The sequence below is a fragment of the Amycolatopsis sp. NPDC034160 genome (assembly GCF_055575355.1).
In genome coordinates this window covers 73,199-115,292 of the sequence record NZ_JBVISU010000009.1, presented here as the reverse complement: position 1 = coordinate 115,292, position 42,094 = coordinate 73,199, and the positions used below count along the sequence as shown (strand labels likewise).

Annotated in this window: 39 protein-coding genes (1 of these 39 only partly in view); 24 read left to right on the top strand and 15 right to left on the bottom strand. The window is 70.0% G+C overall.

All coding sequences use genetic code 11. The annotated features are described in order from the left end of the window. Positions 1 to 347 precede the first annotated feature (347 nt). Together ACZ54P_RS19810 and ACZ54P_RS19805 are read right to left on the bottom strand one after the other, a co-directional pair. Positions 348 to 1,439, bottom strand: coding sequence for an aldo/keto reductase (locus ACZ54P_RS19810; RefSeq protein WP_465463009.1), 1,092 nt, complete (start codon positions 1,437 to 1,439; stop codon positions 348 to 350). A gap of 17 nt (positions 1,440 to 1,456) precedes the next feature. Next, positions 1,457 to 1,936, bottom strand: a complete 480-nt coding sequence (locus ACZ54P_RS19805; protein WP_465463008.1) for a DUF6130 family protein — start codon at positions 1,934 to 1,936, stop codon at positions 1,457 to 1,459. Between the two features lie 159 nt (positions 1,937 to 2,095). Between ACZ54P_RS19805 and ACZ54P_RS19800 the strand changes: the two genes are divergently transcribed. Then, entirely contained in the window at positions 2,096 to 2,344 is a 249-nt protein-coding gene (locus ACZ54P_RS19800; protein WP_465463007.1) for a hypothetical protein, read from the top strand. On the opposite strand, the gene ACZ54P_RS19795 is transcribed toward ACZ54P_RS19800, so the two are convergent. Both ACZ54P_RS19795 and ACZ54P_RS19790 read right to left on the bottom strand, forming a co-directional pair. Continuing rightward, positions 2,345 to 2,986, bottom strand: a complete 642-nt coding sequence (locus tag ACZ54P_RS19795; protein WP_465463006.1) for a sigma-70 family RNA polymerase sigma factor — start codon at positions 2,984 to 2,986, stop codon at positions 2,345 to 2,347. After that, positions 2,971 to 4,311, bottom strand: a complete 1,341-nt coding sequence (locus ACZ54P_RS19790) for an alpha-lytic protease prodomain-containing protein (protein WP_465463005.1) — start codon at positions 4,309 to 4,311, stop codon at positions 2,971 to 2,973. Before ACZ54P_RS19790 ends, ACZ54P_RS19795 begins: the two co-directional genes overlap by 16 nt. Positions 4,312 to 4,616: 305 nt before the next feature. Here ACZ54P_RS19790 and ACZ54P_RS19785 point away from each other — a divergent pair, with 305 nt between their 5' ends. After that, complete coding sequence (locus ACZ54P_RS19785; protein WP_465463004.1) at positions 4,617 to 7,304, top strand: helix-turn-helix transcriptional regulator; 2,688 nt, start codon at positions 4,617 to 4,619, stop codon at positions 7,302 to 7,304. Positions 7,305 to 7,350: 46 nt separating this feature from the next. Here the strand turns inward: ACZ54P_RS19785 and ACZ54P_RS19780 are convergent, their stop codons facing one another. The 3 genes from ACZ54P_RS19780 to ACZ54P_RS19770 form a co-directional block, all read right to left on the bottom strand. After that, positions 7,351 to 8,952, bottom strand: a complete 1,602-nt coding sequence (locus ACZ54P_RS19780) for a glycoside hydrolase family 13 protein (RefSeq protein WP_465463003.1) — start codon at positions 8,950 to 8,952, stop codon at positions 7,351 to 7,353. 281 nt (positions 8,953 to 9,233) lie between these two features. Continuing rightward, positions 9,234 to 10,235, bottom strand: coding sequence for a LacI family DNA-binding transcriptional regulator (locus ACZ54P_RS19775; RefSeq protein WP_465463002.1), 1,002 nt, complete (start codon positions 10,233 to 10,235; stop codon positions 9,234 to 9,236). Between the two features lie 32 nt (positions 10,236 to 10,267). Continuing rightward, entirely contained in the window at positions 10,268 to 11,479 is a 1,212-nt protein-coding gene (locus tag ACZ54P_RS19770; RefSeq protein WP_465463001.1) for an MFS transporter, read from the bottom strand. A 73-nt stretch (positions 11,480 to 11,552) separates the two neighbouring features. On the opposite strand from ACZ54P_RS19770, the gene ACZ54P_RS19765 reads away from it, so the two are divergent. Then, entirely contained in the window at positions 11,553 to 12,092 is a 540-nt protein-coding gene (locus ACZ54P_RS19765; RefSeq protein WP_465463145.1) for a hypothetical protein, read from the top strand. A 114-nt stretch (positions 12,093 to 12,206) separates the two neighbouring features. After that, positions 12,207 to 13,607: a PepSY-associated TM helix domain-containing protein gene (locus ACZ54P_RS19760; protein WP_465463000.1), complete on the top strand. Its 1,401-nt coding sequence runs from the start codon at positions 12,207 to 12,209 to the stop codon at positions 13,605 to 13,607. A gap of 66 nt (positions 13,608 to 13,673) precedes the next feature. Here the strand turns inward: ACZ54P_RS19760 and ACZ54P_RS19755 are convergent, their stop codons facing one another. Together ACZ54P_RS19755 and ACZ54P_RS19750 are read right to left on the bottom strand one after the other, a co-directional pair. Continuing rightward, positions 13,674 to 14,981 (bottom strand): MFS transporter, encoded by a 1,308-nt coding sequence (locus ACZ54P_RS19755; RefSeq protein ID WP_465462999.1) that lies wholly within the window; start codon positions 14,979 to 14,981, stop codon positions 13,674 to 13,676. Positions 14,982 to 15,102: 121 nt separating this feature from the next. After that, on the bottom strand, positions 15,103 to 15,744 hold the full coding sequence (locus ACZ54P_RS19750; protein ID WP_465462998.1) for a TetR/AcrR family transcriptional regulator: 642 nt from the start codon (positions 15,742 to 15,744) through the stop codon (positions 15,103 to 15,105). 114 nt (positions 15,745 to 15,858) lie between these two features. Between ACZ54P_RS19750 and ACZ54P_RS19745 the strand changes: the two genes are divergently transcribed. The 4 genes from ACZ54P_RS19745 to ACZ54P_RS19730 all read left to right on the top strand — a co-directional run bounded on the left by ACZ54P_RS19745 (position 15,859) and on the right by ACZ54P_RS19730 (position 20,182). After that, positions 15,859 to 16,707 carry a shikimate dehydrogenase gene (locus ACZ54P_RS19745; RefSeq protein WP_465462997.1) on the top strand — a complete coding sequence of 283 codons (849 nt, stop codon included), beginning with the start codon at positions 15,859 to 15,861 and terminating at the stop codon, positions 16,705 to 16,707. Continuing rightward, on the top strand, positions 16,697 to 18,472 hold the full coding sequence (locus ACZ54P_RS19740; protein ID WP_465462996.1) for a bifunctional sugar phosphate isomerase/epimerase/4-hydroxyphenylpyruvate dioxygenase family protein: 1,776 nt from the start codon (positions 16,697 to 16,699) through the stop codon (positions 18,470 to 18,472). The genes ACZ54P_RS19745 and ACZ54P_RS19740 overlap by 11 nt, the downstream gene beginning before the upstream one ends. A gap of 482 nt (positions 18,473 to 18,954) precedes the next feature. Further along, complete coding sequence (locus tag ACZ54P_RS19735) at positions 18,955 to 19,242, top strand: hypothetical protein (RefSeq protein ID WP_465462995.1); 288 nt, start codon at positions 18,955 to 18,957, stop codon at positions 19,240 to 19,242. Between the two features lie 283 nt (positions 19,243 to 19,525). Then, positions 19,526 to 20,182, top strand: coding sequence for an HNH endonuclease signature motif containing protein (locus tag ACZ54P_RS19730; protein ID WP_465462994.1), 657 nt, complete (start codon positions 19,526 to 19,528; stop codon positions 20,180 to 20,182). Positions 20,183 to 20,668: 486 nt separating this feature from the next. Here ACZ54P_RS19730 and ACZ54P_RS19725 read toward each other — a convergent pair whose 3' ends face one another. The 3 genes from ACZ54P_RS19725 to ACZ54P_RS19715 are packed head-to-tail and all read right to left on the bottom strand — an operon-like array spanning position 20,669 to position 23,902. Further along, positions 20,669 to 21,844: a 4-hydroxybenzoate 3-monooxygenase gene (locus tag ACZ54P_RS19725; RefSeq protein ID WP_465462993.1), complete on the bottom strand. Its 1,176-nt coding sequence runs from the start codon at positions 21,842 to 21,844 to the stop codon at positions 20,669 to 20,671. Between the two features lie 32 nt (positions 21,845 to 21,876). Beyond that, entirely contained in the window at positions 21,877 to 22,644 is a 768-nt protein-coding gene (locus ACZ54P_RS19720; RefSeq protein WP_465462992.1) for an IclR family transcriptional regulator, read from the bottom strand. A 25-nt stretch (positions 22,645 to 22,669) separates the two neighbouring features. Beyond that, on the bottom strand, positions 22,670 to 23,902 hold the full coding sequence (locus ACZ54P_RS19715; protein WP_465463144.1) for an ArsB/NhaD family transporter: 1,233 nt from the start codon (positions 23,900 to 23,902) through the stop codon (positions 22,670 to 22,672). Positions 23,903 to 24,009: 107 nt separating this feature from the next. Between ACZ54P_RS19715 and ACZ54P_RS19710 the strand changes: the two genes are divergently transcribed. Next, the gene (locus tag ACZ54P_RS19710) at positions 24,010 to 25,233 is read left to right on the top strand and encodes an FAD-binding protein (protein WP_465462991.1); all 1,224 of its coding nucleotides are present in this window, start codon (positions 24,010 to 24,012) and stop codon (positions 25,231 to 25,233) included. Here ACZ54P_RS19710 and ACZ54P_RS19705 read toward each other — a convergent pair. Together ACZ54P_RS19705 and ACZ54P_RS19700 are read right to left on the bottom strand one after the other, a co-directional pair. Next, on the bottom strand, positions 25,230 to 25,580 hold the full coding sequence (locus ACZ54P_RS19705) for a hypothetical protein (protein WP_465462990.1): 351 nt from the start codon (positions 25,578 to 25,580) through the stop codon (positions 25,230 to 25,232). The genes ACZ54P_RS19710 and ACZ54P_RS19705 overlap by 4 nt on opposite strands. 109 nt (positions 25,581 to 25,689) lie before the next feature. After that, positions 25,690 to 26,394, bottom strand: a complete 705-nt coding sequence (locus ACZ54P_RS19700) for a FadR/GntR family transcriptional regulator (RefSeq protein ID WP_465462989.1) — start codon at positions 26,392 to 26,394, stop codon at positions 25,690 to 25,692. A gap of 146 nt (positions 26,395 to 26,540) precedes the next feature. On the opposite strand from ACZ54P_RS19700, the gene ACZ54P_RS19695 reads away from it, so the two are divergent. The 4 genes from ACZ54P_RS19695 (at position 26,541) to ACZ54P_RS19680 (ending at position 30,473) form a co-directional block, all read left to right on the top strand. Beyond that, the gene (locus ACZ54P_RS19695) at positions 26,541 to 27,824 is read left to right on the top strand and encodes an SLC13 family permease (protein ID WP_465462988.1); all 1,284 of its coding nucleotides are present in this window, start codon (positions 26,541 to 26,543) and stop codon (positions 27,822 to 27,824) included. Positions 27,825 to 27,835: 11 nt separating this feature from the next. Further along, complete coding sequence (locus ACZ54P_RS19690; protein ID WP_465462987.1) at positions 27,836 to 29,254, top strand: acyl-CoA synthetase; 1,419 nt, start codon at positions 27,836 to 27,838, stop codon at positions 29,252 to 29,254. 174 nt (positions 29,255 to 29,428) lie between these two features. Further along, positions 29,429 to 29,641: a hypothetical protein gene (locus tag ACZ54P_RS19685; RefSeq protein WP_465462986.1), complete on the top strand. Its 213-nt coding sequence runs from the start codon at positions 29,429 to 29,431 to the stop codon at positions 29,639 to 29,641. Positions 29,642 to 29,651: 10 nt separating this feature from the next. Next, positions 29,652 to 30,473, top strand: a complete 822-nt coding sequence (locus ACZ54P_RS19680; protein WP_465462985.1) for an SGNH/GDSL hydrolase family protein — start codon at positions 29,652 to 29,654, stop codon at positions 30,471 to 30,473. Here the strand turns inward: ACZ54P_RS19680 and ACZ54P_RS19675 are convergent. Further along, positions 30,454 to 31,413 carry a helix-turn-helix domain-containing protein gene (locus ACZ54P_RS19675; RefSeq protein WP_465462984.1) on the bottom strand — a complete coding sequence of 320 codons (960 nt, stop codon included), beginning with the start codon at positions 31,411 to 31,413 and terminating at the stop codon, positions 30,454 to 30,456. The two genes, ACZ54P_RS19680 and ACZ54P_RS19675, sit on opposite strands and share 20 nt — an antisense overlap. Before the next feature lie 99 nt (positions 31,414 to 31,512). Here ACZ54P_RS19675 and ACZ54P_RS19670 point away from each other — a divergent pair, with 99 nt between their 5' ends. From ACZ54P_RS19670 to ACZ54P_RS19620, 11 genes are all read left to right on the top strand, one after another. Further along, on the top strand, positions 31,513 to 32,523 hold the full coding sequence (locus tag ACZ54P_RS19670) for a saccharopine dehydrogenase family protein (RefSeq protein ID WP_465462983.1): 1,011 nt from the start codon (positions 31,513 to 31,515) through the stop codon (positions 32,521 to 32,523). A gap of 360 nt (positions 32,524 to 32,883) precedes the next feature. After that, on the top strand, positions 32,884 to 33,633 hold the full coding sequence (gene dhbA, locus ACZ54P_RS19665) for a 2,3-dihydro-2,3-dihydroxybenzoate dehydrogenase (protein WP_465462982.1): 750 nt from the start codon (positions 32,884 to 32,886) through the stop codon (positions 33,631 to 33,633). Between the two features lie 100 nt (positions 33,634 to 33,733). Further along, positions 33,734 to 34,927 (top strand): isochorismate synthase, encoded by a 1,194-nt coding sequence (locus ACZ54P_RS19660; protein WP_465462981.1) that lies wholly within the window; start codon positions 33,734 to 33,736, stop codon positions 34,925 to 34,927. Continuing rightward, on the top strand, positions 34,924 to 36,546 hold the full coding sequence (locus ACZ54P_RS19655) for a (2,3-dihydroxybenzoyl)adenylate synthase (protein WP_465462980.1): 1,623 nt from the start codon (positions 34,924 to 34,926) through the stop codon (positions 36,544 to 36,546). The genes ACZ54P_RS19660 and ACZ54P_RS19655 overlap by 4 nt, the downstream gene beginning before the upstream one ends. Further along, positions 36,543 to 37,214 (top strand): isochorismatase family protein, encoded by a 672-nt coding sequence (locus ACZ54P_RS19650; protein WP_465462979.1) that lies wholly within the window; start codon positions 36,543 to 36,545, stop codon positions 37,212 to 37,214. Before ACZ54P_RS19655 ends, ACZ54P_RS19650 begins: the two co-directional genes overlap by 4 nt. Further along, positions 37,211 to 37,444 (top strand): phosphopantetheine-binding protein, encoded by a 234-nt coding sequence (locus ACZ54P_RS19645; RefSeq protein WP_465462978.1) that lies wholly within the window; start codon positions 37,211 to 37,213, stop codon positions 37,442 to 37,444. The genes ACZ54P_RS19650 and ACZ54P_RS19645 overlap by 4 nt, the downstream gene beginning before the upstream one ends. Then, positions 37,441 to 38,295, top strand: coding sequence for a siderophore-interacting protein (locus ACZ54P_RS19640; protein WP_465462977.1), 855 nt, complete (start codon positions 37,441 to 37,443; stop codon positions 38,293 to 38,295). The genes ACZ54P_RS19645 and ACZ54P_RS19640 overlap by 4 nt, the downstream gene beginning before the upstream one ends. A gap of 29 nt (positions 38,296 to 38,324) precedes the next feature. Next, entirely contained in the window at positions 38,325 to 39,329 is a 1,005-nt protein-coding gene (locus ACZ54P_RS19635) for an ABC transporter substrate-binding protein (RefSeq protein ID WP_465462976.1), read from the top strand. Beyond that, positions 39,326 to 40,309, top strand: a complete 984-nt coding sequence (locus tag ACZ54P_RS19630; RefSeq protein ID WP_465462975.1) for a FecCD family ABC transporter permease — start codon at positions 39,326 to 39,328, stop codon at positions 40,307 to 40,309. Before ACZ54P_RS19635 ends, ACZ54P_RS19630 begins: the two co-directional genes overlap by 4 nt. Then, the gene (locus tag ACZ54P_RS19625; RefSeq protein WP_465462974.1) at positions 40,306 to 41,328 is read left to right on the top strand and encodes a FecCD family ABC transporter permease; all 1,023 of its coding nucleotides are present in this window, start codon (positions 40,306 to 40,308) and stop codon (positions 41,326 to 41,328) included. Before ACZ54P_RS19630 ends, ACZ54P_RS19625 begins: the two co-directional genes overlap by 4 nt. Next, positions 41,325 to 42,094 carry the 5' portion of an ABC transporter ATP-binding protein gene (locus ACZ54P_RS19620; protein ID WP_465462973.1) on the top strand. It continues 7 nt past the right edge of the window, so only the first 770 of its 777 coding nucleotides appear in the window; its start codon is at positions 41,325 to 41,327; the stop codon falls past the right edge of the window. The genes ACZ54P_RS19625 and ACZ54P_RS19620 overlap by 4 nt, the downstream gene beginning before the upstream one ends.

Sequence of the window (42,094 nt, the reverse complement as noted above, 5' to 3'; positions counted from 1 at the left end):
GGCGGCGGTGGTGTGGACGGCTTCGCAAGGTGACCGGCTGGCGTGTTGGCGCGAAACGGGGACAAGGCGGAACGGTAGCGGTACCGCCTTTGAGACTCGGCCATTCCGGCCGTCGCCGCGAAACGGCGACGGCCCCAGAGCGGCGGAACCGGCGTGAGACCGGCCCCAATCGTTGCCGCGAAACGACGACGGTCGCAGGGGAAGAAGCGGATGGCTGGTCCCGCGGCATCGCCCCTCCGGGCCGTCGCCGAAGAACGGCAACAGACCAGGGCAGCGCCATTGCCGAAGTACGGCAACCGATTCGGGCGGCGGTGGTGGTGTGGGCTGGCGCGACGCGACCTACTCGGTCACCAGTTCCGCACGGCGGGCGCGTACCCCGCCGGCTTGTCCCCGACCTTCACCCCGGGTGAGATCACCCAGTTCTGGTACTCCGGCGTGAACATCCGGTACACCGACTCCGGCGGCACCGCGCCGGCCTCGTCGAGGATCGTGCGCAGTTCCGGCGGCAGTTCGAAGTCGAGCGCGGCCATGCTCGTGCGCAGCTGGGCCGCGCTGGACGCCCCGACGATCGCGGACGCGACGCCCGGCTGGGTGGCGACCCAGTTGATCGCGACCTGTGCCATCGTGACGCCGAGTTTGGCCGCGACCTCCTCCAGCGGCTTGAGCAGGGCCCAATCGCGCTCCGTCCACGCCTTCCCGGCGTTTCCCGGGTTACTCAGCCTGCCCTCGCCGGCGGGCGTCTCGGTGGTCCGGCGGTATTTGCCGGTGAGGAAGCCGCCCGCCAGTGGGCTCCACGCGGTGATGCCGAGTCCGAGGTGCTGTCCCATCGGGACGTGTTCGGTTTCGACGGTCCGCTCCACGAGCGAGTAGGGCAGCTGGAGGTTGACCGCCGGGGTCAGTGCGTGCGCTTCCGCGAAGGACTGTGCCCGCGCGGCGTACCAGGCGGGCACGTCCGAAAGTCCGGCGTAGCGGATCTTTCCCGCGCGCACCAGGTCGTCGAACGTGCGCATCACCTCTTCCGGCGGGGTGATGCGGTCCCAGGTGTGGAGCAGGAACAGATCGACGTGGTCGGTGCCCAGCCGTCGCAGTGACGCCTCCAGCGCCCTGATCAGGTGCTTGCGCCCGTTGCCGCCCGCGTTCGGATCGCCGGGGTCGACGCTGTTGGTGTACTTGGTGGTGAGCACGACCCGGTCGCGCACCTTCGCCTCGGCGATGAGGCGGCCGAGGATGGTCTCGCTTTCACCGGCGGTGTAGAAGTCGGCGGTGTCGATGAAGTTCCCGCCCGCGTCGAGGTACTCGCGGAAGATCGGGCGGACCTCGTCCTCGGTCTTCCCGTAGGCGGCGTGGAAACCGCCGGTGCCGAAGTTCATCGTGCCGAGGGCGATCCTGCTGACACGCAGGCCGGACCGGCCGAGCAAATAGTACTGATCCAGTGTCATGGCGTAACTCCAGTGGTTCAGTGGTGTCCACTGTGGACAGGGACAACGAAGTTGACGGTCTTCTCGTCGAGGATCTTGTGCGTCGGGTCGGCGAGGCCGATCCACACCTTGTGCGGTCCCGCGGGCAGCGACTGGATGATGAGAGGCTCTCCGCTGCCGTCCGCCCAGTGCCATCGCGCGTCGTCGACCGTCACATGGATGTGGCCGATCCGAGGCGAGACGTCGAGCGCGGCCGGGCCGTAGACCGGGACGATCCGGAGGTTCACCGCCCGGTAACGCAGGACGACCAGGCCCATCGCGAGCTGTTCGGGCAGCGGCTGGTCCACGACCAGCGAGGGCGGCGGTTGGGACGGCAGCGGCACGACGGGGGCGGGTGACCAGTCGGCGGCGACGGCGGCAGGGGGAGCGGCTGCCGGTGGCGCGGGCGAGGCGGCACCGCAGGCGGCGGTGGCGACGAGGAGGGCGGCGGCGAGGGCGAGCTTCCCAAGAACGGGCATGAGAGCACGCTAGGACGGCCGCGGGGACCTTGGCGCCTGTCGGATGACGTCATCGGTGTACGTCACCCGTGACACTTTCCGGTGATCACCAGGTAGCGGCACTTCAGGCGGGGAATACCGAAGACATCAGGACGGGGGCGGAAAGTAAAGGAGAGAACGATGAAGACTCGGATCGCCGCCTTCGCGGCCGGCGTCACGCTCATGATCTCCGCGGGTGCCGTCGTCGCCTCGCCCGCCTCCGCGGACCCAGTGCCCGGTAACCCGAACCAGTTCTACGCCTACTGCGCGGTCGATCTTCTCGGCACGCCTGTCGTTTGCACGGAGACGAGCGACGCGTACGCCTCGCATATCTGCCAGTACATGGTGACCGTTTTCGGCATGCTCGGGCTGGACTGCATCCAGCGCTGATCACCGGTCGTCCTCGCCGACGATCGTGCGGAGTTTGTGCAGGGCGCGGTGCTGGGCGACCCGGACTTGCCCGGGGCTCACCCGCAGGACGGCGCCCGTTTCGGCAGCCGACATGCCGACGGTGACCCGCAGCCGGATGATCTCCCGCTGAAGACCGGGCAAGGTGTTCATCAAGCGGGTCAATCGGTCGTGCCCGTCGGCGGCGAGGGCCTGCCGTTCGGGTTCGTTGGGTTCGGGCGTCGCGCGATCGGGCAAAACGGCCGTGGGTTCGGATCTGTCCCCGGCCCGCCACCGGAAGGCAGCGGCGACCTTCCGGGAGGCGATCCCGAGAACGGTGGTGAGAAAGGAGCGGCCGGTGGCGCTGGCGGCGGGAAGCGCGGTGAGCACGGCGAGGCAGGTCTCCTGTGCGACGTCCTCCGCGGCGATCACGCGGGTATCGATCCCGTCCATCCGGCTCCGGCAATAGCTCGCGACGACCGGCTGGACGATCTCCATCAGTTCCTCGGTGGCGGTGGGATCCCCGCACTGAGCCCGGGGGACGAGGAATTCGAGGTCCGCCGTCAGCGCACCGTCGTCCGGAAAAGGAGCCGCCCCCGGCGAGGCGCGTTCGCCGGGGGCGGTCCAGGTCAGGCGAGTTCCCAAAGCGCCGGCACGTTGGGCGGTTCCCAGCCGGGCATGGAGGTGTGCGGCTGGATCACGCGGTAGTTGCTGCCGCCGTAGCTGGCGGTCGCGCCGGAGCCGTAGTAGGTGTACGGCGCCCAGGTGCCGCCCGGCGGGTTCGACGTCGTCGGGCTGGTCGGGGTGGTGGTCGGCGTCGTGGTGGTGCTGGACGGCGGGGCCCCGCTGACCGTCAGGCGCAGGTTGTAGACGCTCAGGATCTCCGTGACCGGCTGGAAGTAGATGGTGCCGCCGGAGGTGCAGTTGCCGGAGCCACCGGAGGTGACGCCCTGCGCCTGGTCGCCGGTGAGCCACGAACCGCCCGAGTCACCGGGTTCGGCGCAGGCGTTGGTCCGGGTGAGGCCGGTGATGGTGCCCTCGGGGTAGGTGACCGAGGTGTTCTTCTGCAGGATCGTGCCGCAGCGCCAGCCGGTGGTGGAGCCGGAGCGGCACACCGACGAGTTGACCGGGGCCTCGGTCGAACCGGCGACCGGCACGGTGCCCGGGTAGCGGTTGACCAGCGGGCGCGGGGTGTTGCCGGCGTCGGCGCGGACCCAGGCGTAGTCGTTGCCGGGGAAGCTGGAGCCCGCGACGGTGCCGCTCGGGTTCGAGGTGCGCGTGCCCGTGGTGCCGCAGTGCCCGGCGGTCACGAAGCCGCCCTCGACGGCGAAACCGATGGAGCACCGGCCCGAACCGAAGGTGTAGGCGTTGCCGCCGATGATGTCGATCAACGGCCGCGGGTCCTCGGTGCTGGCCTCGACGCGGACCAGGTCGGCCTGCACGCCCGACTCGGCGGCCCATGACTTCGCGGCGGTCTCGCCGCCGGCGTTGGCCAGTACGACGATCGAGTTGGTGATCACGTCGGTGTACCAGCCGGGCACGGTCTTCGGCGCCTTGGCGGACTTGGCGTCCAATGCCAGCTTCGCGGCGTCGAGTTGGGTGGCGCTCCGGGCGACGGTCTTCGGGGTCGCACCGGCGGCCCGCACCAGGTCGGCCTGTGCCGCGTTGGTGACGGCCACGGTCAGCGAGGTTCCCGTGGCGTCCAGCCACGACCCGGCGTACGACGTGCCGAGCTGCTTTTTCAGCGTGTTGTCGGTGACTGCGGCGCGCTGCTCGCTCGCGAGCCGGAGTTTGGCCTGTTCGGGGCTGATCTTCAGGTCCCGCGACATGGCCGCGAGCATTTCCGACTGGGCCTGGTCGGTGGCCGTGGCCGGTTGACCGGCACTCGCGCTCGGGGTGAGGGCGATGGCCGTGACCAAGCCCGCCCCGGTGATGGCCGCGGCTGTGGCGGCGAGGATCTTTCTGTTCATGTCGACGCTTTCCTCGAAACTGGCGGGGGAGGAGAGGGAACGTTCCCGACCGTACGAGGCGCATCACGCAACTGGTACATACCATTTGGGTCATATCGACGGGCTTGAGCGCCGGGTGATATGACACTCGGGCGAGCGGATCCGGCCGGTGAATCCGTTGTCATGCAAGGGGTTCCGTGACCTGGAGGCCAGAGTGGACGTCCGTGCCGCTGCTGGTTGGTCGTGCCGTCCTAGTCGTCAATACCGTACTTTTGAGGGGTAAGGCAAAGGGAACGCCGGAACTTCTCACGGAGTGAGGATCGCCAGTGCAGCTTTTCGGACGCGAAGCCGAGCTGAAGGGGCTGGGCGAGCTTGTCGACGGCCCTGCCGCGGGCTGCGCTGGTGTCCTCATCCAAGGCGAACCGGGCGTCGGCAAGTCCGCCGTCGTGGCGGAAGCGGTCGCCGCGGCGACGGTCGGCGGTCTGCGGGTACTGCGCACGACCGGCGTCGAGGCCGAACGGAACTTCGCCTACGCCGGTCTGCACCAGCTGCTCTTCCCGGTTCGAGCGGGCGCGGACACCCTGCCCGCGCCGCAGCGGTCCGCGCTCTGGGCGGCGCTCGGCCTGGCCGAGGCGGCGGAGCCCAACGCCTACCTCGTCGGGCTCGCCGCGCTGACGCTGCTCGCGGAGGAGGCGGCGGCCAAGCCGCTGCTGATCGTCGCCGAGGACGTCCACTGGCTGGACCGGGAGAGCGCCGACGTCCTCGCGTTCGTGGCCAGGCGGATCGAGTCGGAGCCGATCGTCCTGATCGCGACCCTGCGGGACGGGGAGCCGTCGCCGCTGCGCGACGCGGGGCTGCCCTCGATGGGGCTGGAGCGCCTGCCCGACGCGGTCGCGGCCGAACTGCTCGACTCCGTCGCCCCGAGGCTCACGACCCCCGTCCGGTCCCGGCTGCTCGCCGAGGCCGCCGGCAATCCGCTGGCACTGACCGAGCTGCCGTCTGCCGTGGCCGATGCGGCCGATCCCGTGCTGCCGCTGACCGAACGGCTCGAGCGGACCTTCGGTGACCGGTTCGTCGCCTTGCCGGAACCCGGGCGCACGACTTTGCTGGTCGCGGCGCTCGACGAGACCGGGTCGATCACCGAGATCCTGGCGGCGGCGGGCGTGCTGCTGGGCGAAACCGTCGAGCCCGAAGTACTGACGCCCGCCGCGGAGGCCCGGTTGATCGACCTCGAGCCACGGACGGTGTCGTTCCGGCATCCGTTGATGCGTTCGGCCATCCCGGCAACGGCCTCGGCCGAGGAACGGCGGCACGCGCACCTCGCCCTCGCCGACGTCCTGCGCGAGGAGCCGGATCGCCGGGCGTGGCATCGGGCCGCCGCGGCGATCGGCGCCGACGAAGCCGTGGCCGCCGAGCTGGAGAACGCCGCCGACCGCGCCCGGCACCGTGGCGGGCCGGTGGCCGCGGTCGCGGCGCTGGAGCAGGCCGCCCGGTTGAGCACGGATCCGGAACGGCGAGCGGACCGGTTGCTGCGGGCGGCCGAGCTGGCCGTCGAATCCGGCGGGCGGGAGAAGGCGGAACGGCTCGTCGAGGACGCCCGCGCCGGCGAGCTCACGCCACGGCAACGAGCGACCGCGAGCTGGTTGCTCAGCGGGTTCGAGGACGGCGTGCGCGAAGACCTGTCCCGGGTCGGGGAACTGGCGCGGCTGGCCGAATCGGTCGCGAAGGACGGGATGCCGGATCCGGCGATGCGCATCCTGTGGGGTGCCGCCATGCGCTGCTTCTGGGCCGAACCCGGCCCGGAGGCGCGGCGAACCCTGCTGGCCGTCGCGGACCGGCTCCCGATCGAGAACTCGGACCCGCGCCTCGTCGCCGTCACCGCCTACGTCGCGCCGTTCGAACGGGCCGAAGCCGTACTCGGTGACCTGCACGGACTGGCCGCCACCAGCGGAACCGACCCCGAAGTCGACCGCTTTCTCGGCAGTGCGTCCCTGCAGGTCGGCGCGGTCGATCTGGCCGCCCGGTTCTCGGCGGCCGCGGCCCCGGGGCTCCGCGCGCAGGGCAGGCTCGGCCTGCTGCCGAGGGCGTTGGCGGTCCAGGCGTGGAGCCAGGTCCGGCTCGGCGACCTCGCCGCGGCCGTCCCGGTCGCGGCGGAAGCCGCCCAATTCGCCAAGGAGACCGGTCAGCCGTTCATGTACGGCCTCGCCACCGCGGTCCAGGCCGAGATCGCCGCGCTGCGTGGCGAGCACAAACAGGCCAAGGCGCTGGCCGACGAGGCCGAACGGGTCGCGCTCGCCGCCGGTGCCCGGCCGGTACTGGCGACCGTCCAGCTCGCGCGGGGTATCGCGGCGTCGAGCGAGGGCCGCTTCGACGACGCTTTCGACGACCTGCGGCGGCTGTTCGATCCCGCCGATCCGGCCTTCCAGCTGGCGCTGCGCGTCTACTTCGTCGCGGAACTGACCGAGGCCGCGATCCGGGCGGGACAGGTCGAGGCCCTGCGGGAGATCGTCGCGGAGATGGAGCAGCTGGCCTTGTCGACGGCGGCACCGGCCCTGCACATCGGTTTGCGGTACGCCCGAGCCGTCCTCGATCCCGGCGACGACCTGTTCGAGACGGCGCTGCGGGCGGAGCTGGACGGTTGGCCCGCCGAACGCGGGCGGCTGCGGCTGGCCTATGGCGAATGGTTGCGGCGACAGCGGCGTGTCGTGGATTCGCGGGCGCATCTGCGTGCCGCGCGGGAGACCTTCGACGCGCTCGGCATGACGGCGTGGGCCGAACGCGCGCGCCGCGAGCTGCGCGGCGCGGGTGAGTCCAGCCCCAACCGCGGCCCGGACGCGCGGGAGAAGCTGACCCCGCACGAGCTGAGCATCGTGCAACTGGCCGCGGAGGGCCTGACCAACCGGGAGATCGGGCAGCGGCTCTATCTCTCGCACCGGACGGTCGGCACGCATCTGCACCGGATCTTCCCGAAGCTGGGCGTGACTTCGCGGGCGGAACTCAAGAAATTCTCGTGAGTGGTAACGACGGTTCTAACCGTCATCACCACTCACGAGGCCGCGGTCAGGCGCGCAACCACACCGCTGTGTCCGTCGGGAGTTCGCCGTCGACCGGGCCGCTGGTCAGGAGCACTTCGCGATGCGGAGGGAGCGGTACCGGCGTGTCCGAGAAGTTCAGCGCGAAGGTGAACCCCGGCGCCCGCGTGAACGCGAGCACTCCGTCGCCGAGCGACAGCCACTCCAGGACTCCGTCGCCGAGCGCGGAAAGCTCCTCCCGCAGCCGGAGACCGGCGCGGTACAGCCGAAGCATCGACGCCGGATCGGCCGCCTGCGCATCCACCGTGCGGGAGCGCCATTCCGCGGGCTGGGGCAGCCAGGTTCCGCCGGTGCCGAAGCCGAACGGCGGCGCGTCGCCAGCCCAGGGAAGCGGGACGCGGCAGCCGTCGCGGCCGGGGTCGGCGCCGTTCGTCCGGGTCCACACCGGATCCTGCCGGCGCTCGTCCGGGAGGTCTTCGATCTCCCACAGGCCGAGCTCTTCCCCTTGGTAGACATACAGACCACCGGGCAGCGCCAAGGTCAGCAGGGCCGCCGCCCGCGCCCGGCGGGTCCCGAGTTCGAGGTCCACCGGAGTGCCGTGCAGCCGGTCCGCGAACGCGAAGCCGGTATCACCCTCGCGTCCGTACCGGGTGACGTGCCGGGTGACGTCGTGATTCGACAGCACCCAGGCGGCGGGCGCGTCGACCTCCTCGTGCGCCAGCAGCGTCCGCTCGATGACATCCCGGAACCCGGTGGCATCCCAAGGACACACCAGGAAGTCGAAGTTGAACGCGGCGTGCAGTTCGTCGCGCCGGAGATACCGCGCGGCACGCGACATGTCCGGCAGCCACATCTCACCGACGAGGACCCGGCCACCCGGATAACCGTCGGCGATCTTGCGCCACGACCGGTAGATGTCGTGCAGTCCCTCCTGGTCGGAGAACGGCGTCTCGTCACCAGGGTCGACGTCGGGCAGCCGCGGGTCCTTCACCAGCCCGTCGGCGACGTCGATGCGGAAGCCGTCGACGCCTCGGTCGAACCAGAACCGCAGCACGTCTTCGAAATCCGCGCGGATGTCCTGGTTGTCCCAGTTGAAATCCGGCTGGCGCGAACTGTAGAGGTGCAGATACCACTCGCCGTCGGGGACCCGCGTCCACGCGGAGCCGCCGAAGCGCGACTTCCAGTTGTTCGGCGGTTCGGAGCCGTCCGGCCCGCGACCCGGACGGAACCAGAATCGCTGCCGCTCGGGTGATCCGGGTGCCGCCGCGAGGGCGTCCTGGAACCAGCGGTGCTCGTCGGAGCAATGGTTCGGCACGATGTCGATGATCACGCGGATACCCTTGGCGTGTGCCGCGGCGATCAGGTCCTCCGCCTCGGCCAAGGTGCCGAAGAGCGGGTCGATCTCCCGGAAGTCGGCCACGTCGTAGCCGCCGTCGTCCATCGGCGAGGGATACCACGGGGTGAACCAGATCGCGTCGATCCCCAGTTCGGCCAGGTAGTCCAGCCGCGCGCGAATCCCGGCGAGGTCGCCGACGCCGTCGCCGTTCCCGTCGGCGAAACTGCGGATGTAGACCTGGTAGATCGCCGCGCTCCGCCACCATCCGGCGGCGGACTGTCCCAAAGCGGTCACGGAAGTGCCCTCCTCAGTAGTGCGTGGATACCCCGAATGCGACGAAAATCAACCCTTGACGCTGCCGGCGGTGAGCCCGGCGAGGATGCGTTCAGCGGCATGTCGATGGCCACCCGCTGCCGCGAGATCGGCAGGATGATGCGCCACAGTGCTGCTCATCTCAAGCCTCATCTCACCGATCGCGACGGCTGTCACGTGCTTGCGGTCACTCTAAAGTGACGAATCAGAATCACGCAATAACTGGATGAGAACTTGCAAATTGCCGACAACGACGGAACGGCTTACCGGCGGGCGGTGGAACCCCGGACGACGAGTTCGGGGGCGAACAACAGCTCCTCGGCGGCGACTTCTCCGCCGTTTATGCGCTTGACCAGCAGTTCCACCACGGCGCGGCCCATCGCCTCGATCGGCTGGCGGGTCGTGGTCAGCGGCGGATCGGTGCAGTTCATCAGCGCGGAATCGTCGTAACCGACCACTGAGACGTCTTGGGGGACCGACAGCCCCTGTCGCCGGGCCGCGCGGATCGCGCCCAGCGCCAGCAGGTCGCTCGCGCACAGGACGGCGGTGGCGCCACGCGGGTACAGCCGGGCCGCGGCCGCGTGGCCGCCCTCGATGGAGAACATGCCGTGCTCGACGAGTTCGTCGAGCACCGGAAGGCCGAGTTTCCCGGCGTAGGCGCGAAACGCCTCGAGTTTGCGCTGGGACGGCACATGGTCGGTGGGGCCGAGGACGAGGCCGATCTTCTCGTGTCCCAGAGAGCTCAGATGCCCGACGGCCTGCTCGACGGCGACCGCGTCGTCGCACGAGATCTGCGGTAGTCCGAGGTGCTCGACGGCGGCGTTGATCAGCACCGTCGGCAGGCGGCGTTCGGCGAGATGGTGGTAGTGGGAGTGCACCGCGTCGGCTTGGGCGTACAGTCCGCCGGCGAACACCAAGCCGGAAACCTGTTGCTGCAGCAACAGATCCACGTATTCCGCTTCGGACACCCCGCCCGCGGTGCGGGTGCACAGCACCGGGGTGAACCCCTGCTGGGCGAGGGCGTTGCCCAGGATCTCGGCCAGTGCGGGGAAGATGGGGTTCTGGAGTTCGGGAAGGACGAGCCCGACCAGCCGGGCGCGGTCGCCGCGCAACTGGGTCGGGCGTTCGTACCCCATCACGTCCAGCGCGGTGAGGACGGCGGCCCTGGTGCTCGCGGAGACCCCGGACCGGCCGTTGAGCACCCGGCTGACCGTGGCTTCGCTGACTCCGACCTTGCGGGCTACTTCGGCAAGACGACGCGTCATAGGTGAAACTTTACCGCAAAAGAGCGCAAGAACTAGACAGCCTTGATCGGTGCCGTGCCGGGTTCCTTCCGGCCGCGGAAGTCGCGTGAAGACGGGACGAGCGCGGCGGCCGCCGGCGCGGCGAAGCAGATGACGGCGCACGCTGCCAGCACCGGCCCCGCCCCGAACTCGCTGATCGCGGGCGCGATGAACGCCAGCCCGGCGGGCGCCAGGCCGTAGGAGAACAGGAAGTCCAAAGAGGACACGCGGGCGAGCTTCCCCGGCTCCACCTCCCGCTGGGTCGCGGTGAACCACGGGACGTTGAACAGTTCGATGCCCAGCCCGGCGACGGCGTACGCGGCGATGACGAAGCCCGGGTGCACCGGGAACAGCAGGCTCAGCGGCGCGAAGCCGTAGCAGCCGAGTCCGATCAGCGCGGCCCAGCCCTGCCGTCGCGGCCGCCAGTGCGCGATGACGACGGCACCCACGAGCGCGCCGAGTGTGTACGCGGTGAGTCCGCCCGCCAGGACGGCTTCGCTGTCGTAGCGATCGCGGCTGATCAGCGGCAAGACGACGCCGGTGGCGGAGTAGCCGGTGGCGATCACGGCGGTCAGCGCGCCGAGCCCGGCCAGGAACCACGGGTGACGGCGAGCTTCGCGGAGCCCGTCGGCGAAATCGCCGAAGAAGCGGGTCTTGGTGGCGGCCGGCGGTGGCGTGAAGGTGCCGCGGGGCGGGATCAGTGCCACGCCCAGCCACAGCACCCCGGTGCCGATGACGAGAGCCGACGTCGAGGCGACGACGGCGAGCAGTGCGGTGAGGCCGGGCGCGACCAGCGTCGTGACCCGCACTGCGAGGGTCATCGCGGCGTTGGCCTGCTGACGCCGGTCCTCGGCGATCACTTCGGCGGTCAGCGCCTGGAACGCCGGGCGGCAGGCGCCCTGGCCGACCCCGACGATGGCGGCCGCGACGGCCATCAGCGGGACGGACCGGCCCATGCCGATCGTGATCAGCGGGGTGGCGAGACCCGCGAGGAGACCCGCCCACAGCACGACCCGACGACGGGAGTGCCGGTCGGCGAGGACTCCGGCCACCGGTACGGCCACGAGGAATCCCGCGGTACGGGCGGCCAGCACGATGCCGAGGTCGACGGCCGAAAGCGAGCGTTCGAGCACCGCCAGCCCGAGGATGAACGGCAGTGCCCAGGTCGCCAGCCCGGATGCGGTGTTGCCGGTCCAGAGCCGGGCGAAGGACAGGGTGCGGAGCATGCCGGAAGAATGGCCCGGGCGTCTTCGAGGCGAGACAGCGGGCCGGGTCGCGCTCTACTCTGCTCCCGTGCGCATGCCGACCCCGACCCGAGGCCCGGCGCGGCGCCTCCGGGGCGGGGCCGTGGGGGTGCTGACCGGCACTCTCGCGACCGTGGCCCACCTGAGCGCCAACGGTCGCGTCCCCGACCTGGGCGTGGTCGTGCTGCTCGTCGCTCTGCTGAGCTGGGTGGCGTACGCGTTCGCGGGACGGCGGCGTGGCCCGCTCGCCATCCTCTGCCTGGTGGCCGGCGGGCAACTGGCGATGCACGCCTCCCTCACCTTCCTGGCGTGGGAATCCCACTCCCGGCATGCCGAAACCCCGGACAGCGGTCTGGTCATGACGGCCGGGCACGCCGTCGCGACCCTCGTGGTGGTCGCGGTGCTGGCCGGTGCCGAGCGCGCGCTGTTCGCGCTCCTTGCACTGATCGCTTCGGTCCTGCCTCGCCGCATGGGGCCGCGGCCCGCGACAGCGCCGCTGCGGCTCCATGTGCCGGTCACGGTGAAGTACCCCGCGACCGAGGCGCTCCTGCGGGACGTGCTTTCGCGGCGCGGTCCGCCGGTGTCGTTCGCCTGATCCCCGAAACCCTGCCGAGACCCGTGTCCCGGCAGGGCTCAGCACGCGCGCCGTGACCACTCCGGCGCGTGGTGCGGGCGCACGCCACCCCACCGACGCCTCAGGAGTTCCCCCATGGCAACACAAACCGGACCGACCACGAGTCCACCGCGCGTCCCGGCCTGGCGCGGGCTGTTCCTCCGGCTCCACTTCTACGCCGGCGTCCTCGTCGGGCCGTTCGTGCTCATCGCCGCGCTCACCGGCGTCCTGTACGCCGCGACTCCCCAGCTGGAGTCCTGGGTCTATGCGGACCAGCTCCGTGCCCCCGTCGGGCTGCACCAGGCCTCGCTCGCGGAACAGGTCAAGGCGGCGCAAGCGGCCCACCCCGACGGCGACCTGGTCGCCGTCCGTCCCGCGCCCGAACCGGGTGACACGACGCGGGTGCTGTTCACCGAGGAGGGTCTCGGCGAGTCCGAACGGCGCGCGGTCTTCGTGGATCCCACCACCACTCAAGTACGCGGGGACCTCGTCGCGTACGGCACGAGCGGCGTCCTGCCGTTCCGGACCGTCCTCGATCAGTTGCACCGCAACCTGCTGCTCGGCGAACCGGGACGGCTCTACAGCGAACTAGCGGCCTCTTGGCTCTGGGTGGTCGCCTTGGGCGGCCTCGTGCTGTGGGTGAGCCGTCGCCGCACCCGCCGGACCGAGAAGGCGGAGAAGGCCGCGAAGACCGAGTCCGCCCGGGGGAAGTCGGTACGCCGGCACGGGACGATCGGCCTGTGGGTGCTGCTCGGCGCGGTGTTCCTGTCCGCGACAGGGCTGACGTGGTCGGCGTACGCGGGTGAGAACGTCTCGGCGCTGCGCGAATCCCTCGGCTGGGCCACTCCCGCGTTGAAGGTGACGGGTACCGACGAGCACGCCGGGCATTCGGGTCACGGGGACGCTCCTGCCGCGCCGTCACCCGCCCGGCCCGAAAGCGTGGACGCGGTGCTGGCCTCGGCCAGGGCCGCCGGGATCGACGCGCCTTCGGTGGAGATCGGGCTGCCCACCAAGCCGGGATCTTCTTGGCAGGTGGCGGAAATCGAGCGCGGCTGGCCGACACAGGTCGACGCCGTCGCGGTCGACGGGACCAGCGGGCAGGTCCTGGGCGAGGTCCGGTTCGACGACTACCCGCTGATGGCCAAATTCGCCCGCTGGGGGATCGACGCGCATATGGGCGTGCTTTTCGGCTGGCCCAACCAGCTCGCGTTGCTCCTGCTCGGCGCCGGCCTGGTCACGCTGGTCGTGCTCGGCTACCGGATGTGGTGGCGGCGCAGGCCGACCCGGGCCACCGGCCTGACGTTCGGGCGCCCCATCCCGCGCGGGCAGTGGCGAAAGGCGCCGCCCGCTCTCGTGGTGGGACTCGTCGTCCTCGCCGCGGCGATCGGCTGGTTCGTGCCGCTGTTCGGCATCAGCCTGTTGGCGTTCTTGGTGCTCGATCTACTGCTGGGCCTGCGATCCCGGGCCAAACCGGAGTCCACCGACGTCACCGTGTGATCCCGGCGCCTTCTGGCGTGGCGTGGGGGGACTGGCACCGATTGTGGCCAGCCCTCCCCGCCGTTTTCATCCGCCACGCGTCGCGGAAGCGGGTTCTTTTACCCGCCGGACGTGCGCCGCGCCGAGATCCTCCGTCGGGACGGTGTGGGTCTCGCGCGCGGTGAGCGCGGCCGTCGCGCTGAGCAGGCAGATCGCGGCGGTGAAGACGGCGACGCCGAGCCAGTCGTCCTTCCCGGAGCCGATCGCGGCCACCACGCTCGGCGCGAATCCGGCGATGGCGAACCCGATCTGGGTGCCGATCGCCATCCCCGAGAGGCGGACCTTGGCGTCGAACATCTCGCCGTAGAACGACGGCCATACTCCGTTGACGGCACTGTAGGCCACCCCGAACAGCAGGATGCCGAGCGCGAAGATCACCGGGTACGAACCACCCGAAATCGACCCCAGATACGGGAAGATCAAGACCGCGCAGGCGAGACAGCCCGCGATGAACACCGGTTTGCGGCCGATCCGGTCGGAAAGCCCGGCCAGCAAAGGGATCGCCAGCAACGCGACGACGTTGGCCAGTACGCCGACCCACAGGATCGGCCCGCGCGCCAGCCCGACCGTGTTGACCGCGTAGCTCAGCGCGTAGACGGTGAAGATCGTGCTGACGGAGGCGATCGTGGCCGCGGCGATGACGCGGAGCACGTCCTTCCAGTGTGTCCGGAAGAGCACGGCGACCGGCAGCTTGGCGACGTCGGCCCGGTTCTGTTCGAACACCGGCGTTTCGTCGATCTTGCGGCGGATCACGAACCCGGCGACCACCACGACGGCACTGCACCAGAACGGGATCCGCCAGCCCCAGGTGAGCAACTGGTCCTGGGGGAGCGCGGCGATCGGCAGGAAGACGGCGGTGGCGAGGATCTGGCCTGCCTGCGTACCGCTGAGGGTGAAACTCGTGTAGTAGCCGCGCCGGTGCGGCGGGGCGTGTTCCATCGACATCGAGTTGGCGCCCGCCTGCTCGCCCGCGGCCGAAAGTCCTTGTAGCAGACGGAGAATCACGAGCAGGATCGGCGCGAGCACGCCGACGGAGGCGTAGGTCGGCAGGCAGCCGACGAGGAATGTCGTGGCGCCCATCAGCAACAGTGTGAAGACCAGGACCTTCTTGCGGCCGAGACGGTCGCCGACGTGCCCGAGCACGAACGCGCCGACCGGGCGGGCGAGGTACCCGACGCCGAAGGTCGCCAGCGCGAGCAGTGTTCCAGTGGCGGGGGAGGAGGCCGGGAAGAAGACCTTGTTGAACACCAGCGCGGCCGCTGTTCCGTAGATGAAGAAGTCGTAGTACTCCAGCGCACTGCCGATCCAGGCGGCTGACGCCGCCTTGCGGGGCATGCCTTGCGTGACAGGAGAAGGAGGGGCCACGTCGACGCTCCAAGGTACGAGCCAGCAATGTACGATCTAGTTAGTTAATACAGCGTGCGAGACGGTGCCCCGGTTGTCAAGAGCCGGTGTTTCAGGCCGTCAGATACTCGATCACCAGGTCGCCCAGCATCAGGCGGTAGTGGGCGCGGCGTTTCGGATCGAGCATGTCGCGGCCGAAGATCGCGGAGAAGGTGTGCCGGTTCGCGAGGCGGAACACGCAGAACGAGCTGATCACCATGTGCACGTCGAGCGCGTCGACGTCGTCGCGGAAGCGGCCTGCCTCGCGGCCGCGATCGAGGATGCGGGTGAGCACGTCGAGCGCGGGATTCGCCATGCCGGACAAGGCTTCCGAGCGGGCGATGTGCTCGCCGTGGTGGATGTTTTCGATACTCACGAGCCGGATGAAGTCCGGGTTCGCCTCGTGGTGGTCGAAGGTGAGCTCGGCCAGCTGGCGGATCGCGTCCTCGGGTTCGAGGTGCTCGACGTCCAAGTCCTGTTCGAGGGCGCGGATGGTGGCGTATGCCCGTTCGAGCACGGCGACGTAGAGCTGCTCCTTGCCGCCGAAGTAGTAGTAGATCATCCGCTTCGTGGTGCTCGTGCGAGCGGCGATCTCGTCCACTCTCGCGCCGGCGTAGCCCTTGTCGGCGAACTCCCTGGTGGCCACCGCGAGGATTTCGGCGCGAGTGCGTTCCTTGTCGCGCTGACGCTCGACCTCGGACGACGGTGCGGCCACCTGACTCCCTCCGAACCGCTGGTGGAGGCCTCACTCTAACGCAGGCCTTCTCGTGTCGGCCGGTCCGAGCTACAATGAACTCACTAGTTCGTACATTAATTGCGGAGGGCCTTGGTGACCAGTTACCTCATCGGCCTGGTCGGAACCGGCATCGGGCCGTCACTGAGCCCGGCGCTGCACGAGCGGGAAGCCGACGAACTCGGGCTTCGCTATCTCTACCGGCGGCTCGACCTCGACGTGCTGGAAGTGCCGATCGGCGAGGTGCTGGCCGCCGCGCGGACCGCGGGTTTCGACGGCCTCAACATCACGCATCCGGTGAAGCAACGAGTGTTGCCGTATCTCGACGAAATCGCACCCGAGGCCGCCGCGCTCGGCGCGGTGAACACAGTGGTGTTCCGCGAAGGACTGGCGATTGGATACAACACCGACTCGACCGGCTTCGCCCGCAATCTCACCCAAGGCCTGCCCGACGCCGACCTCGACACGGTCGTCCTGCTGGGCGCGGGTGGGGCCGGAGCCGCCGTCGGCCACGCGCTGCTTTCCCTGAGGGCCGGACGGCTGATCGTCCACGACGTCGACTCCGGTCGAGCGGGCACCCTCGTGGCCGGACTGCGGAGGCGTTTCGGCGAGGACCGGGCCCGCGCCGGTTCGCTGGACGACCTCCGGACGGCGGACGGACTCGTCCACGCCACACCGACCGGGATGGCCGCGTATCCGGGGTCGCCCGTTCCCGCCGAGTCGCTGCGGCCGGGGATGTGGGTGGCCGACATCGTGTACCGCCCGCTGGAGACAGCGTTGCTGAAGCAGGCGCGGGAGCGCGGATGCCGGACGCTGCACGGTGGCGGGATGGTGGTCTTTCAGGCGGCCGATTCGTTCCGGTTGTTCACCGGCGCGGAGCCGGACGCCGACCGGATGATCCGGCATTTCGAAGTGCTGGAAGGGGCGACCGCGCATGTCCGGTGACACCGCCATCGCGACCGTTTGCCTGTCCGGGACGCTGGAGGACAAGCTGACGGCGGCCGCCGCGGCCGGGTTCGACGGTGTCGAGATCTTCGAGAACGACCTGATCGCCTCACGGCGGTCACCGTCGGAAATCCGGCGGCTCTGCACCGATCTCGGCCTCACGATCGACCTCTATCAGCCGTTCCGCGATTTCGAAGCCGTACCGCCGGACGTGCTCCGGTCGAATCTCCGCCGGGCGCGACGGAAGTTCGACCTCATGGCCGAACTCGGTGTGGACACCGTCCTGGTCTGTTCGTCGGTCTCGCCGGACGCCGTTGATGACGACGACCTCGCCGCTTCGCAACTGCGTGAGCTGGCGGCAGTGGCCGGGGAACGCGGAATCCGTGTCGCCTACGAAGCCCTCGCCTGGGGCCGGTTCGTGCACACCTACGAGCACGCGTGGCGCATTGTCCGGCTGGCCGATCATCCGGCTCTGGGCGTCTGCCTCGACAGTTTCCACATCCTGTCTCGGCGCAGTGATCCCCGCGCGATCCGGACGATCCCGGGGGAGAAGATCTTCTTCCTGCAGCTGGCCGACGCGCCACTCCTGGACATGGACGTCCTGCACTGGAGCAGGCATCACCGGCTCTTCCCCGGACAGGGCGCTTTCGACCTGACCGCGTTCACCGGCCACGTGCTGGCCGCCGGGTATCGGGGGCCGCTGTCGCTGGAGGTCTTCAACGACGTCTTCCGGCAGGCGGACCCGCGTCCGGCCGCTGTCGACGCCATGCGCTCGCTGGTGGCGTTACGTGAATCCGTTGGCGCACTGGAGGTTCCTCCGGCGCCGAGGCTGGATGGCCACGCCTTCGCGGAACTCTCCGTGCCCGGCGACTCGGGGACGGTGCTGGCGGCACTCGGTTTCGTCCACGCCGGAACGCATCGCTCGAAACCGGTCCAGCTGTGGCAGCAGGGCTCCGCGAGGGTTCTGGTGAACGAGACCACTGTGGACGGCGCGATCAGCGCGCTCGGGCTGACGAGCACCGATCCCGCCGGCTCGGCGCGACGAGCGGAGACGCTGCTCGCGCCCGTGCTGCCCCGGGAGCAAGGCCCGGACGAGGCGGACCTGTCCGCCGTCGCCGCGCCGGACGGGACCGAGATCTTCTTCTGCGGCAACGATGACTGGCTGCACGACTTCGTCTTTTCGGGGGCGACCTCGGTGGTGGGGATGGGGATCACCGGCATCGACCACATCGCCTTGACGCAACCCTTCGATCACTTCGACGAGGCGACCCTGTTCTACCGTTCGGTGCTGGGTTTGCGGCCCGAAGCCGGTTCGGAGTTCGCGGCGCCGTTCGGGCTGGTCCGCAGCCGGGCGGTCGGCGATCAGGACGTCCGCCTGACCCTGGACAGCGCTCTGGTGAGGCGAGGGGAGTGGGCCCCAGGAGTGCCTTCGCCGCAGCACATCGCCTTCGCGTGCGAAGACGCCTTCGCCGCCGCGCGTGCCATGCGCGAAGCGGGTGCGCCGCTGCTCTCGATTCCCGGCAACTACTACGACGACCTCGACGCGCGGTTCGAACTGCCGTTCTCCGCGGAACTGCGGGAGAACTCGGTGCTGTACGACCGTGACGAGCACGGTGAATACCTGCACTTCTTCACCGAACTCGTCGGAACTCGGGTGTTTTTCGAAGTGGTGCAACGGATCGGCGGGTATCGGGGGTATGGGGTCGCGAACACGCCGGTGTACATGACCGCGCATCGGGAACGACGGCTGAGCCTGGCCCGCTGAGTCTTGGTCGTGCTAGTGCTGCCGCGGTGGTGCGGTCATCGGGTGGCGGGCAGGCTCGGGCTACGGTGCGAAGCCGGATCGCCGGGACGCTCTTGACGATCGCGACCAGGAGTTCAACGAGACGAACTGCCAAGCGATGCCCGCCGAACCAACAATCGCGGGATGGCGTCGATACTCGCGAACGTATGGACTGGCATGCTTGCCTTTCACGCTCTGCCGGAGATCGAGGCGTCCGGGCTACGCCGGGTCGGTCCTATGTGTTCTAGCGATCCGCGTGGCGTGTTCGGGGAGAAACGATCGCCGTGAGCTCCCTCGCCTTTGGGGCTGGCGGTGACCGTTCCGAGCTACCAGTTTGGATAATTCGCGCGGTACCGCAAGAACTGTCCTTTGGGGATACGGGGGCGGAACCGCCACGTTGGCTGGACTCGCTCGCGGATCAACAGAGCCCGTTTCTGTCGGTGGTCTGTCGTAGTGTCTTTTGCATGGCTGATTCCAGAGCCGCCGTTGTCGCGGCAGTACAGGAAATGACCGATTCGAATCTTATGGAGGAAATCAATGCCGCGATACATTCCTTGGACGGCAAGGCTTCCCTTCGTGTCGCGAAGGAGGTCGGTGTCGCGCTCGCACGTCTGGAAGCCGTACGGTATCGGGCGCTGGCGCGATTGAGCGAGTTGCGCGGTGGTGCGCGGAGCGTCGTTCAGGAGGTGGCGCTTGAGTTGTCCCTTGTGGACGGTTTCGCAGGTTCTCTCGTGGCGACGGGGTGGCGTTGACGTCGCGGTTGCCTCGGACGTTGTCGTTGATGGACCGCGGGAAAGTGAGCGGCTTCAACGCGCAGAAGGTCGCCGAGGCGACGGCTTGGCTGTCCGATGACGACTCTTTGACGGCGGACGCGGTGCTGGAGAAACGGATACCGGACAAAGACAGTACGCAGGTCCGCAAAGCCGCGAGCTACGCGGCGACGAAAGCTGATCAATCCGGCGCCGACAGACAAGCGGCCGAACGCGCCGGCTGTCCGTGGCGCACGGTGAGGCAGGAGTCGCCTCGATCGAGGTGGTGGACGGACCGGTCGAGAAGGTCACCGCTGCCTATCAGCGGATCAACCAGGAAGCCCGGACGCTGCGGAACCAGGGCGACGCGAGAACGCTGGACCAGCTCCGCGCGGATATCGCCCTGGATCTGCTCCTTGGCGGGAACGGCGGTGTCTCCGAGCGAACAGAGGTGTTCCTGTACATGGACCTCAACACGTATCTGAGGTTGAACCATGATCCCGTGAAGATGGCCGGGCACGGCTACCTTCCGGCCGAGCTGGGCCGTCACATCGCCACCGGACCGGACACCGTGCTGCGGCGCATCATCACCGACCCTTTGAGCGGCCAGGTTCAAGACCTCGGCAGGACTCGGTATCGCCCGGACGCGGCAACAGCCGAGTTCGTCCGGGTGCGGGATCGCGAGTGCCGAAGACCCGGCTGCGGCCGGGCCGCCCACGCCTGCGAACTCGACCATTCGATCCCATGGCAGTTCCAGGGCGAAACGAACGTGGCCGATCTGGTCACATACTGCCGCCGCGACCACCGGCTCAAGGACGAACCCGGCTGGATCTATCACCTCGAACCCGACGGGACCTTGAAGGTCACCACCCCGACCGGAGGGGTCCACGTCAGTGAACCGCCGCCGTTGCACGATCCGCGGCCGGAACTGCCGCCGTTTTGAGGTGCTGCCGGGGTGTTGCCCCGGTGTTGCCGATGTGTCGCCGCGAAACGGCGACAAGGGTGGACGGCTCCGGATGTTGTGGTGCGGTAGAGCTGGGGGGGCACGGATGACTTCGACGGGTTGCTGGGACAGCGGACAGCGGTATCCCCTAATGTCGTGAAAGCCACTTTGAGGACATGGGGCGTCCCGAAAGTGGCTTTCGCGACATGTGCAGCGGCTGGCGGGGTCGAAGGGCGTGCACTGCGGAGGTGCGTGTTCGGAGCCCGGCCGCGGCCCGCGTGGCCCCCAAACCCGCCGAGGACGCCACCGTGGACTCCGCATTTAGAGGACTAAATGCGGACGTTCTCCCCTCGCGTTTATCGAAGGGTGAGGCAAAGGGGGGGGCGGGACTGGCACCCTTTGCCTTACCCCTCAATAGCTCAGTGGTTCTCCCCGGCAGCCCCGGTTGCCGCAAAGCGGCGACGGCAACCCAGTAGCCGGACATGCTCAGAACCCGATGGGGAGCCCCGCGTAGTTCTCCGCCAGCCCTGCCCGGCCCGCTTCGCTCCGCGCGAGCCACTGCAACTGCGAAAGCTGCAACTGCCGGTCGAACGGATCCTCCGACTGGTGCAGCATCGTCGTCATCCACCACGAGAAGTGGGTACACCGCCAAACCCGGCGCAGCGCGGTGTCGGAGTACGCGTCGGCGAGCGCGGAATCCTTGTCCCGCACCAAAGCCGCCAGGGCCGGGGCGAGGAGGGCGACGTCGGCGACGGCGAGATTGAGGCCCTTGGCGCCGGTGGGTGGCACGATATGGGCGGCGTCCCCGGCGAGGAAGAGCCGGCCGTGGCGCAGGGGTTGCTGCACGAAACTGCGCATGGGCAGCACGCTCTTGTCGGTGATCGGCCCGGACGTGAGCGTCCAGCCGTGCTGGCCGTGGCCGAGCCGGGTCGCGAGCGCGTCCCAGATCCGGTCGTCGGACCAGGTGCCGATGTCGGTGCCGTTCGGCACCTGCAGGTACAGCCGGCTGACGGTGGCCGAGCGCATCGAATGCATGGCGAAACCGTCGGGATGCCAGGCGTAGACGAGTTCATCGGTCGAGGGGGCGACATCGGCGAGGACACCGAGCCACGAGTACGGGTAGGTGCGTTCCCAGGTCTGCTTCGCGGCGTCGGGGATCGCGGCGCGGCAGGGGCCGAAGGAGCCGTCGCAGCCGACGACGACGTCGGCGTCCAGCCTCTGCGGAGTGCCGTCCGGGTCGGTGAAGGTGACGTAGGGGCTGTCGGTCTCGATGTCGTGTACGGCGGTGTCGCTGACCTCGTAGTGGATCTGCTGTCCGGCCACCGCACGCGCCTCGCCGAGATCCTTGGTCACCTCGGTCTGCCCGTACACCGTCACGCTGCGCCCGACCAGGTCCATGAAGTCGAGGTGGTGCCGCTCTTCCGGCCATTGCAGGTAGATGCCGCGATGTTCGTCGCCTTCGCGGTCGAGCCGTTCGGCGAGCCCGACCTCGCGGAGAAGGTCCACTGTGGACTGTTCGAGGATGCCCGCCCGGATCCGCGCCTCGACGTACTCGCGTGAGCGGGTCTCCACGATCACCGATTCGACTCCGGCCAGGTCGAGCAGATGCGACAGGAGGAGTCCGGCGGGGCCGGCGCCGACGATGGCGACTGGGGTGCGCATGTCAGGAGTTTGGGCGTGCGGCGGGCGAACTTCTAGTCGATACTTCCACTCAGTGAAAGGCTCCGGCCGATACCGGCGGCCGCCACCTGGAGCGCGGAGATCAGCCGCGCCCGGCCACGGCTCAGATCCGGGACGACCAGGCCGAGCGCCGCGACGACGTCGCCGGCCGCGGTCGGCCGGATCGGGACGGCGACCGAACAGGCGCCTTGGCTCATCTCCTCAACGGTCTGGGAATAACCTTCCCGGCGGACCCGCCGCAACTGTTCGCGCAACCGACCGGGCTGCGTGATGGTGTACGGCGTGACGCGGGTCAGTGATTCGAGCACCTGGCGCTGGACGTCTTCCGGAGCCCAGGCCAGCAGTACTTTCCCGACCCCGGTGGCGTGCAGCGGCAAGCGCCCGCCGATCCGGCTGACCACGGGTACGGACGCGTTACCGGAAAGCCGGTCGAGGTAGAGCACCTCGCCACCGTCGCGTTCGGCAAGGTGCACGGTGGCGCCGGTCGCGCCGTAGAGATCCTGCAGGAACGGCGCGGCGACCTGCCGCAGTTCGAAGTGGACGGGGGCGAGCAGACCGAGATCCCAGAGTCGCCTGCCGACGGCGTAGCGGTCTTCGCGTCGCTCCAGCGCACCCAGGCCCACGAGTTCGCGGGCGAGGCGGTGCGCCGTGGGCAGGGGCAGGGCGGCACGCCTCGCGAGTTCGGTCAGCGACAGTTCGCGATGGTCGACATCGAAGGCGCCGAGCAGGGCGAACACCCGTGACGTGACGCTCGCTCCCGGCGAGGAAAGGTTCCCGGACACCCCGTCATCTTCTCACTGAGTGGAATCACGGCACCAGAATCAGCCCAGCCCAGAGCCCGGCGACGGCGAGCACGATGGACGCCGGAACGGTGAGCAGGCCGAGCCGGGTGAACTCGCCCAGTTGGGGCCGGGCGTCGTGCCGGTGCAGGATCCGCCGCCACAGCAACGTGGCCAGCGAGCCGACGTAGGTGAGGTTCGGCCCGAGGTTGACCCCGATCAACACGGCCAGCACCACCGGTGTCCCGCCCGCCGCGGCGAGCGGAAGCAGCACGAGCACGGCGGGCAGGTTGTTGATCAGGTTGGCGAGTACGGCCGCCACCGCGGCGGCACCGAGCAGGGCGGGAAACGTGGCGGAAGTCGGCACCACGTGACCGAGCGCCGCGGCCAGTCCGTTGTCGACGACAGCGCGGACCACGATCGCCAAAGCGAGTACGAAGGCCAGGAAAGGGATGTTCGCCGATCGTACGATCGTGGCCGGCGAGGTCCGCCGCTGCGCGAGAGCACGGGAGGCCAGCACGGCGGCACCGGCGAACGCGGCCAACGCGGGACTCACGTCCAGCAGCGACGTGACCACGAAACCGGCCAGCGTCAGGCCGAGGACGACCAGGACGAAGGCCGGGACCTCGCGGCCCGGGACGGCGTTCCCGCCACGAGGCCGAGCCGCCAGGTCGGTGGCGAAGAACCGGCGGAACACGAGGTACTCCGTGAGTACCGCCGCGAGCCAGGGCAGAGTCATCAGCGCGGTGAACCGGAGGAACGAGATGCCGGTCGCGGCGACGGCGAGCAGATTGGTCAAATTGGACACGGGCAGCAGCAACGAAGCCGAATTCGCCAGATGCGTGCAGGCGTAGGCGTGCGGTTTGGCCCGCGCGCCCATGCGAGCGGCGGTGGCGAACACGACCGGGGTCAGCAGCACGACCGTGGCGTCCAGGCTCAGCACCACGGTGACCGCGGCGGCGACGGCGAACACCGCGACCAGCAACCGGCGCGGCTGTCCGCGGCCGAACCGGGCCATCACCGTCCCGGCTGCCTGGAACAGTCCTTCGTCGTCACACAGCTTGGCCAGTACGAGCACCGCGGCGAGGAAGCCGACGACGGGGGCCAGCCTGGCCACCTCGTCGACGGCGTCAGGAACCGAGATCACCCCGGCCAGCAGGACGATCCCCGCGGCGGGGACGGCGGCCACGGCCTCGGGCAGACCACGAGGCCGTATCACCGCGAACGCGAGAACGACCAGCAAGAGCACGATGGACAGCAGCTCGCCGGTGATGCCGGTCAGGGTGAACCTCCTCCACGTGAAGCGCTACCCCGGCAATCTAGCCTGGGTAGGCTGGGCGTCCGGACGCCGTAAGGAAAAGGGGCTTGGTGCGCGAGACGAACTGGGCGGGGAATCAGACCTTCACCGCGGAACGGATTCTTCGCCCTCGGACCGTCGAGCAGGTCCAGGAAGCCGTCGCCGCGGCGACGGCGGTCAAGGCTCTGGGCAGCAGGCATTGCTTCAACGACATCGCGGACTCTCCGGACGGCGTCCAGCTCGACCTCGCCGGGCTGGATCCGGCGACCGAACTCGACAGCGACGCGGCGACCATCACGGTTCCGGCGGCGGCGCGCTACGGCGACATCGCGGAACGGGTGCACGCGGCCGGATTCGCGCTGGCCAACCTGGCGTCACTGCCGCACTGCACGGTGGCGGGCACCGTCGCGACGGCGACGCACGGTTCCGGACGGCGGAACCAGAGCCTGGCGTCGGCCGTGTCCGGTTTGGAGCTGGTCACCGCGAACGGTGAGGTGAAGTCGTACACCCACCACGACGGCGTGGTCGTCGGCCTCGGCGCGCTGGGCGTGGTGACCCGGCTGACCCTCGACCTGGTGCCGGCCTTCGACCTGCGGCAGGACGTCTTCGACGGTTTGCCATGGGAATCCGCGTACGAGCACTTCGAGGAGATCCAGGCCGCGGGCTACAGCGTCAGCCTGTTCACGAACTGGGCCCGCGAGACGATCGACCAGGTCTGGGTCAAGGGGCCGGGGTGGCCGGGCGCGGACTTCTTCGGCGCGAAGGCCGCGGACGGGCCGCGGCATCCGGCGCACGCGGCCGGGATCCCGGCGGACAACTGCACGCGGCAACTCGGGGTGCCGGGGCCGTGGCACGAACGGATCCCGCATTTCCGCCTGGACTTCACGCCCAGTGTCGGCAACGAACTGCAGACCGAGTACTTCGTCCCGATCCGGCACGCCGTCGCCGCGATGGAGACGATGCGCGGCCTCGGGCACCGGCTCGCGCCCCTGCTGCTCACCTCCGAGATCCGCACGGTCGCGGCGGACGAGCTGTGGCTCAGCCCGTTCCACGGCGGCGACCGGCTGGCGTTGCACTTCACCTGGCAGCCGGAACGGGACGCGGTCCGCGCGCTGCTGCCCGTCATCGAGGAACGCTTGGCGCCCTTCGATGTGCGGCCGCACTGGGGGAAGCTCTTCCATCAGGCTGCGGACTACCCACGGCTGGCCGACTTCCGGGCGCTGGCCGAAGAGTTGGACCCGGACGGCAAGTTCCGAAGCCCGTTCGTACGACGGAACGTCTTCGGCGAGCGCTAATCCGATTGCGACCAAGCTGCGACGGGCAGCGAAAGATAGACGCCGACGTCGTCGATCCCGGTCGCGGATTCGATGCTCGTGCGCAGCAGGTCCACTCGCTCTTGACGGTTGTCGGCCCGGCTCGGGAACCACTTGGACCGGACCTCGACCAGCAGATCCAGCCCGAAACGGTCGAACGGGCCAGGCTGCCGGAAGCGCAGTTCGACGTCACCGGGTTGGAGTTCGCCGTCGTAGGGCTCCTCAGGGCATTCCACCGCGACGGAAACGAGATGCGGCAGAACCGAGCCCAGCTCACGCAACTTGGCTTCGGGAAGATGGGGCGCGTAGGTGATTTCCACGAGTGGCACAAGGGCGAGCTTAGCCCGGCCGGGCTGATATCCTGACGGAAGTGGCCCCGCTTTCGAAAAGTGTCCTTTGTGGACTGCGGAGGCTGGTCAAGGCGCTGTCGGACACAGCCTAGTCGCTCTGCGGATCCCAGCTCAGCAGCCGGACCTTGCTCACGGTCTGCACGTGCCGTTGCATCGCGTTCGCGGCCGCTTTCGGGTCGCTGTTCCGGATGGCGTCGGCGATCTTGTGGTGCTGGCTGAGCGATCGCGACGGTCTGCCGGGCTGACGCAGTGACTCGGTGCGGCTTTCCGCGATCTGCGCGTCGATCGAGCGCATGAATTCGGCGAGGAGGCTGTTGTTCGCGGCGGCGGTGATCGCTTCGTGGAACCGGCGATCGCCTTCGGCGCCGTGCCCGCCGCCCTTGATTTCGGTCGCCATGTACGCCAGCGCCGCGTCGATCGCGGCGAGATCGGCTTCGGATCGCCGCAGCGCGGCCAGTTCGGCGAGCTTGGTCTCCATCGCCTCGCGGGCTTCGAGCACCTCCGGCAGGCGACGGCGGCGGGCCACGAGTTCGTCGACCGGTTCGACGTCGAGATGATCGTTGCGCAGGTAGGTGCCCCCGCCGTGGCGGGATTCGAGCAGTCCCTGCACCTCGAGCACGACGATCGCTTGCTTGATCGACGCGCGGCTGACCCCGAGCCGCTCGGCGAGGTCGCGTTCGCTCGGTAGCTTGTCGCCCGCGTGCAGGCCGGATTCCTCGACGTGCGCCTTGATCCGTTCGACGACCTGCTCGTAGAGCTTCGCGCGGTTCAACCGGCTCAACGCCTCCGGCACTGGTCCCCCTCGGTCGGACTGCGGAAGTGGCTCAGCCAATTTACCACTCGCGGCTTGACAGGTGTCCGCCGTCACAGGGAAAGTGGCTCAGCCACTAGTCCACTCGGCCATACGCCAGGGGGCTCCCGCCGTCAAGGAGGACGGTCATGTCCGCCCAGCTGATCTCGATCCTCGTTCTCGTCGTGATCTTCGCCGTCGCCACGACCCGCTCGGTCAACATGGGGGCGCTCGCCTTCGCCGGGGCGTTCCTCGTCGGCACTCTCGCCGGCGGCTTGGACACTGACGGCATCTTCGCCGGTTTCCCCGGCGACATCTTCGTGGTGCTGGTGGGCGTCACCTATCTGTTCGCCATCGCCAGGGCCAACGGCACCACCGACTGGCTGGTGGCCGCGGCCGTCCGGCTCGTCGGCGGCCGGATCGCGCTCATCCCGTGGGTGATGTTCGTGGTCACCGGCGCGCTGACCGCGATCGGCGCGGTGAGCCCGGCGGCCTGCGCGATCGTCGCGCCGATCGCCCTCGGGTTCGCCGCCCGCTACAAGATCAGCCCGCTGCTCATGGGCGCGATGGTGGTGCACGGCGCGCAGGGTGGCGGTTTTTCGCCGATCAGCGTCTACGGCTCGATCGTCAACGGAATCGTGGAGCGCAACACCATCGCGGGCAGCCCCGTGGTGTTGTTCTTCGCCAGCCTCGGCATGAACCTCGCTATCGCGGGTGTCCTTTTCGTCGTCCTCGGCGGGACCAAACTGCGGCGCCGTCAGGTCGTGACGGCCGGAGCGGCTTCCGGCACCGAGGAGGCCGACGAGGAACCGCTGCCGCACGAGCAGCCCATTCCGTTGGACGGCCCCAAGATCGTGACGCTGACCGGGTTGATCGCGCTCGTGGTCGGCACCTTGGTCTTCGACCTCGACCCGGGCTTGACCGCCATCACCGTCGCCGTCCTGCTGAGCGTCGCGTGGCCCAAGACCAGCCGGTCCGCCGTCTCCGAGATCACCTGGCCGACCGTGCTTCTGATCTGCGGCGTGCTGACGTATGTGGCCGTGCTGAAAGAGATCGGCACCATCGACTACGTGGGCAACGCGGTCACCACCGTCGGGATCCCGCTGCTCGCGGCCCTTCTGCTCTGCTACATCGGCGGCGTGGTCTCGGCGTTCGCGTCGTCGGTCGGGCTGATGGGCGCGCTCATCCCGCTCGCCGTGCCGTTCCTGGCGCAGGGCACGATCGGGCCGGTCGGCATGATCGCCGCTCTCGCGGTCTCGGCGACGATGGTGGACGTCAGTCCCTTCTCCACCAACGGCGCGCTCGTCCTCGCCAACGCGAAGGACGTCGACCGCGACAAGTTCTTCAAACAGCTTCTGGTGTACGGGGCGCTCGTGGTGGCCGTCGTGCCGCTGATCGCCTGGCTCGTGTTCGTCGTGCCCAACTGGGGCTGAGGAGGAGACCCATGCTGTTCGCCGGGAAGAAGGATCGCGTCGCCCTGCGGTTCGGCACCGAATCCCTGACCTACGCCGAACTCGCGTCCGTCTCGGGCTCGCTGGCAGCCGGGTTGGCCGGCCGCACGCGCGTCGCGGTGTGGGCGACGCCGACCCTCCGGACGTGCGTCGCGATCGTGGCGGCGCTGACCGCCGGAGTCCCGGCGGTGCCGATCAACCCGAAGGCCGGATCGCTTGAACTGGCGCACATCGTCGCCGACAGCGCGCCGGATCTGGTGCTGGCCGAGCCGGACGCGGTGCTGCCCGCGGAACTCGCCGCGCTGCCACGGATCGACGTCGACCTGGCGGCCTCGGGTACGCCGTGGCAAGGAGCGGAGCCCGATCCGGGGACACCGGCGTTCGTCATCTACACCTCCGGGACCACCGGACCGCCGAAGGGTGTCCTGCTCCCGCGACGGGCGGTGGCCTCGAATCTCGACGCGCTCGCCGAGATCTGGGACTGGACCGACGCCGACGTCCTCGTGCACGCCCTCCCGCTTTTCCATGTGCATGGCCTGATCCTGGGCGTGGTCGGCCCGTTGCGGCGGGGAGGTTCGCTGCATCACCTCGGGCGGTTCAGCAGTGAAGCCGCGGCGAAGGAACTCGCCGGAGCGGGCACGATGCTCTTCGGCGTCCCGACGATGTACCACCGGCTGGCGGCCGACTGCGAAGCCGATCCCGCCCTGGCCGCCGGAGTGGGCGCGGCGCGGCTGCTGGTGTCGGGTTCCGCGGCGCTGCCCGCGACCGACCACGAGCGGATCGCCGTGGCGACCGGGCAGCGCGTGGTCGAGCGTTACGGCATGACCGAGACGCTGATGAACTGCGGTGTCCGCGTCTCGGGGGAGCGGCGGCCCGGCGCGGTCGGCCCGCCGGTACCCGGTGTCGACCTGCGGCTGGTCGACGACTCCGGTGTCCCGTTCGACGCCGTCGACGGTGAGACGGTGGGGGAGATCGAGGTCCGCGGCCCGAATCTGTTCCTCGGCTACCTGAACCGGCAGGACGCCACGGAAGCCGCGCTGCACGACGGCTGGTTCCGTACCGGCGACATGGCGGTGCGTGACGAGGACGGCTATGTGCGGATCGTGGGCCGCCGCGCCACCGATCTGATCAAGAGCGGCGGCTACAAGATCGGCGCGGGTGAGATCGAGAACGCGCTTTTGGAGCATCCCCGGGTCGCCGAAGCGGCCGTCACCGGCGAACCGGACGAGGATCTCGGCGAGCGCATCGTCGCCTGGATCGTCCCGGCCGGGGTGCGGCCGACGGCCGACGAACTCGCCGACCACGTGGCCGGTCTGCTGTCGCCGCACAAGCGCCCGCGTGTGGTCCATTACCTGGAAGCGTTGCCCCGCAACGAGATGGGCAAGGTCCTCAAGCGGGCGCTCCATGGCTGACCCGCTGGGCTGGGAAGGGTACGGCGACTCCCTGGCACGCGCGAGAGAACGCACGGGCACGGACGAGGCGGTCGTCTGCGAACGCGCGAAGTTCGGCGGCCACGAGGCCGTGCGCCTGCCCGTCGTGTCACTGCTGTCCACGGGTGGCACGCGGATGCAGGAGGCGTTCCCGCGTTGCGACAGCTCCAGCGCATCGCGCGAGGCCTGGTGTCGGTGCGTGAAGAAGGCCTGCCGCATATCGCCGTCGTGCGGCATCCCACCACCGGTGGAGTGTGGGCGTCCATCCCCGCGCTCGCCGGGAAACTGAAGCCACGTCCCGAAGATATGCTCGCCCTCGGTGTCATCGACGGCATCGCGGGACCGGAACCGGTCACCTTCGTGAGATAAGGGGTTCGACATGGTCAAGCGGATATCCGCCGCGGTGGTCGGCGCGGTCGCGCTCGCTCTCCTGGCCACACCTCCCGCTCAAGGCGGCGAAGCCACCCGCTACGTCGCCATGGGCAGTTCTTTCGCGGCGGGACCGGGAATCCCGCCGCAACAGCCCGGAACACCGGCGGCGTGCGGACGTTCGACGAAGAACTACGCGAGCCTCGTCGCCGAGAAACGCGGGCTCGCCCTCACCGACGTCACCTGCAGCGGAGCCACCACGGCGAACATCCTCACCACCGGACAGGCCGGGCAGCCGCCGCAGATCGAGGCGGTCACCCCGGACACCCGGCTCGTGACGGTCACCATCGGCGGCAACGACGTCGGCTACGTCGGCAGCCTCTTCACCTACGGCTGCCAGAACACCGGCGGCGCGAACTGCGGTCAGGTCGACCAGAACGCCATGCGGGCGGCACTTACCACGGTGCACGAGAAGATCGGCGCCGTCATCGCGGCCGTCCGTCAGCGGGCGCCGCGGGCCAGGGTGCTGGTCGTCGACTATCTGACGATCGTGCCGCGCACGCCGCCCGCCTGCGACGGGGTGCCGCTCACCCCGGAGCAAGTGGCCTTCGAACGCGAAGTCGCGGACCGGTTGGCGGCCGCGACCCGGCGAGCGGCCCGCACCGGGCGGGTGACCCTGATCCCGGCCGCCGCGGTGAGCGCGCACCACCACGCCTGTGCCGCCGTTCCGTGGATGGAGCGGTACGCGGCCGCGCCGGGGCGCGTGCCCTACCACCCGAACGAGGCCGGGATGGCGGCCGTCGCGGACCTGGTCACGGCGCGAATCCGCTAATCGTCCGCGCCCGGAAGGTGCGGCGGTAGCTGTCCGGCGGCACGCCGACGGTCTGGTTGAAATGCCGCCGCAGGGTCGCGGCGGTGCCCATGCCGGTGGCCTCCGCGATCAGGTCGATGCTGTCGTCGGTCCGCTCCAGCAGCTCCTGAGCGCGGCGGATGCGCTGGGTCAGCAGCCAGCGCAGCGGCGTCGTCCCGGTCGCCGACCGGAAGTGGCGCGCCAGGTTGCGCGAACTCATGGCGGCGCGGCGGGCGAGGTCTTCGACGGTCAGCGGCCGGTCCAGCCGCTCGGTCACCCAAGGGAGCAGGCCGCCGAGCGGGTGATCGTCCTGTTCCGGCACCGGCGCGGTGACGAACTGGGCCTGCCCGCCCGCGCGATGCGGCGGGACGACCAGGCGACGGGCGATGGTGTTCGCGATCGCCGAACCGTGGTCACGGCGGACCAGGTGCAGGCACAGGTCCATCGCCGCGGCCTTGCCCGCCGAGGTCAGCACGCTGCCGTTGTCGACGTAGAGGACGTCCGGATCGACTTCCACCAGGGGATGACGCGCGGCGAGGACGTCGGTGTGCGCCCAGTGCGTCGTCGCGCGCCGCCCGTCGAGAAGACCGGCGGCGGCCAGCACGAACGCGCCCGTGCAGAGGGACGCCACCCGCGCGCCGGCTTCGTGGGCGGCGCGGACCGCGTCGACGAGATCGGCGGGCGGATCGACGTCGATGTCCGCCCAGCCGGGGACGATCACGGTGTCGGCGCGCGCGAGATGGTCGAGCCCGTCGTCCGGTTCGAGGAGGAACCGGCCGACCTCGACCGCGGCCGCACCGCAGACGGTGAGTTCGTACCAGGAGCCGGTGAATCCCGGCAGGCCCGTGCCGAAGACCTCGTTGGCGATGGACAGCTCGAACTGCAGCATCCCGTCCGTGGCGGCGAGGGCGACCGTGCTCATGTCCGAAAGTGTACGCATGATGGCGTTCCGGACACTGTCGACGGGCGATCTCCGCCGACAGGATGGTCCACAGTGGATCAACCGAGGGCAGGAGAACTCATGGGTACGGGATACGACGTCGCGGTGTTCGGGGCTTACGGGCACACCGGACGGTTCGTGGTGGCGGAGTTGCGCGAGCGGGGGATCGGCGTGCTGGCCGTGGGCCGGGACGAAGCCAAACTGCGTGACCTGCCCTGGCCCGGCCTCGAGATCCGGCAGGCCTCGGTCCATGACCCGGCCTCTCTCGACCGCGCGCTGGAAGGCGCGGACGCGGTGATCAACGCCGCCGGTCCGTTCGCCGACACCGCCGCTCCGGTGATCGAAGCGGCGCTGCGGGCGGGCGTGCCGTATCTGGACGTGGCCGCGGAGCTCGAAGCGAACATCGACACGTTCGCCCGGTTCGGTGATCGCGCCGAGGGGGCGACGGTGATCCCCGCGATGGCGTTCTTCGGCGGCCTCGGCGACCTGCTGGTCACCGCCGCGATGGGCGACTGGACGTCGGCCGATGAGGCGCATATCGCCTACGCGCTCAGCAGTTGGCACCCGACGGCCGGAACCCGCGCGGCGGGCAAGGTCTCACGGGAGCGGAGGAACGGGCAGCGGCTCCGGTTCTCCGGCGGACGGATCGAGCACCGGGACGACGCGTTGCCGACCTTGGACTGGGACTTCCCCGCGCCGCTCGGTACCCAGGCGGTCCTCGGCGAGTTCACCATGGCGGACGTCGTCACCGTGCCGAGTCACCTGCCGATTCCGGAGGTGTGCACGTACATGACGGTGAACGCGGCAAGCGACGTGCTGGCACCCGAAACACCGGCGCCGCCCGCGGACGGCCCGTCTCCGCAGACCTTCGTGGTCGACGTCGTCGTGCGGTCCGGCGGCGAGGAACGGCGGATCGTGGCTCGCGGACAGGACATCTACGCCATCACGGCCCCGTTGGTGGTGGAGGCGGCCCAGCGGGTGCTCGACGGCCGGACCAGGGCGACCGGCGTCGTGTCGGCCGGGGAGGTCTTCGACGCGGCCGACTTCCTGGCGGCGCTGGCGCCGCGGGTCACCGTGGAAACCGTCGAGTGAACGGCCGTGCCGCTCGGCTACCTGAGGAGGCGGCGAGGGCGGCATAGGCGCGACGATGACCGCCAGATCCGCGGGGCACGCTGACCCTCTCGGTCTCGGGCGCCGGACTGACGACGCGCGTCGTCGACCAGATCGTCTGTACCGGCAGGGATTCGCTCGGCATCGACGGGCAGATCACCTTGCGTGGCGGGGGAAAGTGCCCAGGATGCGCTGTTCTGTCCCTTGCCCGGCCGGAAAGCACGGCTCAGCGCCGCCGCTGCGCGAAGTGGTCTGAATCACCGGTGCAGTTCCCTCGCTTTGTCTGGACCATCCGGCTAGCTTAGGCAAGGCTAAGCACATCAGACGTGGGGTGGTTGGGGCGTGGAAGGCATCAAGGGCAAGGTCGCGCTCGTCACCGGAGGCGCGCGCGGGATCGGGGCGGCCGTCGTGGACGGGCTCGCCGGAGCGGGCGCGATCGTGGCGGCGGTGGACCTGGTGGAAGGTCCCGGCGGGGACGGGGTGACCTCCTATGTCGCGGACGTCGGGGATCCGGCGGCCGTCGCGCGCGTGGTCGGCGAGATCGAACGCGACCTCGGGCCGATCGGGATCGGGGCGTCGGTCGCGGGAGTGCTGAAGCCGGGTTCGGTGTGTGAGACCAGTGACGAGGACTGGGCGGCGACCTTCGCGGTCAACTCCACCGGCGTGTTCACCGTGCTGCGCGAGATCTCCCGCCGCATGTTGCCTCGCCGCAGCGGTGTGCTGGTGACGGTGGGGTCGAACGCCGCAGGTGTCCCGAGGACCGGGATGGCCGCCTACGCCGCCTCGAAGGCCGCGGCGACGATGCTGACCCGCTGCCTGGGACTCGAACTCGCCGGCTCCGGCATCCGGTGCAACATCGTCTCACCCGGCTCGACCGACACCGACATGCAACGTCTATTGTGGACGGACGAGAACGGCGCGGATCGCGTGATAGCGGGAAATCCGGAGCAATACCGGGTGGGCATACCGCTGGGCCGGATAGCCGATCCCGCCGATATCGCCGACGCCGTCCTGTTTTTGGCTTCCGATCGCGCGCGGCACATCACGATGCAGAACCTCTACGTCGACGGTGGCGCCACGCTCCGCGGCTGATCTCAATGATGCAACGAAGACTTTTCGGGTCCGTATGATTAGGTTAGGCTAACCGAAATTTCTGGCCCGGACAGCAGTATTCGCGAAAGGGAATCCAGTCGTGTCCTCACCCGCACCGGCTCGGCCGAGGCCGGTCCATCAGGCGGCCGATCTGCTGGCGGCGTACCTGCCCGGCTCGTTCTACTACTCGTCCGCCCGGGGATCCTTGCTCGCCGACGGGGTGTACTCCCCGGTCCACGCGGTGCCGGGCAGGCGTGCCCGCGCCGCCGCCGAGGTCCTCGACGCCGCCCTCGTGGCGGGAGTGACCGAGCCCGTGGTGGCCGGGGCGATCGGGTTCCGGCCCGACGCCGCGAGCAGCCTGGTGGTGCCCGCCGTGGTGCGCCGGGCCGGACCACCGGAGCAGAGTGGTCCGGTCGCACCGCTCGGCGGGAGCTGGTCGGTGTCGCCGCGGCCCGCGCCAGAGGTCTACACCACTGCCGTCGCCAGGGCGCTGGACGAGATCCGCGACGGCGAGCTGCGCAAGATCGTGCTGGCCCGCTGCCTCGACATCACCGGCGGCGATCCCGTCGCCGTGCCGCGGCTGCTGGCTCGCCTCGTGCACGCGGACCCGGCGGCCCACGCCTTCGCCGTCGACGTCAGCGCGCCCGGGGATCCCGCGCCACGCACCCTGATCGGCGCGAGCCCCGAACTGCTGGTCTCCCGTCGCGGCCGGATCGTCACGGCGAACCCGCTGGCCGGTTCGCGGCCGCGAGCGGCCGACGACGCCGAGAACGCCCGCCGGATCGGCGAGCTGCTGGCGTCCGAAAAGGACCGTGCCGAACACGCCCACGTCGTCGCGCAGGTGGCCGAGGTGCTGGGCCGGTTCTGCGTCGACCTCGACGTTCCCGCCGAACCCGAGGTGATCGGCACACCCACGATGTGGCACCTCTCCACTCGGATCAGCGGACGGCTCGCCGATCCGGGCGACGCCGGTTCGTCCGCGCTCGGGCTCGCGGAAGCACTGCATCCGACCCCGGCCGTCTGCGGGGTGCCGACAGCACTCGCCCGCGACACCATCGCCGCGCTGGAACCCGAGGATCGCGGCTATTACGCGGGTCTGGTCGGCTGGACCGATCCGGACGGAGACGGCGAATGGGTCGTCACCATCCGCTGCGCCGAGGTCCGCGACCGGACCGTGCGGCTGTTCGCCGGCGCCGGGGTGGTGGCCGGGTCCGACCCGGAAGCGGAACTCGCCGAGACCGGCGCGAAGTTCGGCACCATGCTGCGCGCGCTCGGGCTGGAGGGCGTGGCGTGAACCCCGATCACGTGCCCTGGCCGCCCGGGACCGCCGCGCGTTACCGGGCTTCGGGATATTGGCGAGGCCAGACGTTCGGCGCGCTGCTGACCAGCCTCGCCGAGGCCTACGCCGAACGTCCGGCCGTGATCGGCGAGACCGCTCGCTGGAGCTTCACCGAACTCGACGAGCGGGCGCACCGGCTCGCCGCCGGGTTCGCCGGAGCCGGGATCCAGGCCGGCGACCGCGTCGTCGTGCAACTGCCGAACGTGCCGGAGTTCGCGTCCGTCGTTTTCGGACTGTGGCGCGCCGGTGCGCTGCCGGTGTTCGCGTTGCCCGCCCACCGGGCCAGCGAACTGCGGCATTTCGCCGGACAGAGCGAGGCCGCGGCGATCCTGACCGTCGGCGAGCACGAACGCTTCGACCACGCGGCCATGGCACGCGCGGTCGCGGCCGAAGTCCCGTCGGTACGGGAAGTCTTCGTCGTCGGCACGGAGGAGTTCGCCGCACTCGAAGCGACCACTCCGCGAGCCTTGCCGGATCCCGACCCCGCCGGTGTCGCGTTCCTCCAGTTGTCGGGCGGAAGCACCGGCCTGCCCAAGCTGATCCCGCGCACGCACGACGACTACCTCTACAGCGTCCGGGAGAGCGCGCGGATCTGCGGCCTGCGCCCGGAAAGCGTGTACCTGGCCGCGTTGCCGGTCGCGCACAACTTCCCGCTCAGCTCGCCGGGCCTGCTCGGCGCGCTGCACGCGGGCGCGGCCACGGTGTTCGCGCCGCGTCCGGACGCCGACACCGCGTTCCGGCTGATCGAGGCCGAGGGCGTGACGATCACCGGGCTCGTCCCGCCGCTGGCCGCGGCTTGGGCACAAGCCGCCGCGCGGACCACCCGTGATCTGTCCACTTTGGACGTCCTGCTGGTCGGTGGCGCCAAATGCGCGCGCGAGCTGGCGGAGAAGATCGGGCCGGCGCTGGGCTGCCGTCTGCAGCAGGTGTTCGGCATGGCCGAGGGACTGGTCTGCTATACCCGGCTCGACGATCCGGACGAGTACGTGCTCTCGACGCAGGGACGGCCGATCTCGCCGGACGACGAGATCCGCGTCGTGAACCCGGACGACCCACTGTCCACTTCGGACGACGTCGTCGCGCCGGGTGGGATCGGCGCGCTGCTGACCCGCGGCCCGTACACGATCCGCGGTTACTACCGCGCCACCGAGCACAACAAGACCGCGTTCACCGAAGACGGCTTCTATCGCACGGGAGACCTGGTGCGGCAGCATCCGTCCGGGCATCTGGAAGTGGTCGGCCGGGCCAAGGAACAGATCAACCGCGGCGGCGAAAAGGTGGCCGCGGAAGAGGTCGAGAACCACCTGATGGCCCACCCCGGTGTGCTCGACGCCGCCGTCGTCGCGGTGCCGGACCCGTATCTGGGCGAGCGCACCTGCGCTTACGTCGTCCCCGCTGCCGGTGCCGACCCCGGCGCGGCGGAACTGCGCCGGTTCGTGCGCGAACGGGGGGTGGCGGCGTTCAAGGTGCCCGATCTGGTCCAGGTGGTGCCGGGGTTCCCGGTGACCGGCGTCGGAAAGACCAGCAAACGCGAGCTGCGGGCGGCACTGGCTGCCCTGGCGAAGGAGAAGTGAACGTGTCGCTGCCCAAGATCCAGCCGTATCCCCTGCCGACAGAGGTCGAGTTGCCCGCCGGACGGGTCGGCTGGAAACCCGAGCCCGCCCGCGCCGCGCTGCTGGTGCACGACGCGCAGCGGTACTTCCTCGCGCCGTACGAGGGATCGCCGATCCCGGAGATGGTCGCGAACATCGCCGCGCTCGCTGACGCCGCCCGCGCGGCGGGGGTGCCGGTGTTCTACACCGCACAGCCCGGTCACCAGGCCGCCGAAGACCGCGGCCTGCTCACCGAATTCTGGGGCGACGGCATCGGCGCGGTCATCGAGGACGATCCCTCGGCCGCGGACGTGGTGCCCGAACTCGCCCCTAAACCGGGTGACACCGTACTGACGAAGTGGCGCTACAGCGCGTTCCAGCGCAGCACGTTCACCGAACAGCTCGCCGAAGCGGGCCGGGACCAGCTGCTGATCACCGGCGTCTACGCGCATATCGGCTGCCAGGCCACCGCCGTCGAGGCGTTCATGCGCGACGTGCGGCCGTTCCTGGTCGGCGACGCGGTCGCGGACTTCTCCCGTGCACGCCACGACCAGGCCTGCGAATACGTCGCCCAGCGCTGTGGCGCACTCACCACCACGGCCGCCGCGATCGCCGCGCTGGCCCCGATCCACGCCGGAGCACGGTCATGAGCCTCACGACAGAGAAGATCCACGCCGACATCGCCGAACTGCTCGGCTGCGATCCGGCCGAGCTGACCCCGGAAACCGATCTGACCGACCTCGGCCTCGACTCGATGCGGATCATGGGCTTGGTCGAGCAGTGGCGCTCCGAAGGCGCGGACACCCTCGAATTCGCCGACCTCGCCGAGCAGCCGACGCTGGGCCACTGGACGAAGATCCTCGCCGGGAACACCGCGTGAACCGCGCCGACCATCGCCACCGGCATCTGGAGCGCATCGCCGAGGTCCGCGCGGGTGAGCACGCGGAGAAGGTCCCGTATCCGATCCGCGTCCGGCAGGCCGAAGTCGTGCGCACCACGATGATCGGCTCCGGACTGCTCCGCGTCACCCTCGGCGGTCCCGGTACGGCGGGTTTCGAGGCGCACTCGCCCGACGAACACGTCAAAGTGCTGTTCCCGGAGGTCGATCCGGAGCCGCGCTTGCCGGTTCAGGACGGCGACATGCTGCGCTGGCCGAAGCCGTCACCGACGTCGCGGGAGTACACGGTCCGCCGCTACGACCCGGTTTCCGGGGAACTCGATCTGGATGTCGCGCTGCACCAAGGCGGGCTCGGTTCCGGATGGGCGGAGAAGGTGACTCCGGGAACCGCGGTGCACGTCGCCGGACCGCCGGGCGGGCTGATCGTGCCGCACACCTACGACCGCTACCTGCTCGCCGGCGACCTCACCGCGCTGCCCGCGATCGCGCGCTGGCTCGAAGAACTGCCCCGCACCGCCGCGGGCTGGGCGTTCATCGAGGTCGCCGACCCGAGCGAGCAGATCGAGCTGTCCGCGCCCGAAGACGTCGAAGTGCGCTGGCTGCACCGAGACGGCACCGCGCCGGGTGACACCGAGCTGCTGGCCCGTGCCGTCCGCACGATCGAAGTCCCCGCGGGCCAACGGCTTTACGCCTGGGTCGCCGGGGAAGCCGGGCAGATCAAGCCCTTGCGCCGCTGGCTCAAGAACGACCTCGGCCTCGGCAAGGACGACCACGACGTGACCGGCTACTGGAAACGCGGAGTCGCGGACTTCGACGACGACCACGACCACTGAATTCCCACCCCCGAAGAACGAGGAAATCCATGCGCACCACCAGAACCCGTCGCCTCGCCGGAGCGCTCGCGCTCGCTTTGACGGTCGTGACCGCGGCCACCGCCTGTGGTTCCGGCGAAGACGGCAAGGCCGCCGACGGCGGGCAGACCCGGGTGTTAGCCGCCGACAACGGCCAGATCACCATCCCGGTCTCGCCGAAACGGGTCATCGCCACCGGCTATGCCGTGCCCGCCCTGCTCGAAGCGGGCGCGCCGCTGGTCGGGGTGTCCAGCTGGAAGCGCGGCATCCCGCTGTTCAACGAGCAGGAGCGCAAGAAGTACGACGAGCTGGCGAAGGTCGCGGGCGAGTCGGCGGCGGAGACGAACTACGAGGCGATCGCGCAGGCCGATCCGGACCTCATCGTCATCGGCGTGCCGAAGCCGGTGCTCGCCGACATCGACATCAAGCGGCTCGAAGCGATCGCGCCGGTCGTGGCGATCGGCCCGTCGGTACCGTCGATGTGGCGTGAGCTGTCCCGCAAGCAGGCCGACGCCGCCGGCGCCACCGCCGGATTCGACGCGCTCAAGACCGCGTACGACACCAAGGCCAAGGGGCTGGCCGAGAAGTACAAGGCGGTGCTGCCGCAACTGAAGCTGGGCCACGTCGGGGCCTACGGCGAAGTCGCCAAGGGCAACTTCCAGCGTGAGTTCAACGGTTCCTGGGGCACCAACATCGCGCAGGACCTCGGCGCCACCTACTACGGCCAGGTCAAGGTCAAGGGTGGCGGCTCCAAGGACGTCAGCGAGTACCCGTCGATCGAAGAGCTGCCGACCGCGTTCGCGCAGGCCGACGCCATTACCTACTCGGTCAGCGCCGACGGTTCCGTGCCCGCGCCGGTCAAGTACGTCCTCGACTCGCCGCTGTGGAAGGAACTCCCCGCGGTGAAGGCGGGCAAGGTCTACCCGTTCCGCTACACCGAGGCCGCCACCTACCGGGCCGCCACGTCCACTTTGGACGCCATCGACCAGGCGTTCGCGCCGCTGCTCAAGCAGTGACCACCACCGGGCGGTCCGCGCTGCTGGGCGGCGCACTGCTCGGGCTCGTCGTGGTCGCCGTGCTGAGCGTCGGGATCGGCGCGCACGCCATCGCCCCCGGGGAGGTCGTGCGCGCCCTGCTGGGCGAGGGGGATCCGAGTGACCGGGCGGTGGTTCTGGACATCCGGATGCCGAGGGCGGTGCTCGCGGTCGGCGTCGGCGCGGCCTTGGCGGTCGGGGGAGTGCTCGTGCAGGCGTTGTCCCGCAACGCCTTGGCCGAACCCGGGGTGCTCGGCGTGACCGCGGGCGCCGGATTCGCCATCGCGGTGGGTTCGGCGCTCGGCCTCGCCGCCTCGGCACCCGCCGAACTGGGCCTGGCGGTGCTGGGCGCGGCGGGCGCCGCGGTGCTGGTGTACGCGGTCGGCCGCCGGTCGCCGCTGCGGCTGGTGCTGGCCGGGACCGCGTTGAGCGCCGTGCTGCTCGGCTTGACCCTCGGCCTCCGGCTGCTGTTCCCCGACACCTTCGACGTCTACCGGTTCTGGTCGGTCGGGTCGCTGGCCGGTCGCGAGCAAGCCCCGACCACGGTGCCGCTGGTCATCATCGGCCTGTCGCTGCTGGGCGCGTTCGCGGTGAGCCGTCAGCTGAACGCCATCGCGCTCGGCGAGACGGTCGCGCACACCCTCGGCGCGAACGTCGCGCGCGTCCGGACGGTCACCCTGCTGCTGATCACGCTGATGGCGGGGGCGGCCACCGCGCTGGCCGGGCCGATCCTGTTCGTGGGGCTGATCGTGCCGCATCTGGCCCGGCGGGTGGCGGGCGCGTCGATCCCGTGGCTGATCGCGTTCGCCGCGCTGCTGGGCCCGGTCCTGATGCTGGCCGCGGACGTCGGCTCGCGGGTCCTGCTGCCGACCGGTGAGGTCCCGGTCGCGATCGTGACCGCGTTCCTCGGCGGCCCGGTGCTGATCTGGGCCGTCCGCAAATACGGGGCGGCGCCGCTGTGACCGCCTTCGTCTTGCGGCGCGGGCGGTTCTCCGCCCGGCTGGAACGCCGCACCCTTTGGTTCTTCGTGGCGATGATCGTGGTCATCGCGGGGCTGACGCTGCTCGGCCTCTGTTACGGCGCGGCGTGGGCGAGTCCTGCCCGCGTGTTCGCCGCGCTCACCGGAGCCGGTGGCGGTCCGGGGGTCGTCATCCGGGAATGGCGGCTGCCGCGGGTGCTGGCCGGACTGGTGTTCGGTGCCGCGCTCGGCCTGGCGGGCGCGATCTTCCAGAACGTCACCCGCAATCCGCTCGGCAGCCCGGACGTGATCGGTCTCGACGCCGGCGCGTACACCGGCGCGCTGTTCGCGATCACCGTGCTTTCGGGGACGTCGACGCAGTTGACGATCGGTTCGGTGCTCGGCGGGGTGCTCACGGCGGCGATCGTGTACGCGTTGTCGCTCGGCGGCGGGCTTTCCGGACTGCGGCTGATCGTCATCGGGATCGCGATCAACGCGATGCTCACCGCGTTGAACTCATGGATCGTGCTGCGCGCCGAACTCGAGATCGCGATCGCGGCCGTCGGCTGGAACGCCGGTTCGCTCAACGGGGTCGGCTGGGACGACGTCACCATCCCGTTCGGGGTGCTGGCGGTGCTGTTCGTCGTGCTGTTCACCAGGGCACCGGCGTTGCACCAGGCCGCGCTCGGTGGCGCACTGGCGGTCACCACCGGTGTCCGCTGGGACCGGCTGCGGCTGCACCTGGTGCTCATCGGGGTCGGCTGCACGGCCACGGTCACCGCCGTCGCCGGGCCGATCGCGTTCATCGCGCTGGCCGCCCCGCAGATCGGGCGGCGGCTGGCCCGCACGCCCGGAATCGGCCTGCTGCCCGCCGCGCTCACCGGCGCCGTTCTCCTGACCGGCGCCGACCTGGCCGCCCAGATGCTGCTCGCGCCGGAAGCGCTGCCGGTCGGTGTGGTCAGCACCGTGATCGGCGGCGGCTACCTGATCTGGCTGCTCACCAAGGAGGTGCGGCGCACATGAGTGCCCGCTTGACCGCCCGGGACCTGACCCTGCGCTACGGCGACCGGGTCGTGTCGACCCGGCTGAGCCTCGACGTGCCCGACCGCGCGTTCACCGCCGTCGTCGGACCGAACGCCTGCGGCAAGTCGACCTTGCTGCGCGCGTTCGTCCGGCTGTTGCGGCCGTCCGACGGCGAGGTCCTGCTCGACGGCAAGGACGTCGGTTCCTTTCCCGGCAAGGGGCTGGCGCGGGAACTCGGTTTCCTGCCGCAGGATCCGGCCGCGCCGGAGGACGTCCGGGTCCGTCAGCTGGTCGCGCGCGGCCGGTTCCCGCATCAGTCGTTGTTCGCGTCGTGGTCCGAAGAGGACGAACGCGCGGTGCTCGACGCGATGACCGCGGCCGGGGTGGCGGGACTGGCCGACCGGCCGGTGCAGGAACTCTCGGGCGGTCAGCGTCAGCGCGTGTGGGTGGCGCTGGTGCTGGCGCAGAAGACGCCGTACCTGCTGCTCGACGAACCGACGTCGTTCCTCGACATCGCGCACCAGTACCAGTTGCTGGGGTTGCTGGCGCGGCTGCGCGACGAGGGCGCCACGGTGATCGCCGTCCTGCACGACATCAACCAGGCCTGCCGCTACGCCGATCACCTCGTCGCCCTGCGGGACGGTCGGATCGTCGCGGAAGGCGCGCCTGCCGACATCGTCGACGCCGAGCTGATGAAGGAGGTCTTCGATCTCCCCAGTGTCGTCGTGCCCGACCCGGTGACCGGAACCCCGATGGTGGTGCCTTC

Coding starts and splice junctions, on each gene's coding strand:
- ACZ54P_RS19810 (WP_465463009.1), bottom strand. CDS start 1,439: ATGACACTGGATCAGTACTATTTGCTCGGCCGGTCCGGCCTGCGTGTC.
- ACZ54P_RS19805 (WP_465463008.1), bottom strand. CDS start 1,936: ATGCCCGTTCTTGGGAAGCTCGCCCTCGCCGCCGCCCTCCTCGTCGCC.
- ACZ54P_RS19800 (WP_465463007.1), top strand. CDS start 2,096: ATGAAGACTCGGATCGCCGCCTTCGCGGCCGGCGTCACGCTCATGATC.
- ACZ54P_RS19790 (WP_465463005.1), bottom strand. CDS start 4,311: ATGAACAGAAAGATCCTCGCCGCCACAGCCGCGGCCATCACCGGGGCG.
- ACZ54P_RS19775 (WP_465463002.1), bottom strand. CDS start 10,235: ATGACGCGTCGTCTTGCCGAAGTAGCCCGCAAGGTCGGAGTCAGCGAA.
- ACZ54P_RS19770 (WP_465463001.1), bottom strand. CDS start 11,479: ATGCTCCGCACCCTGTCCTTCGCCCGGCTCTGGACCGGCAACACCGCA.
- ACZ54P_RS19765 (WP_465463145.1), top strand. CDS start 11,553: ATGCCGACCCCGACCCGAGGCCCGGCGCGGCGCCTCCGGGGCGGGGCC.
- ACZ54P_RS19760 (WP_465463000.1), top strand. CDS start 12,207: ATGGCAACACAAACCGGACCGACCACGAGTCCACCGCGCGTCCCGGCC.
- ACZ54P_RS19755 (WP_465462999.1), bottom strand. CDS start 14,981: ATGCCCCGCAAGGCGGCGTCAGCCGCCTGGATCGGCAGTGCGCTGGAG.
- ACZ54P_RS19740 (WP_465462996.1), top strand. CDS start 16,697: ATGTCCGGTGACACCGCCATCGCGACCGTTTGCCTGTCCGGGACGCTG.
- ACZ54P_RS19735 (WP_465462995.1), top strand. CDS start 18,955: ATGGCTGATTCCAGAGCCGCCGTTGTCGCGGCAGTACAGGAAATGACC.
- ACZ54P_RS19725 (WP_465462993.1), bottom strand. CDS start 21,844: ATGCGCACCCCAGTCGCCATCGTCGGCGCCGGCCCCGCCGGACTCCTC.
- ACZ54P_RS19695 (WP_465462988.1), top strand. CDS start 26,541: ATGTCCGCCCAGCTGATCTCGATCCTCGTTCTCGTCGTGATCTTCGCC.
- ACZ54P_RS19690 (WP_465462987.1), top strand. CDS start 27,836: ATGCTGTTCGCCGGGAAGAAGGATCGCGTCGCCCTGCGGTTCGGCACC.
- ACZ54P_RS19680 (WP_465462985.1), top strand. CDS start 29,652: ATGGTCAAGCGGATATCCGCCGCGGTGGTCGGCGCGGTCGCGCTCGCT.
- ACZ54P_RS19675 (WP_465462984.1), bottom strand. CDS start 31,413: ATGAGCACGGTCGCCCTCGCCGCCACGGACGGGATGCTGCAGTTCGAG.
- ACZ54P_RS19670 (WP_465462983.1), top strand. CDS start 31,513: ATGGGTACGGGATACGACGTCGCGGTGTTCGGGGCTTACGGGCACACC.
- ACZ54P_RS19645 (WP_465462978.1), top strand. CDS start 37,211: ATGAGCCTCACGACAGAGAAGATCCACGCCGACATCGCCGAACTGCTC.
- ACZ54P_RS19635 (WP_465462976.1), top strand. CDS start 38,325: ATGCGCACCACCAGAACCCGTCGCCTCGCCGGAGCGCTCGCGCTCGCT.